At 53.6% G+C, this 43,808-nt stretch carries 28 protein-coding genes and 2 pseudogenes; 11 read left to right on the top strand and 19 right to left on the bottom strand.

Annotation, left to right across the window (positions count from 1 at the left end):
• Positions 1–453 precede the first annotated feature (453 nt).
• Positions 454–3,501 (top strand): TonB-dependent receptor, encoded by a 3,048-nt coding sequence (locus Q1A48_RS14595; protein ID WP_299946264.1) that lies wholly within the window; start codon positions 454–456, stop codon positions 3,499–3,501.
• On the opposite strand, the gene Q1A48_RS14590 is transcribed toward Q1A48_RS14595, so the two are convergent.
• From Q1A48_RS14590 to mpl, 6 genes are all read right to left on the bottom strand, one after another.
• On the bottom strand, positions 3,498–3,728 hold the full coding sequence (locus tag Q1A48_RS14590) for a hypothetical protein (RefSeq protein WP_299946261.1): 231 nt from the start codon (positions 3,726–3,728) through the stop codon (positions 3,498–3,500). The genes Q1A48_RS14595 and Q1A48_RS14590 overlap by 4 nt on opposite strands.
• The gene (locus Q1A48_RS14585; protein ID WP_299946258.1) at positions 3,728–4,504 is read right to left on the bottom strand and encodes a FadR/GntR family transcriptional regulator; all 777 of its coding nucleotides are present in this window, start codon (positions 4,502–4,504) and stop codon (positions 3,728–3,730) included. Before Q1A48_RS14585 ends, Q1A48_RS14590 begins: the two co-directional genes overlap by 1 nt.
• Positions 4,505–4,940: 436 nt before the next feature.
• The gene (locus tag Q1A48_RS14580) at positions 4,941–7,514 is read right to left on the bottom strand and encodes an MMPL family transporter (protein WP_299946255.1); all 2,574 of its coding nucleotides are present in this window, start codon (positions 7,512–7,514) and stop codon (positions 4,941–4,943) included.
• Between the two features lie 114 nt (positions 7,515–7,628).
• Entirely contained in the window at positions 7,629–7,904 is a 276-nt protein-coding gene (locus tag Q1A48_RS14575) for a SelT/SelW/SelH family protein (RefSeq protein WP_366523422.1), read from the bottom strand.
• Between the two features lie 22 nt (positions 7,905–7,926).
• The gene (locus Q1A48_RS14570) at positions 7,927–8,547 is read right to left on the bottom strand and encodes a flavin prenyltransferase UbiX (RefSeq protein ID WP_299946252.1); all 621 of its coding nucleotides are present in this window, start codon (positions 8,545–8,547) and stop codon (positions 7,927–7,929) included.
• 65 nt (positions 8,548–8,612) lie between these two features.
• Positions 8,613–10,001, bottom strand: coding sequence for a UDP-N-acetylmuramate:L-alanyl-gamma-D-glutamyl-meso-diaminopimelate ligase (gene mpl / locus Q1A48_RS14565; protein WP_299946249.1), 1,389 nt, complete (start codon positions 9,999–10,001; stop codon positions 8,613–8,615).
• 285 nt (positions 10,002–10,286) lie between these two features.
• Here mpl and Q1A48_RS14560 point away from each other — a divergent pair, with 285 nt between their 5' ends.
• On the top strand, positions 10,287–11,549 hold the full coding sequence (locus Q1A48_RS14560; protein WP_299946246.1) for a 6-phosphofructokinase: 1,263 nt from the start codon (positions 10,287–10,289) through the stop codon (positions 11,547–11,549).
• Positions 11,550–11,605: 56 nt separating this feature from the next.
• On the opposite strand, the gene Q1A48_RS14555 is transcribed toward Q1A48_RS14560, so the two are convergent.
• The 3 genes from Q1A48_RS14555 to Q1A48_RS14545 form a co-directional block, all read right to left on the bottom strand.
• Positions 11,606–11,965 carry a VOC family protein gene (locus Q1A48_RS14555; protein ID WP_299946244.1) on the bottom strand — a complete coding sequence of 120 codons (360 nt, stop codon included), beginning with the start codon at positions 11,963–11,965 and terminating at the stop codon, positions 11,606–11,608.
• 612 nt (positions 11,966–12,577) lie between these two features.
• Positions 12,578–12,955 carry a VOC family protein gene (locus Q1A48_RS14550; RefSeq protein ID WP_299946242.1) on the bottom strand — a complete coding sequence of 126 codons (378 nt, stop codon included), beginning with the start codon at positions 12,953–12,955 and terminating at the stop codon, positions 12,578–12,580.
• A gap of 212 nt (positions 12,956–13,167) precedes the next feature.
• Positions 13,168–15,402: an ExeM/NucH family extracellular endonuclease gene (locus tag Q1A48_RS14545; protein WP_299946239.1), complete on the bottom strand. Its 2,235-nt coding sequence runs from the start codon at positions 15,400–15,402 to the stop codon at positions 13,168–13,170.
• Positions 15,403–16,013: 611 nt separating this feature from the next.
• Here Q1A48_RS14545 and Q1A48_RS14540 point away from each other — a divergent pair.
• Entirely contained in the window at positions 16,014–18,875 is a 2,862-nt protein-coding gene (locus tag Q1A48_RS14540; RefSeq protein ID WP_299946237.1) for a TonB-dependent receptor, read from the top strand.
• 87 nt (positions 18,876–18,962) lie between these two features.
• On the top strand, positions 18,963–20,459 hold the full coding sequence (locus Q1A48_RS14535) for a tryptophan halogenase family protein (RefSeq protein ID WP_299946235.1): 1,497 nt from the start codon (positions 18,963–18,965) through the stop codon (positions 20,457–20,459).
• A 49-nt stretch (positions 20,460–20,508) separates the two neighbouring features.
• Here Q1A48_RS14535 and Q1A48_RS14530 read toward each other — a convergent pair whose 3' ends face one another.
• Together Q1A48_RS14530 and purU are read right to left on the bottom strand one after the other, a co-directional pair.
• Positions 20,509–20,808, bottom strand: a complete 300-nt coding sequence (locus tag Q1A48_RS14530; RefSeq protein ID WP_299946233.1) for a hypothetical protein — start codon at positions 20,806–20,808, stop codon at positions 20,509–20,511.
• A 205-nt stretch (positions 20,809–21,013) separates the two neighbouring features.
• On the bottom strand, positions 21,014–21,850 hold the full coding sequence (gene purU / locus Q1A48_RS14525; protein ID WP_299946231.1) for a formyltetrahydrofolate deformylase: 837 nt from the start codon (positions 21,848–21,850) through the stop codon (positions 21,014–21,016).
• An 83-nt stretch (positions 21,851–21,933) separates the two neighbouring features.
• On the opposite strand from purU, the gene pepQ reads away from it, so the two are divergent.
• Positions 21,934–23,247, top strand: a complete 1,314-nt coding sequence (gene pepQ / locus Q1A48_RS14520; protein ID WP_299946230.1) for a Xaa-Pro dipeptidase — start codon at positions 21,934–21,936, stop codon at positions 23,245–23,247.
• A gap of 250 nt (positions 23,248–23,497) precedes the next feature.
• On the opposite strand, the gene metE is transcribed toward pepQ, so the two are convergent.
• A complete protein-coding gene (gene metE / locus Q1A48_RS14515; protein WP_299946228.1) occupies positions 23,498–25,732 on the bottom strand; it encodes a 5-methyltetrahydropteroyltriglutamate--homocysteine S-methyltransferase in 2,235 nt (744 codons plus the stop codon).
• Positions 25,733–25,914: 182 nt separating this feature from the next.
• Here metE and Q1A48_RS14510 point away from each other — a divergent pair, with 182 nt between their 5' ends.
• Positions 25,915–26,844, top strand: coding sequence for a LysR family transcriptional regulator (locus Q1A48_RS14510; RefSeq protein WP_299946225.1), 930 nt, complete (start codon positions 25,915–25,917; stop codon positions 26,842–26,844).
• A 173-nt stretch (positions 26,845–27,017) separates the two neighbouring features.
• On the opposite strand, the gene Q1A48_RS14505 is transcribed toward Q1A48_RS14510, so the two are convergent.
• Together Q1A48_RS14505 and Q1A48_RS14500 are read right to left on the bottom strand one after the other, a co-directional pair.
• Positions 27,018–28,754 (bottom strand): DEAD/DEAH box helicase, encoded by a 1,737-nt coding sequence (locus tag Q1A48_RS14505; protein WP_299946222.1) that lies wholly within the window; start codon positions 28,752–28,754, stop codon positions 27,018–27,020.
• A 210-nt stretch (positions 28,755–28,964) separates the two neighbouring features.
• Positions 28,965–30,206, bottom strand: coding sequence for a capsular biosynthesis protein (locus Q1A48_RS14500; RefSeq protein WP_299946220.1), 1,242 nt, complete (start codon positions 30,204–30,206; stop codon positions 28,965–28,967).
• Between the two features lie 863 nt (positions 30,207–31,069).
• Here Q1A48_RS14500 and Q1A48_RS14495 point away from each other — a divergent pair.
• Positions 31,070–32,356: a transposase gene (locus Q1A48_RS14495; protein WP_299946217.1), complete on the top strand. Its 1,287-nt coding sequence runs from the start codon at positions 31,070–31,072 to the stop codon at positions 32,354–32,356.
• Between the two features lie 2 nt (positions 32,357–32,358).
• On the opposite strand, the gene Q1A48_RS14490 is transcribed toward Q1A48_RS14495, so the two are convergent.
• From Q1A48_RS14490 to Q1A48_RS14475, 4 genes are all read right to left on the bottom strand, one after another.
• Entirely contained in the window at positions 32,359–33,171 is an 813-nt protein-coding gene (locus Q1A48_RS14490; RefSeq protein ID WP_299946215.1) for an IS630 family transposase, read from the bottom strand.
• Positions 33,172–33,256: 85 nt separating this feature from the next.
• The gene (locus tag Q1A48_RS14485) at positions 33,257–34,321 is read right to left on the bottom strand and encodes a phytanoyl-CoA dioxygenase family protein (RefSeq protein ID WP_299946212.1); all 1,065 of its coding nucleotides are present in this window, start codon (positions 34,319–34,321) and stop codon (positions 33,257–33,259) included.
• A gap of 140 nt (positions 34,322–34,461) precedes the next feature.
• Positions 34,462–36,513 carry a capsular polysaccharide biosynthesis protein gene (locus Q1A48_RS14480; RefSeq protein WP_299946210.1) on the bottom strand — a complete coding sequence of 684 codons (2,052 nt, stop codon included), beginning with the start codon at positions 36,511–36,513 and terminating at the stop codon, positions 34,462–34,464.
• 1,665 nt (positions 36,514–38,178) lie between these two features.
• Positions 38,179–38,352 carry a hypothetical protein gene (locus Q1A48_RS14475; protein WP_299946206.1) on the bottom strand — a complete coding sequence of 58 codons (174 nt, stop codon included), beginning with the start codon at positions 38,350–38,352 and terminating at the stop codon, positions 38,179–38,181.
• A gap of 433 nt (positions 38,353–38,785) precedes the next feature.
• On the opposite strand from Q1A48_RS14475, the pseudogene Q1A48_RS14470 reads away from it, so the two are divergent.
• Positions 38,786–39,848: pseudogene (locus Q1A48_RS14470) on the top strand (IS5 family transposase).
• An 87-nt stretch (positions 39,849–39,935) separates the two neighbouring features.
• On the opposite strand, the pseudogene Q1A48_RS14465 reads toward Q1A48_RS14470, so the two are convergent.
• Positions 39,936–40,904: pseudogene (locus Q1A48_RS14465) on the bottom strand (IS66 family transposase).
• 83 nt (positions 40,905–40,987) lie between these two features.
• Here Q1A48_RS14465 and Q1A48_RS14460 point away from each other — a divergent pair.
• From Q1A48_RS14460 to Q1A48_RS14450, 3 genes are all read left to right on the top strand, one after another.
• Positions 40,988–41,365, top strand: coding sequence for a hypothetical protein (locus Q1A48_RS14460; RefSeq protein WP_299946203.1), 378 nt, complete (start codon positions 40,988–40,990; stop codon positions 41,363–41,365).
• Positions 41,366–41,964: 599 nt separating this feature from the next.
• Positions 41,965–42,906: an IS5 family transposase gene (locus Q1A48_RS14455; protein ID WP_299946200.1), complete on the top strand. Its 942-nt coding sequence runs from the start codon at positions 41,965–41,967 to the stop codon at positions 42,904–42,906.
• Positions 42,907–43,199: 293 nt separating this feature from the next.
• Positions 43,200–43,748 (top strand): polysaccharide pyruvyl transferase family protein, encoded by a 549-nt coding sequence (locus Q1A48_RS14450; RefSeq protein WP_299946197.1) that lies wholly within the window; start codon positions 43,200–43,202, stop codon positions 43,746–43,748.
• Positions 43,749–43,808: the final 60 nt, after the last annotated feature.

Here is a 43,808-nt window from a genome sequence, read left to right as displayed (position 1 = left end):
GTCCCGGTGTCCCGGTGTCCCGGTGTCCCGGTGTCCCGGTGTCCCGGTGTCCCGGTGTCCCGGTGTCCCGGTGTCCCGGTGTCCCACAGGAAGCCAGCGATGGCATGCACAAAATTATTATGCAGACAGCATAAATTGGCCAACACTATCTGTCAACCAATTTTACTAATGACCAATTCATTAATTCAAAAAATTTTTATATTATGGAAAATATCTCTCGATTTGAATAAATAACGAACAGTGGTAAGTCCAAAAAATGCAATAAACTTGAAAATTGGTTGACTATATATTGGGCGAGTGAGAGTTTGTACTGGTTTGAGTACGGATCGGAAGCTGTAAACGACAACTGGTCTTTGAACTGGTTAAAAGTTAGTGCTCTTCATAATGTAAAAAGCGACGCCAGGATGCGACGCCTGTTAATATCAACAAACGCAGACTTCCTTGGGGGTTTCAATGCGTAAGAATAATAACGACGCGAAAGATGTAATGGCGATCGAGAGAAGATTCAATAAGCCGCTTCTAGTAAGCGCAGTGGCCGCGGCGGCCTGTATGAGCGTTGCACATGCGCAGGAGGCCGGTGGTCCGGCAACGGTGCAGGAATTGGAAGAGGTTACAGTCACCGGCACGCGCGCCACGATTCAAACCACCATCGATATCAAGCGCAATTCCATCACTATTGTTGACGGCCTTTCCGCCAATGAAATAGGTGAATTGCCAGCGCTGTCCATCGGTGAAGCGCTGGAATCCGTTACCGGTGCCTCTTCTCACCGAGAAAACGGTGGTGCTACTGAAATCTCAATCCGCGGACTTGGGCCCTACCTGAGCGCCTCTACCTTCAACGGCCGCGAAGCCACTAATGGCAGTGGTGATCGCTCGGTAAACTTTTCCCAGTTTCCTTCGGAGCTGATGAATAAAGTCGCTATTTACAAAACGCAGGATGCGAGTTTGGTGGAAGGTGGCGTGGCCGGCTTGATTGCGTTGGAAACCCTGAAACCACTGGAGTATGGCAAGCGGCGTATCCAGATAGATACCAAGGCCAACTACAACCCGGATCAGTCCAATATCGACGACCCCATGGCGGGAAATCTGGGCTTCCGTGGCACTGCCAGTTATGTAGATCAGTTCGAATTCGACAACGGCATGGCATTCGGCGTTTCTCTGGGTTATCAGAAAAGTGATATCTCACAGCCGGAAGCTGAGATACGCTCCTCCAGCCCCAGCGGCTCATCTCTTTATGCCTGCCTGAATGATCCAGATATTGCCAGTGGCTTTTATCGAGAGAAGCCTGATGACTGTAACAAGTCCGGTGGCACCTTTGATACCGAGGTAAATCCCGAGACAGGCAACGCCTACAGTGACGACAGTGCTTTTGCATTCGCGCCAAGTTCCAACGGGTATCGCCAGAATGACACGTCTGACAAGCGCGATTCCGTTTTTGTGGCACTGCAGTTCCAACCCAGTGAAAAAATGGATATCAACTTCGATCTGCAACAGTCTGCGCGTGTGCAGTCAGAGCAACGTCACGACTTGAACTTCGCCAACATGCGGCGCGTTACTCCGGGTCTAACCGCTGAGTCTCTGATCGTTTCAGAAAACGGTGCGGTATCGGAGTGGGCTGGTGAAACCGCCATCGAGTCCAATAGCGAAGTCTATTCCCGTACCGAGGACTATCTCGGTTACGGTCTGAATGTTGCTTACGATTTTACTGAGAATCTGACCGTATCTGCTGACGTTTCATTCTCAGAAACCACCCGGGAAGAACTTCAGGTTTCCGTGCGGACACAGTCGGATAAACAGAATATTGCCGGTGAAGAGACCCAGGGAGGCTATCGGCCGCTGGTCAGCTGGACTAAGGATTCCGGTATTCTACAGTACACGGTCAACGACTTTGATGTAACCGACCACACTCTGTTTTCCGATGCCTACCGCGTGCGTATCGATAATGATGTGGATCGTCGCAATACGATAAACGCTTTTCGCACCGATTTTGACTGGAAACTGGATAGCGGTTTTGTGACAAGCCTGCAAGGCGGCCTGCGGTTTTCCGAGCTGGAATATCTGGATCTGGGGGCGGACCGCGAAGAATACAGCCTCAGCCGCGGTTCCGAAGCGGGTGCTGCAACTATCGCCGACATCAACAAAGCATGTGCCATCCCCTTCCCCGAAAGGGATTTCCTCGATGGCCTGAGAGATGGCAATCTGGTAACCAACATCGATTCCGCCACTGGTACAGCCACTACCGGTACCGGTAACAGCTGGGCGACTTTCGACACCATGTGTGTGACGAACATGATTCTCTCCGCGAATGGCGCCGAATTTTCTTATCCCGAGCTGAAAGATAGAAACACAGACGTCACCGATGTGGCCGAGACCACCACGGCTGGCTATGTCATGGCAAACTTCGAAAGCTCGCTGCTGGGCAAAGCGGTCTACGGAAACTTCGGTGTGCGTGTGGTAAAAACTGATGTCGAGTCAGTTGCTTACCGTGCCCCCTATGAAATCCTAACCCACGACAGCGGAGCCCTGTCCCTGCAACCAATAGAAGATGCTGATCCTGAGCGCGTGACATCCGGTGGTGATTACACCGAAGTTTTGCCGAGTTTTAATCTCGTCGCGGATGTGAGCGAATCGGTATTGCTGCGCGGTGCGGTTTATCGCGGCCTCTCCCGCCCGGATCCCAGTGACCTGGGTTATAAACGCACCTTTAAAACCACTTCTTCCAAAGAGGTTACCAATATTGATGAGCTGATTGAGGATGTCAGCGGCAGCGGTAACCCGAACATGAAGCCGTTGACTTCCTGGAACTTCGATGCCGCCATTGAATGGTATCCCAACGAGGATACCCTGCTTGCGTTCGGCATTTATCACAAAAAATTCCAGGGCGGCTTCGAGCAGGCACGTACCACCGAGAGCTTTGTTGTCGATGGCCAGACCGTTGAAGCGGACTTTACTACTACCCGCGCCAACGAAGACACCAACGACCTGAACGGTATCGAGATTACCGGTGCACACCGCTTCTCATACTTGCCAGGATATCTGAGTGGCCTGGGTATAAAAGCCAGCTACAATCACGCAGATTCCGACTTCAAGTTCGAAGACAGCCGGTACGGCAGTGTAACCATACTGGCCGACGATGGCTCAGTACATAGTCAGACTCAGGGCATTATTGCGCCGGGCAACGTCCCGGGTTTCTCCGAAAATGTATTTTCTGGTCAGCTGTACTATCAGATCGGCAATCTCGACACCAGTATCATCTACAAGTATCGCAGTGAGTATTTCCAGCCGTATACCAGCAATGGCACACGCTTGCGCTACGTGGGTGACGTTGGTGTGTGGGAAGCGCGGGCCTCATATCGCGTCAACGAGAATCTGAAGCTGAGCCTGGAAGCCATCAACCTGTTTGATGAACCGAAAAAGCAGTACTTCTTCACCAATGATAACCTGGGCGAAGTTAATAGTTACGGCCCGCGCGTATTCCTGGGGCTTAAAGCGAAGTTCTAAGGCGCTTCAATCTGGTCCGCTTGATCAATAGCCTCTTCTCGGCTGGCGGGATCCCACCCGCCGGCAACCAATTTTGCCCGCAAAATGCGGGCTTTTTTTTGTGCTTGCAACTGGCGCAAAGACAGCATGAATAATCCCGTGTAAACAGGATACCAAAAACCATCCGTGCACCGATATCTGACAATTTGGCAGCCATCTTTTAAGTCATTTGCCTGACAGACGAGCATCAGAGGTCCGAGGCTCCTCCGAGACGATCGATGGAAAAACGCTTGCGACGTTCGGACACTTCCCTTCGCACCACTTCCACCGCCTTGGCTTCGGAGGCGTCGTGCAGCGCATTCAGAGAGCGATTGAAGTGCAGGCGCATGGTACGACGTGCGGCATTGGCATCGCGGTTTTCCAGTGCCTGCAAAATGGCCTTGTGTTCTGCAAGGCGTTTTTGTCCGTCTTTTTTACACACGGACTTGTGCACTGCCTGAACGTCTGGCGAGTGCTTTTGAATATCCCAAAGTTTGTCGATGGTGCTCATTAGCACGCGGTTATTCGTTGCACGAGAGATTACTTCGTGAAATTTGCGGTCCGCGCGCTCGGAAGTCAGATTGCCCTCCTCATTTTCCCGCACCATATCCCGGTAGGCATTGCGCAGATCTTCCAACTGCGCTTCGGTAATCATGGTAGCGGCCAGTGCCGCGGTTTCCCCTTCCACCAATACCCGCGCTTCGGTCAATTCAAACGGGCTGAAATCCATGCTGTCCGTAAATATGCCGACTGGCTCGATAACATAGACACCGGAACCGGTGCGCACCGTGACACGCCCCATCACTTCAAGGGCAATGATGGCCTCGCGAACACTGGGGCGACTGACAGCGAACATTTGTGACAGCTCGCGCTCGGAGGGCAGTCGCACCCCTGGTGGATAATCGCCGCTGTCGAGCAGCACAAGCATTTTTTCCACCACCTGTTGATAGATGCGACGGCCATTGGTAACAAAGTCAGTTTTCATGGAAAAAAACCCGTAACAAAAGGGAAAGCTCCGGATATTTGGGCAAGTGAACACTCGCATAGGCAGGCGTATCGCGCGTGTACGAGCCGATTACTGCTGGCTAGATGTTACCACGATTGGTCATACAGGCAAGCCTGATTGGCATGATGGCTAATGGTGATAGCTTTGTTGGGTGTTCAACCAAAGGGAGCCAAGCTACCCACCCTATCGCCTTGTACGCCCCAAACCGTGTTGGCTCGGGGCATTGGTGGGCAGTTTTTCAGTATTCTGAAATTTCATTCAACGACTAGTTCAATGAGTGTCTGCACAATGTCGAGCGTCGCGGAAAAACCGCTATTTCAGGGCTGCCTGGCCTGCTGTTGGGCTCACGCCCCGAAATTCAAAAAAGCTCAGGATTTGACCCGAGCTCTTTGTTTCACAAAGGAAGGCTTCTCCCTCAGGCCCCCGCGGTGATCTCAGGCACGGTAGCCTCTGCGGCACCCGGGACCTCTGAGCCCAGTGGCTTGAGCATTACCAACAGCAGCGGCAGCAAAGTGAGAGAGCCGAGCAGTGCTGCAGACATGGCCAGTGCGGTCAGCAGGCCGAAATAAATGGACGGCACAAACTTCGACAACGCCAGGATCGAGAAGCCGGCAATAATGGTGATCGCCGTGTAGAACATGGCGCGGCCAATGGTCGCATGGCTGCGGTGCATGGTGGCCAGGTAGTTGCCGTCTTTGGCGAACTCCGCGCGGAAGCGGTACAGATAGTGAATCGCATGATCCACCCCGATGCCGACCGTAATCGCAGCGATGGTAATGGTCATCATATCCAGCGGTATTCCGGCCAGCCCCATACCGCCCAGTACCACACAGGCTGCCAGCATATTTGGTACCAGCGCGATAATGGCCAGGGACAGGGAGCGGAACAGCACCAGGAACATCAGCAGGATACCCACAAACACCGCTCCCAGGGTGAGGATTTGCGACTTGAACAGGCTCTGCAGCATATTGTTGTAGAGCACCAGCAAGCCGGTCAGATGGATATTTTGCGGGGCTATGCCCATTTCGTTGTGGGCGTAGTCGTAGATGCGGTGGATCAATTCCCCGCGGCGCAGGCCGGGGTCAGTTTCCATGACCCGCAGGGTGATGCGCGCCTGGCTGTCCTCCTCGGAAAGATAGGGGCTGATCAGTACACTGCGAATTTCCGCTGGCAGGCTGTTATTCGCCACCGCCAGTTCGAAATCATTGAGCGGGCCGCCTTTCAAATCGCGGGCCACCTTGTACGCAGTTGCCAGGGACTGCACCTTGCCGACTTCCGGCTGCGCCTCCAGATAGTCGTGTAGCTGCTCCAGCTCGGCAAGACCGGCCACCGTAAACCAGTAACTCAGCTCCTGGGATTCTCCCGCACTGCCGAAGGGATCGTCTGAGGCAAAAGGATCTTCCGCAGCGAGGACGTCTTCGCCTGCGGTCTCGCCGAAAGGATCTTCCTCCCCCTCAAAGGCCGCCTTATCCCCCTCGGGTTTATCGAGAATGATATCCAGGGTGACGGTTCCGCCCAGGCGACGGTCGATCACCAGCATGCCCTGGTAGATCTCGGTGGCATCATCGAAGTAATCGATGAAGCGGTTTTCCACCTTCAACTGGGACACACCCACTGCACCGACCACGAAAGCCAGAAGAGAAACGCCCAATACAATAAATCTGTGTCCCTCGGCAAAACGGGAAAAGCGCAGGGTAAAGGCGTGGGAGTTGTCCGCGCCCACCTTGCCCTCACGCTTGGGCAGAATCATCAGGAAGCAGGGGATAATCAGGAAAGACAGCACCAGCGCCAGGGTAACACCCGTGGTCATCATCCAGCCAAAATCGATCACCGGGCGAATGCCGCTCACCACCAGGGATACAAAAGCCACGATCGTCGTCAGCGCAGTGTACAGGCACGGCTTGGCCATAAAGCGCACAGTCTGCAGCACCAGTTCCTCACGGCTCCAGTGGGGTTGCTGGGCAATATATTCGCGGTAGCGCACCGCCAGGTGGATGGTGATGGCAAGAGTGATTATCAGCAGCAACGCGACAAAATTGGCAGAGATTACCGTGAGGCGCCAGTCGAGCCAGCTGAGCAGGCCCAGCATCACCACCGCGGTGGTCACACAGGTGAGCAGCGGCAGCAGCACCCAGCGCGGCTGACGAAAGATCAGCAGCAGGGTGAGGATAATAAAGGCGAGGATACCCACACCGAACACCACCAGATCGCTCTTGATAAACGCGATCATATCCGCGGTGATCATGGTTACACCGCCGAGGAACAATTCCGCCTGCCCCTTGTAATCGGCCAGAATCCCGCGCACTGTCTCCACTCGCTGACGAGCTTCCAGTTCCTGCTCGGTACGGTGCTTCAGGTAAACCGCACTCACCTCTTGCAGCCGCGCGGACTCCTCTGCATCCAGGCCTTCCCTGTTGCGTTTGCGGCGCAGAGCGTCGCGTTCGCGCACCAGTTCGATACCGCGCTTGTCCAGTTTCAGATTGGCGAGCAGTGCGGTGGTCTGGCCGTCGGGGCTCAGGATCAATTCGCGATAAATGGGGCTGGAGAGAAACTCCTGGCGGGCCAGATCCCTGTCGGTGTCGGGATTGGACAGGGTACGAATATCGTCGCTGAGATCGGTCAAAGACAGTTTGGGACTATAAAGTAGCGGCACATCCAGAATGGTCTGCACACTGGTAACGCCATCCACCCCGCCCAGCGCGTCGCGCAGTCTGCTCAGGGTGACCAGGGACGCATCGCTAAACAGGTCGCCATCCTTATAACGGTAGGTCACCACCAGGAAGTCACCGCTGGCGTAACGCGCGGAAATCTCGCGAAAATAATCCAGGGACTGGTCCGCTTCCAGCGTAAGGGAATCCGCGGAGGCATCCAGTTTAAAGCGGGGCAGGCCCATCGCCGCCAGCAGACTCAACAGGCCGACGACCACTAATACAATCAATGGCCGCTTGGTCACCAGGTATTCGTAACAGGTCTTGAAAGCTGACAGCATAAATTTCCGCTTGTATTCAATATCAGTGAACCACAGTACCGCGTACGCTTTGATCACTCTCAGAGTGCTTACTAGGACAAATTTTTTGATCACACCGTTTTATTGGAAATAAATTCAGGGTGTATCACTATGTCCCAGCGCACGGTCTGGAAACAGCAGATCCCGCACACACCGCTTGAGCGCCTTTGCACTGGGAAAGCCGCCATCGCGTTTGCGCTCCCAGATCAAATTTTCGCCAATCCGGATTTCAAATACTCCCCCAGTTCCGGGTTGCAATGCAACCTGCTGAAGGTCATCGGCAAAGGTATAGAGCAATTCCTGGGCCATCCAGGTGGCGCGCAACATCCAGTTGCACTGCACACAGTAATGAATCGTGATGCTCGGTTTCACGGCAATGGCCTCTTTTAGCGACCTATTCGCCCCAGTTCGGTAATAATTTCTGCTCCACGCCCAACTGGTCAAGCAGGCGTGCCACGACGAAGTCGACAATATCCTCAACTGCGCGCGGTCTCTGGTAAAAACCGGGGCTGGCGGGCAGGATCATCGCGCCCATCCGGGTGAGCTTGAGCATATTTTCCAGGTGAATCTCCGAGTAAGGCGCCTCGCGCGGGACCAGGATCAGCTGGCGGCGCTCCTTCAGGGCCACATCCGCGGCGCGCTCGATCAGGTTGTTGGAAGCACCACAGGCAACCGCCGAAAGGGTACCGCCACTGGCCGGACAAATCACCATACTGGCCGGGGCACCAGTGCCGGATGCCACCGGAGAAAACCAGTCGCGCCCGCCAAACAGGGTTAGTTGCCCCGCCTTCGCGCCAAAATAATCGGCGAGAAAACCCTGCAGCGCTGCACCATCGCCTTCGGGGAGTTTCAGGTCAGTTTCGGTATTGATCACCACCCGCGCCGCTTCGGACACCAGCAGCCAGACGCGCACTCTGGCTGCGAGCAGGCACTGCAGCAGGCGCAGACCGTACTGCGCCCCTGAAGCCCCGGTCATGGCCAGAGTGACAGTTTTGTCAAAAGTAGGCTGTTGCAATATCGTGACCCTGATTTACCCTGAGACAGAACTCCCCGAACCCGTTTCCGTGCCGGTAACATTCCTCAGACTGAGCGATGGTATTTCTGTTCCAAAGCACCGATAAGGCGCTGGTGAATACCACCGAAACCACCATTGCTCATCACCACAATATGGCTGCCCTTATCGGCGAGTTTGAGGGCCGATTCGACACCGGTCTCGATACTATCGAAAATCCCGGCAGGCACCGAAGAGTGGCGGGTCACCGCATCCAATGACCAGTCCATTCCCCGGGGTTGGTACCAGAGCACCATATCCGCACCGCTGCAGGCATTCGCCAGTTTGTCCTGGTGCACCCCCATACGCATGGTGTTGGAGCGCAGCTCGATCAGGGCGATGATCCTGTCCCCTCCCACTTTGGCCCGCAGCCCATTGAGGGTGGATTGGATCGCCGTCGGGTGATGGGCAAAATCGTCATACACACGGATTCCGGCCACTTCGCCCAGACACTCCATACGGCGCTTGACTCCCTGGAAACGCCCCAGCGCGGCACTACTCAACTCCGGCACCACCCCCACATGGCGGGCGGCCGCCATGGCGGCGAGGCCGTTGCGCACATTGTGTAATCCGGTGCAATCCCACTCCAACCGCGCCACCTCGGCCCCCTCAAACTGTACGGTGAAACTGCTGCCATCCGCAGCGATATCCACCGCGCGCCAGTCACCCAGGCTAAGACCCTCCTGACCCTCAATGCCAAAGTGCTGAATTTCACTCCAACAGCCCTGCGCCAGCACCTGTTGTACATTTTCCTCGGCGGCGGCAACAATCAGGCCATTGGCCGGCACCGTGCGCACCAGATGGTGGAACTGACGCTGTATCGCCGCCAGGCTGTCAAAGATATCCGCGTGGTCGAATTCCAGGTTGTTGATAATGACCGTGCGCGGGCGGTAGTGCACAAACTTGGAGCGCTTGTCGAAGAAGGCGGTATCGTATTCATCCGCCTCCACGACAAAAAAAGGAGATTCCCCCAGCCGTGCCGACACACCGAAATTACTTGGCACACCGCCGATCAGGAAACCCGGCTGCATATCCGCCACTTCCAGAATCCAGGCCAGCATGCCCGCGGTGGTGGTCTTGCCATGGGTACCGGACACCGCCAACACCCAGCGCCCGCCGAGGCAGTGATCACACAGCCACTGGGCTCCGGAGGTATAGGGCAGTCCCCGCTCCAACACCGCTTCCACCGCGGGATTCCCGCGGGACAGGGCATTGCCTATGATCACCAGGTCGGGCGCCGGCTCCAGTTGCGCTGGATCGTACCCCTCATTGATCTGGATACCCGCCTGCTGTAATTGAGTGCTCATCGGCGGGTAGATATTGGCATCGCTGCCTGTCACCCGGTGCCCCTCAGCCACGGCCAACTGGGCCAGGCTTCCCATAAAGGTGCCGCAAATACCTAGAATGTGGATATGCATGGCGGAAACCTGTACTCCCGATAGTTGCGGCGCAAGCTTAACACGACAAAACAGGCCAGTAATTGCCAAATACTCCGCTCGCCATGCATTCTACGCGCTATTCCATTAGACTCCGCTCCCGCACTGGTCGGCCCCACCATCTTTTAGCGGGTAGAAATTTTTCGGCAATGGCCGACAGCCGGCACAAGTCCCGGCAATCCCCGCCCGCCACGGCAACGAAAGCAGGTGTACGCCGGACAGCCAAACAGAAGCCTTTCCCAAGACCGCGATAGATACAGGATAACCATGTCGAAAAAAAATGCCTTTTATGCACAATCCGGTGGTGTGACCGCTGTGATCAACGCGTCTGCCTGCGGTGTCATCGAAGCCGCGCGTGAAAACCAGGACAAGATTGGCAATGTCTACGCGGGGCTAAACGGCATCCTCGGCGCACTGCGCGAGGAACTGATCGACGTGGGCCGGGAGCGTGCGGAGGATATTGCCGCACTGCGATACACCCCTTCCGGCGCTTTTGGTTCCTGCCGTTACAAACTGAAGAGCCTGGAGGAAAATCGTGCAGAATACGAGCGTCTGATAGAAGTATTCAAAGCGCACGATATCGGTTACTTCTTCTATAACGGCGGCGGTGATTCCGCGGACACCTGCCTGAAAGTGTCCCAATTGTCCGAGACCATGGGCTACCCCATCCAGGCCATCCATATTCCCAAGACCGTAGACAACGACCTTCCCCTGACCGACAACTGCCCCGGCTTCGGCTCTGTGGCCAAATACGTGGCGGTATCCACCCAGGAGGCCGCCATGGATGTGGCCTCCATGTGCGCCACCTCCACGAAAGTCTTTATTCTAGAGGTGATGGGCCGCCACGCGGGCTGGATTGCCGCCGCCGGCGCCCTGGCCCAGGAGCAGGAAGGCGATGCACCCCACATTATCCTGTTCCCGGAAGTGGCCTTCGATAGAGAAAGGTTCCTCGCCAAGGTGCAGGCAACCGTGGACGAGAAAGGCTACTGCGTCATCGTCGCCTCCGAAGGCGTCCAGAACAAAGACGGCACTTTCCTCGCTGATGCCGGCGCCACCGATGCCTTTGGCCACAAGCAGCTCGGCGGCGTAGCGCCGACGCTTGCCGCTATGATCAAGAGCGACTTGGGCCTGAAATACCACTGGGCCCTGGCCGACTACCTGCAGCGCGCTGCGCGCCATATCGCCTCCGCCACCGATGTGGAGCAAGCCTATGCCGTCGGCCGCGCTGCTGTGCAAATGGCAGTTGCTGGCAAAAATGCCATTATGCCGGCCATTATTCGCGCCGAAGGCAGCGAGTACCGCTGGTCTGTCGGGGAGGCACCCTTGTCCGAAGTGGCCAATGTGGAAAAATTCATGCCAAATACGTTTATCAGCGAAGACGGGTTCGGCATTACCCAACAGGGGCGCGACTATCTGTTGCCGCTGATCCAGGGCGAAGACTACCCCCCCTATAAAAACGGAGTCCCCCGGTATGCCAGGTTGAGGAAACATCTGGTAGAAAAAAAACTGGCTGCGAATTTCAAAGCCTGATTTAACAATTGTGAAGTCCAAAGCCTCATTAAACCGGGGGCTTTGGGCACATTGCCTTACAATTTCGCATCCGACCAGACTGCAAACTCATTGCCGCAGGGATCGGTAAAGTGAAAGCGCCTGCCGCCGGGAAAAGAGAAAATAGGTTTTACCACTTTAGCACCGCAGCCCTCCACCTTTCTCAGGGTCTCTTCCAGATGGGTACTGTAAATCACCACCAGCGCACCACCGCTCGCGGTTGAGCTGTGCAAGTTGGCCTGAAAGAAACCCCCATCCAGTCCGGCAGCGGTAAAAGCCGTATATTCGGGACCGTAATCGGTAAATACCCAACCGAAAGCCTCAGCGAAAAATGCCTTGGTTTTTTCCAGGTCGCACGCCGGGAATTCGACATAATTGATTTTTTCGTGTTCGCTCACCCAAACACCTCCTTAATCCGTTAATCACTCGCGGGGCACAGCCTCTCAAGCAACAGGCCCTAAATGCTAAAACCCACTGAGCACCGACCGGCGCCCCGGTAAATTCCATCCAATATACCGGGTATTCCCGGTCTTCAGCTCAGAAGCAGAGCGCACCCCGACAGGATTCTCCTTTGCGGCCTTGACATTGATCATCCGATTCGCAAGCGCTCTTGGGAATATCCGAAGTACTCAGACGACCCCCGAGTGCCTTATGAAGCCTGGCTCCAGAAACCCTGTACCTTTCAAGAGACTGATCCATAAATGGCGCCAGAATTACAATGGACAACAACGCATCTCCACATCGGGCTATCTGACACCCGCCGGGTTTTCCGCAACGATTAGGAAGCATAAATAAGGAACAGTCACAAGAACATGACCAATATCACGGTTGGATTATACTATCGGGTCGGAAGCAAAGAATAGCCTCCTCTCGGGGCACGCCGTGAACACCTCCCTGTACGCCCGTAATCGGCGCCCATGCCTCATACGGTCCCGAGATAAGGATATTCTTCCCTTCGGCCTTGTTAGTAAATGAGGTAGGCCAGATTTTTAGAATAAACTCTTCGCCATTTACGTCTGTGAAAAATTAAATACGTTTAGTTTATTACCATCCAGATCCCTAAAATAGGCCGCATAAAAACCAGGCATTGCTCTAGGCCCAGGTTCACCTTCACAGGTAGCCCCGAGCGCAATGGCTTTCTGGTAAACCAGATCTACTTTTCCCGGACTATCAGCATTCAGGGCCACCATCACACCATTACCTGCAGTTGCAGGCTTGCCATCGTGGGGATTTAAAACCGACAGACTTGCCACACCATATTCTGGCCCCCAAGCCACAAATTCAGGGGTTTCAATAACTCTCTTTGCACCCAATTCCGCTAAAAGATTGTCATAAAAATCAACAGCTTTATTGAAATCATTTGTGCCAAAAGTGATATATCCAATCATCGAAATTTCTCCAAAATTAGAGTTTTCAGCACCTTTGCTTTATTCAACACAGTAAAAGCACCGACTAGCAAACGCTATCATGGGGTAAACAGAGATGCAAAGCACCGGGGAGGATCATACTCACTGTTAATTCGATAATACTTTTAGTAAATTCCCATTGAGCTATGCACTGGATTTTTTGTGTCCGAAATATTTTCGAAACTCGCCCAAGTTTATTTCTCTGCACCTGCTACCAAGCCTTTCACTTCAATAAGTTGCGCAACGGTGGATACCGCACCGCGCTCGTCTTTCACCTTCAAACGCACCAGATAGAAACCCGGTGCATGGAAATGGTGGCTGGGGTTTTGTTGCGTACTGCTCGAACCGTCACCGAAGCGCCACAACCAGCGCACCAGGACACCGTCCGGGTCACTGCTGGTATCGGCGAAAGAGATTGTGTTGCCCTCGGTTTCCCACCTGAATCCCGCCTTGGGCGCCAGGTTAATGGCATCCAGCGCCAGCTCCACAATCACAGGATCGTGGTCCGATGCGCGAAAGGGCCCAGGAGAATACAGACTCTCCAGCTGCAGGTCACTCTTATACTCCGTATTGTAATCCAGTACCCGCGGTTCATCGGCATTGATAGACCAAACCACTGCAGCGGTTACCAGCGGTGCCAGGGCCGCATTGGCGAGGGCGTAGTCGAGATACCCGGACTGGCCATCGTACACATACGAATAAGCCTTACCCTTGCCATACCTCTGCAGCAGATCCGTGTAACCGGCATTCTTCAGGGTGGTGATCGGGTTTTCCCGTGCATAACTGTTGAGGTCACCCAGTACCAATACGCGATCAACGCCGCTGCCGGTTGGATCGCCGTCTATCCAGCGTACCAATGCCTTTGCTGCCTGGGTGCGCAGGGTGTTCCAACAGCCCTGGCCATCGCCCTGGTCATCATTGAAACTGTCATCCCCAGGACAGCGGCCCTTGGACTTGAAATGATTCGCAACAATAATAAGACGCTCCCCGGAGGAAAGCTCGACAAAGGGTTGCAGCAGTGGCGGACGATTGCCAGCGTCAAACGGGTAATCCTCTATTGTCGCCGCACTGCCCAGCGGCATCACCCGGTCGCTGCGATAAATCATACCCACACTGATGTCGTCATCACCGAGCCGGATGAGACCCGGATCGATAAACTGGTAGCGCTGATGCCCACTTGCGTTGTTGAGCCCCCTAATCAGATCCTGGATCGCACTGTCCCTGTCGTAACCATCGTTTTCCAGCTCCATCAAGCCCACAATATCCGCTTCCATTCGCAGGATCGCGGCAATAATTTTATCCCGCTGGCGCTGGAACTCCCTCGGGGTATCCGCACCGCGCTCGGTGGGGAAGCCACCTCCAATGCCATCGCCATTGAAATAATTCAACAGGTTAAAACTGGCGATACGCAAACTGCCCTGGCCGGGCAGAATGGGCGTTTTATCGCGCCCATTCGCCGGGGTGAATTGCGGCACTTCAACCGGGTGTACACGGTAGGCCCCAAACCCATAGGCCATGACGCCACTGAGCCGTTGCAGGGTATCACCACTGCGCAGCGTGTTGTCAGCGCTAAGGCCCGGCGCCGGGTAGGGCAGCACCTCGGGGTTCTGCACGGCGGCGCCGTCATCCAGCACAATCCGGTTCAACTGGTTGGCCGCCGCCTGTGCCGCGGCCGCTGCACCCGGTGCATTGTTGTGGGTGGGAATATATAGGCGATCTTTGGAGAGAATCACCTCGCCATAACGGCCCAGGTTGTAGTGGCCGCTCACTGTCAGGGTCTGGGGGAATGTCACCAGCATCCCTTCAAGCTGCTCCTGCGCCTGGATGGAGCCAAACGGCAACTGTACGCCCTCAGCGGTTACCTTATACCCACCGCCACAAATAGTGACGCCATAAACTTGCGTGAGCTCGGTAAAGCCATAGAACTCATCAACGATACCCCCCACACGCACCAAATCACCTGCCTGCACCGCCACGGCGAAGGCATTGTCGTAGATAAACAGACCCTCAGAGGTGTTGCTTAGCCCGTCCTGATCGCTGTCCTCTTCCTGCAGGAAGAAGCCGGCAAGACCGGTAATGGGGTCCTGGAAATCCCCTGTAACCACCGCTTCAATCTCGTGGCGCTCACCCTGCAGGACACTGGCAAAGCCGGGGCCCTGTACCTGGCTGATCAATGTGGCGGCTTCGCCGCAGACACTCAGGACAGGACCGGCAATGTCGCGCTCATCCGTATTTTGCCAATCCGGCTTTTCAGAATAAGCCGGGGCGGTGCCAACCCGATCCAGCGACAAGTCACTGGGGCCGGTATCCCCGTAGATTGCCAGGGCCCTGCCACCGTCATTGAGCGCGGATAGCTGCGCAGGGGCCTCCTGAGCCGACAGCAGCGCACCCACCAGGGCCGCTGCCGGAACCAAGTCCAGTGTCTGCATCGCCTTTTCCTGTTGACACAAATGGAGTAAACGGCGCAAACAATTGCAGGGAATTCCTTAATCCTGATGACAAAACCGTGAATTTTCGGTTTCACCGCTACCGTACCTCGACAAAAGCACGCCTAGCTAACCCGGCGACCCACAAGCGATCCCATAACCTTGTGGATTGACACTGCGGGAATACTGCCAAAACGCCATCGCACCGCTTGTCTTTCACCGGCTGACTAGCACCCACAGCACTGCCCAAGATCAGGACCCTTTTGGCGCAATTTTAATCTTTTCGGATATACTCTCTTACAGCCCGCGCTGATCCCGATACCCCGGTCTAAGTGGCATTTCTCAAAAACTGCCAGCAGCGCTTGGAGCCAGTGGCTTCCCCGCAAGGCCGACGCTCACGGTTCGGGCACCAAGCGCCCAGCCGGGCATCCGGAAAGCGGGTCGGGGGCATGACTAAAAATACATATAAAACAAAGCGTTATATTGCAATCAGTCACTTTTTCCAGAGGTGCCGACCACGGCCCTGCCTCCTCCCCCTCGGGGGAGGATGTGATGGGTTGTCGCGAAGCCTAGGATGCGACTCATCACCATAACGATAATTCCGGGAGAAGATGATGCGTCTATCCAACAAAAGCTCAGGGGGTTTTCGGCCCACGTTGCTGTCCATCGCCATTGCGGCTACCGCCAGTATGCCCCTGACAGCGCTCGCAGCGGACGAGGAGGCCGCTAGCGCAACCATTGAAGAGGTCACTGTGACCGGTTTCCGCAAGAGTGTGATGGATTCCATCGGCACCAAGCGCGATGCCAAGGCTGTGGTGGAAGCCATCTCTGCCGAAGATATCGGCAAGCTGCCCGATTCCTCCATTGCAGAAGCCATTGCCCGCCTGCCCGGCCTCGCGGCCCAGCGCCTGGACGGCCGCGCCAGCCGCGTGTCCATCCGCGGCTTTGGTGAAAACGAGAGTGCCACCACCTTTAACGGTCGCGAGCAGGTCTCCATAGGTGACAATCGCGGTGTCGAATTCGATCTCTACCCGTCCGAGATCATGAGCGGTGTGACCGTCTACAAGACACCCCAGGCCAGCATCGAAGCCGAGGGTATTGCCGGGGTGATTGACCTGCAGACCGTCAAGCCCTTATCACGCAACGAACGCGTGATTCAGCTCAATGGCCAGTTCGAAATGACCGGCTTCGACAAACTGAACCCGGATGGCGAGGACCAGGGCCAGCGCGCCACCTTCTCCTATATCGACCAGTTTGCCGACGACCGCATCGGCGTGGCCTTCGCTTACAACACCATGCGTTCTCCCAATCAGGAAGAGCGCTGGAATGCCTGGGGTTATCCTGAAATTTTCGTTGATGACCAGGGTAATTATCATAACTGGCCGGGTGACGAGGATAATCGGAACAGTGATGGCTCTCCCTGGGAATCCACGGGCGGCAGTATGCTGGGTGGCGCCAAGCCCTTTGTACGCTCCTCGGTACTGGAACGCGACAGCGCAATGCTGGTGGTGGAGGTTCAGGCAAACGAAAAGCTGCATACCACTTTTGATGCTCTGTATGTCGATTTTTCCGATGAAAAAATCCTGCGCGGAATTGAGGTACCGTTCGCTTGGGGACAGGGCTCCTTTATCCCAGGCGAATTGGATGTAAATTCGGGCTTCTTCACCAACGGTGTTACCGAAGGCCAACGCGTGGTGGTGCGCAATGATATGGAAATCCGGGATGCCAAGCTGAGCGCCTTCGGCTTCAACGCCCAATACGATCTTAACGATGCGCTGCAGCTGGAGTTTGACGCTAGCCATTCCAATGTGGCGCGGGATATCTGGAGCTTCGAAAGCTATGCGGGTACCGGCCGCGGCGACAGTGAGGGTGTAGCCGACAATCTGGGCTATGCCTTTAACTCCGGCAATACTGGCGCCACGTTTAACCACGGACTCGACTACAGCGACTTTGGCTTGATCAAGCTGGGCGGCCCTTTGAGCTGGGGAGCGAGTACCGCGCTGAATAACAAGTATGGCCTCGAAGACGGGGATCAATATTTCAACGCCGCCCAAGACGGCTTTATTAACGCTCCGGAAATTGATGACGAGCTAACTTCACTAAAGCTGGCCGCCACGCAGATGGTGGAAGCCGGTATCGTCAATGAAATCCGCTATGGGGTTTCCTACCGCGAGCGTGAGAAAATCAAGCGGTCCCAAGGCTTCTATATGACGTTGCGGGATTTCCCGCAGGTGCTGGAAGTACCGGAGCAATACCGCCTGGGTACGGTTTCTTTGGACTTTATCGGTATGGGCGACATGATCGCCTACGATTCCGCTGGCCTGCTGGCGGATGGCTACTATGAACTGACCGACGAAGCCCTGACCGGTATCCAGCATCTGACCAAGTCCTACAATATCAACGAACAGGTCACCGCCGCCTTTGTCCAGGCGGATTTCGATACCGAAATCGCAGGTATGCCACTGACCGGTAACATTGGTATGCGCTATGTCTACACAGAACAGCAATCCAAAGGATTTTCCGGACAAGTGGTAAATGAGTTGGTTGAGGCGGTGCCAATTGATGTAGACCATGACTATAGCCACTGGTTGCCGAGCCTGAATCTGGCGCTGGCGCTTGATGATCAGCAAACCCTGCGCTTTGGTGCGGCCAAGACCATCTCCCGTGCGCGCATGGACGAGATGAATTCCTCTGTCCATATCGAAACTCTCACAACACAAGATGATAATGGCAATTTCTTCAAGATCGTCGGCGGTAACCCGTACCTGGAGCCGAAAGAGGCACTGGGTGTGGATCTTTCCTACGATAACTACTTTAGTGATGAAGGCTACTTCTCTGTGGCGGTGTTCTGGAAAGACATCGACAACTGGCATTTTGATGACAATTATGAAGTTGATTTGTTCGAAACCATCGGGCTAGGTGCAGAACTGGTGCCAGAGGGTATAGAGTCCACAGCCACCCGTTCCAGCAAGGTCAATGGTGGTGGCGGATCACTGGCCGGTCTTGAGCTGTCTGTGGCTTTGCCGTTTAATATTTTTGCCAAGAGTCTGGATGGCTTTGGTGTGCTCGCCAGCCACACTAGCCTCAAGTCCAACTTTGAGGACTTAAACGGCAATGACTACCAGTTGCCAGGTCTGTCCGAGAGTATTCAGACCATGACCGCTTACTATGAAAACTACGGCTTTTCCGCCCGTGTGAGTATGCGCAAACGCGACGACTTCAAGGGTGAGGTCTACGGTATCGGCTTCGATAGCCAACAAGTGGACGTGGTGGGCGAAACCCTCGTCGATGCACAAATCGGTTACGATTTTGCCGAGGCCGGTATCGGTGCTCTGGAAGGTCTGTCAGTATTCCTGCAGGGGCAGAACCTGACCAATGAGCCCTTCACTACCCTGAGTGGCGACAACCCACTGCAGGTACGCGACTACCAGAACTACGGCAGAATCTATCTGCTGGGCTTCAGTTACGCGCTTTAGATCTCCAGTTGCTCTCACAGGTATTGGGCCCTTGTGATCCTGTATTGCAAGGGCTTTTTTTTTTGCGCTTTTTATCGGGAGTAGCCATTGAACGACGACACTATCCGCAAGCTCGTCATTCTCGGAGGGGGCACCGCCGGCTGGATGACCGCGGCCCTGGCGGCCAGGGTGCTGGGTAAGGTGATCGATATCACACTGGTGGAATCGGAAAAGATCGGTACCGTCGGCGTCGGTGAAGCCACCATCCCGCCAATCAGCCACTTTAACCAGGCCCTGGGGTTGGATGAGCAGGCATTTCTGAAGGCCACCAAGGCCACCATCAAACTGGGCATCCAGTTTGAAAACTGGCTGCAACAGGGCAGCCGTTATATGCACGCCTTTGGCACTATCGGCAAACATTTGCCGTTTTGTGATTTCCACCACCTCTGGCTAAGAAGCCGTCACGATGGCGACACCTCGAGCCTGTGGGAGTACTCCCTGAATTACCAGGCTGCCATGCGCAATAAATTCGCCCCTTTGGCACAGATTGCAGGCACCAATCTGCCCGGCTTGTCCTACGCCTATCATTTCGACGCGGCACTCTATGCCCAATTCCTGCGCCGATACAGTGAGGACAATGGCGTAAAGCGTATCGAGGGCACGGTACGGGAGGTAAAAGTTCAAGCAGACAGCGGCTTTATTGACCGCCTACTGTTGGAGAGCGGCCAGACGGTTGGCGGCGACCTGTTTATCGACTGCACCGGCCTCTCTGCCCTGCTGATAGAAAAAACCCTGAACACAGGGTTTGAGGACTGGTCTCACTGGTTGCCCTGCGACCGGGCCATGGCCGTGCCCAGCGTTGCGGAAAAACCCATAGTGCTCTATACCCGCGCCATCGCCCACAAGGCCGGCTGGCAGTGGCGCATCCCCCTGCGACACCGTACCGGTAACGGCATGGTGTATTCCAGCCGCTACTGGAGCGATGCGCAGGCCCGCGATACGCTGATGCAGAACCTGGGTACTGAAGCCCTGTCGGAGCCCAAGATCATCCGCTTCCAAACCGGGCGCAGACGCGCGCAGTGGAACAAAAACGTGATCAGTATCGGCCTGTCGAGTGGCTTTCTGGAGCCTCTTGAATCCACCAGTATCCACCTGATCCAGTCCGCGGCCACCCGCCTGATCAAAACCTTTCCCCACCGCGGCATCAGACCCTGCGAGGTGGCGGAATTCAATCGCCAGTCGCAGGTGGAAATAGAGCGCATCCGCGATTTTATCATCCTGCATTACAAAGCCAACCAACGCCGCGACAGCCCATTCTGGCAAGCCTGTGAAAGCATGCAAATCCCTTCCGGCCTGAGCGACAAGATCGCCCTGTTCCGCACCACCGGCAAGCTATTCCGGGATACCAATGACCTGTTTGCGGAAGAGGCCTGGCAGCAGGTTATGATCGGGCAGGGCCTTCTGCCCGGAGATCACCATATCATCGCGAGCGCCCTGTCACAGCCACAACTGCAGGATCTGATGGCAAACCTGAAAACGCTGATCAACGGCACTGTAAACCGCCTGCCCAGCCATGAGCAGTTTTTGCCCGATGATAGGGAATGAGGCGCTTTGGAAATACACCAGCTACAAATACCTTACGGGCGGCAAAGGTCTATTCCCCGGCCCCCTCTCGGCACTCTCCGCGCACTTCACCGCCGTATTTGGAAACTGTGCGCTCTATTTCAAAATACCCCTGCTTGCAGAAGCCCACTTCGGCAAGTTTTCGCGCCAAAGCCTGCTCAAAATAGGCGATATCGCGGCGGCTGGCACTTGCGTCAATACCCACAGGCGCGCGTTGCATGCGCCGTTGGGCGTTGGAGTTCTTCAGCACCGGTGCAGGGAATGACTCGTTTTCTCTCTCCAGGGTAAAAATAAAGCGCTTGGCACCATTGGCTGCAACTTCAGTGTGCAAGGATTCCTTCATTCCAGGCATGGGCCCGTCGCTGGCACAGGCGGCCACAAGCAGTGGGAATAGCCAAAAACTCCGCAGCCGCGGCGGAAAAAGTATACCGATACATTTTTTATAAACAGCCAAAATACGCCCCCTGGTCTCTATTTATTCTCAATGTGCAGTGAAAAACCACCCCGGTGATCCCATCCGCCAGCTTACCCGCCGGCTATTTGAATACCACCGTTTTATTGCCGTGGATAAACACCCGCTCCTGCAACACCATGAGCAGGGCCCGGGACAATACCAGCTTTTCCACATCGCGGCCGGCCTCCGCCATGGACGCGGCGGAGTGAGCATGGTCCACATGAATCACGTCCTGCTCAATGATCGGCCCCTCATCCAGGTCTTCGGTAATAAAGTGCGCGGTGGCACCGATAATTTTTACCCCGCGCTCATAGGCCTGCTGGTAGGGCCTGGCACCGATAAAAGCGGGCAGGAAGGAGTGGTGGATATTGATCATTCGCCCACTGTAGCGGGCCACAAAATCGGGGGTGAGTATTCGCATATACTTGGCGAGTATCAGGTAATCCGGTCTGTACTCGTCCACCAGCGCTGCCACCTGCTGTTCGTGCTCGCTGCGCGTCAGTCCGTTGACCGGCACACAGTGAAAGGGAATATCAAACTTCTGTACCAGCCCGGCAAGATCCGGATGATTGCCAATCACCGCAGCGATTTCCACATCCATTGCGCCGGAGTAGCACTGCATCAGAATATCCCCCAGGCAGTGAGGCTCGCGGGTGACCATCAGCACCAGGCGCTTGCGCCCGGCGGATACCAGGCGCCGCTCCGCCCCCTGGGGCAGGGCCATATCCAGGTCTTCCAGGAAGGTGGACTCATTGAAGATGCCCTCCAGAACCGTGCGCATAAAGAAGCGGCCCTGCTGCCGGTCCACAAATTCATGGTTTCTGATGATATTGAGCTGGTGCTTGTAGCAGATATTGGTAATCTTCGCGATCAAGCCCTTGTCATCGGGGCAGTCGGTCAGCAGTATCTTCTTTTCCATGGTCAAATTTCAGGCCAACTATCCAGAGCCCAGACTATACACTATGCCGATTGACCAATTCAGCGATCCACTCCGGGGAGAACATGGATAAAAACCTTTACGCCGAGCATATGGCCACCCTGTGCCACCGCTACGATACCATACTGGAGGCCTGCGGCTTTGAGACCCTCAATGTGTTCAGCGGCGCCCCCAGGCTGCAGTTTCTGGATGACAACCCCTACCCCTTCAAGCCCAATCCCCACTTCAAGGCCCTGGTCCCGATCACAGACAATCCACACAGCTGGGTAATCTACCAGCGCGGGCGCAAGCCGAAGCTGCTGTTCTACCGTCCGGTAGACTTCTGGCACTTTGTCCCGCCCGCTCCCCAGGCTTTCTGGAGTGGGTTTTATGATATCGAGCTGCTGGGCAAGCCCGCCGATGCCAAGGCATTCCTTCGTGCGGATAACGCAGCCTTTATTGGTGAAGGCGACAGCCTGCAGGGCTGGCAGCTCGGCAGTGACAACCCGGCGCTGCTGATCAACCGCCTGCACTGGGCGCGCGCCTACAAGACCCCATACGAGATCGCCTGTCTGCGCGAGGCCAACCGCATCGCCCTTGCCGGCCACCGGGCCGCGGAGCAGGCTTACCGCAACGGTGCCAGCGAATTTGAAATTAACCAGGCCTACCTGGGTGCCACGGGCCAGGGCGAGCACCGCATGCCTTATGGCAATATCGTTGCCCTGAATGCGCACGCAGCAATTTTGCATTACAACCACCTCTCTACTGAGCGCCTGCCGAAGTCGGAACTGAGGACTTTCTTGATCGATGCCGGTGCAGACTGCAACGGTTACTGCTCAGATATCACCCGTACGTATACCTACGCCGACAACGCCTTCGCGCAGCTGGTGACAGCCATGGAGGAAAAGCAACTGGAACTGGTGGATGGGCTCAAACCCGGTCTGCCCTACCCGGCTCTGCACGCCCAGTGCCACCTGAAGGTCGGCGAGCTGCTGGCCCGGTTTGGGGTGATCAAGACCTCGGCGGAAGGCGCAGTGGAGTCGGGCCTGACCCGGCCGTTTATGCCCCACGGCCTGGGCCACTTCCTCGGCCTGCAGGTCCACGACGTAGGCGGCCACCAGAGTGGCCCCGATGGCGGTACCACGCCCCCACCGGCGGAGTACCCTTTCCTACGCACCAGTCGCACCATTGAGGAAAACCAGGTATTTACCATTGAGCCTGGGCTCTACTTTATCGACAGCCTGCTGGAGGAGTTAAAGGCTTCACCCCTTGCCACTGAAGTGCATTGGGAAAAGGTGGAGGATTTCCGCCCCTATGGCGGTGTGCGTATTGAGGACAATATTGTGGTGCGCGCTGCGGGTAATGAGAATCTCTCCCGCGAGGACTCTGCCCCATCCTGATTGGGCACAGTGACTGAAGCCATTATAACGCCCACAATTAACCGGCTTGGCGCCAAACAGGAAGCGGGAGCAATTTGGTTACCAACTGCACCCGCCCCGCTTCAATCTCCCGATATGAACACAAGTTCAACGTCTCCAAACCGAAAGTTACAATAAAAACCCAATAATCGGCGGCAGCCCCCACGGAGAGAAGATCCCCTCTCCATACTTCAGAAAATAGCGGCAATCGCAGCCATTGCCAGTTTTTTACTCAGGCCAGTTCGGCACGCACTGCGCGCGCCGCCGCCACCATATTGAGCAGGGATGACCCCACCTCGGCCCAGCTGCGGGTTTTCAGGCCGCAATCCGGATTGACCCAGAGCCGTTCCACCGGTACCACCTGGGCAATTTTCTTCAGGCGCTCCACCAGCTCTTCCCGCTCGGGCACATTGGGGGAGTGAATATCGTAAATCCCCGGTCCGATCTCATTGGGATATCCGCCAGTCTTGTCGGCAAAAGCGCTGAGTAGGCGTAGGTCGGAACGTGCGGACTCGATGGTTATCACATCCGCATCCAGGGACACAATCGCGTCCATAATTGCATTGAAGTTGCTGTAGCACATATGGGTATGGATTTGGGTTTCCGGCTTTACCGCGCTACAGGTATAGCGGAAGCAGCCCACCGCCCAGGCGAAGTAATCTGCGTGCTCGGCCTCTCTCAGCGGCACGCCCTCACGCAGGGCCGGCTCATCGATCTGGATAATGCCGATACCCGCTGCCTCCAGGTCCAGCACCTCCTCACGCAGTGCCTTGGCAATCTGCAGGCAGCTCTCGCTGCGGTGGATATCCTCCCGCGGGAAAGACCAGTTGAGTATTGTAACGGGGCCGGTGAGCATACCCTTCACCGGCTTGCTGGTGAGGCTCTGCGCATAGCGGCTCCACGTTACGGTCATGGCCTGCGGGCGGGAGATATCACCGAAGATAATCGGCGGTTTCACACAGCGGGAGCCGTAGCTCTGTACCCAGCCGTTGCCGGTGTGTACAAATCCAGCCAGTTGTTCGCCGAAATACTCCACCATATCGTTGCGCTCGGCTTCACCATGCACCAACACGTCCAGGCCGAGAATTTCCTGGCGACGAATGGCTTCGGCAATTTCCGCGCGCAGGTGTTCCAGGTAGTCTTCCTCGCTGATCTCTCCGTTGCGATATTGCCGGCGCACCTTGCGCAACAGATCGGTCTGCGGGAAGGAACCGATGGTGGTGGTGGGCAGCAAGGGCAGTTGCCAACGTTTTGCCTGTACCGATGCCCGCTCCAGGTAGCACTGTTCCCGCCAGGTATCCCGCAGTTTTTCTGCAACTGAGTGGGTGCTCTCCCCCTGTTCTGTTCCAGCCTCAGCTACAGCGGCCTCTTCTTGCAGCAACTGTTGCAACTGCGCGAGCTCGGCCAGTTTCTGGCGGCTGTAGGCCAGTTTTTGTTTTTGCGCCTGCGGCAGGGCTGTTTCGGTCTCCAGGTCTACCGGACTGTGCAGCAGGGAACAGCTGGCGGAGAGCCACAGGCAATCCCCCAACTGCTCGGCCAGGGGTTTCAGGGTACGCTGCCACTGGTCCAGGTCCGCACGCCATACGTTGCGCCCGTTGAGCACGCCGGCAGACAGTACTTGCTCCGCACCGACAAGCGCCACTGCCCTATCCAATTCTTCAGGCGCGCGCACGCAATCGATATGCACGCCATCCACCGGCAGCGAAAAGGCCAGGGGCAGGTTTTCCCGCAGTGGGGAAAAGTAGCTTGTCAGCAGTAATTTCGGACTGCCTGCAGCGGCGCTGATCTCCTGGTAAGCGCCGCTGAACGCTGAGCACCACTCGGCAGGCAAATCGAGCCCCAAAATTGGCTCATCCAGCTGCACCCACGCAATACCCAGCTCGCCAAGCTGGGCCAGCAGTTGCGTGTAACTGGGCAGGAGGCTGGGAAGCAGATCCAGGGCATTGTCGACACCCCGCCCCAGCCACAGGTAAGTCAAGGGACCGATGACCACCGGCTTCGCCCTGTGCCCCTGGGCCTGGGCATCACGCACCTCTGCCAGTAACCACCCACTATCCAAGCAAAACGCCTGCTCCGCATCAAATTCCGGCACCAAGTAGTGGTAATTGGTATCGAACCATTTGGTCATGGCACTGGCGGCGACTGGCTGCCCGGAGGGCGCGCGACCCCGCGCCAGGCGAAAATACTGGTCCAGCTTGTTTTCCGCTGCGCCATCGACGAACCGGTCGGCAACCACACCGAACATCAACGAGTGGTTGAGCACTTGGTCGTACCAGGCAAAATCCCCAACTGCCACAAAGTCCAGACCGGCATCACTCTGCGCCTGCCAGTTGGCGCGGCGGATATCAGTGCCCACCTGCAGCAATTGCTGCTGGGAAATATCCCCACGCCAATAAGCCTCCTGGGCTTTTTTCAGCTCGCGATCGGCCCCGATCCGGGGGTAGCCGAGAATATGTGTCTGCGCCATCTCTGTATCTCCAAGTCCATGTCTGTGCGTGGAACAACGCCACATTGGCACCCTCGCCCGCAGCCTTGTCACCGGTGCCAGTGCCAGCCACACCCTCTGCGAGCATCCGGACTTGATTGTGTCAATACAATGTTATTCAATCAATTTCATATTTTTTGCAATAAACATGAATAAATCCAAAGATGATTAAACTGCGCCAATTACGCGCCCTAAGTGCCTTGAGAGATACCGGCAGCCTGGTGCGGGCCGCCGAGCGCCTGCACCTGACCCAGTCGGCCCTATCCCACTTATTCCGGGAGATGGAGGAGCGCCACGACCAGACGCTGTTTGTACGCAAGTCTCGCCCGCTACGCTTTACCAGTGCCGGGCTGCGCCTGTTACAACTGGCCGACGCGATACTGCCACAGGTGGCCTTGGCCCAGCGGGACCTGGCGCGGCTGGCATCCGGCCAGTCGGGCCGTTTGAATATCGCCATTGAGTGCCACAGCTGCTACCAGTGGCTGATGCCGACCCTGAACACCTATCGGGACGGCTGGCCCGAAGTGGAACTGGACCTGTGCAGCGGCTTTCACTTTGCCCCTCTGCCGGCACTGGTACGGAGCGACCTGGACCTGGTGGTTACCGCCAATCCGGATAGGGCACTGAAAGGAATCCACTACCAGCCCCTATTCAGCTTCGAGATGTGCCTGGCACTGAGCCGTAATCACCGGTTGTTGGAGAGTGGTAAACGGCGCTGGGTCGCGCCTGAGGAGCTGGCTGGGGAGGTGCAGATCACCTACCCCGTGGAGCGGGAGCGGCTGGATATCTTCCAGCGCTTCCTCGACCCCGCCGGGGTGGAGCCTGCAGAGGTGCGTACGGCGGAGCTGACGGTTATGATGATGCAGCTGGTGGCGAGCGCGCGCGGTGTCTGTGCCCTACCCGACTGGGCTTTGCACGAATACCTGCAAAAAGGCTTTATTGCCCAATTGCGTCTGGGCGAGAAGGGTCTCTGGAGTACCCTTTACGCCGCTGTGCGGGCGGATATGCTGGATCAGGCCTACATTGCCGACTTTCTGCAGACCGCACGGGATGTTTCTTTTGCCCATTTAAATGGCATCCGCGCAGCCACCTGATCCAACAATTCCCAGCCGACCCAGCCGGATTATCACAGAGCCATAAGAGGAGCCGGTATAGTCATCCACCGGCATGGAAAACCCGAAACCGGCACCGCTTTTTACAGGCAGTACGCATTCCCTGGCGTTATCCCCTGTATCAGCAGTGGGGCCTGATCGCAACGCCCGGCAGCCTATTTCTCCCTGGCGCGCTTGGGTTTGCGCCCCCCTTTGGGCTGACCGCCGGACTTTGCGCTCGCATCACCGAGACGGGAAAGCTTCATGGGCTTTCCCGCTACCCGCACTTTCTTCAAGTGCTGCAATACCTCTTTGGGCATGCCCTCCGGGAGATCGACCGTGGTGTAGTCCGGGTAAATCTCAATACGGCCGATGTATGAACTGTCCAGCTCAACCTCGTTGGCGATTGCACCCACAATGCCGCCCGGACGCACGCCCTGCTCGCGGCCGATTTCGATACGGAAACGCTCCATGCCCTCATCCGGGGGCAGCATCTTGCGATCCTTTTCATAGCCATCCTTCTTGCGGCGGCGACCTTCAAACTCCCCGCCCCCCTCATGCCGCTCCTTGCGGGGCTTGGGCGCTTGTTCCTTGATCAGCAGGGGCTGGTCACCCTGAGCCATAGACGCCAGTGCTGCGGCAACATCCAGCGGGTCCACCTCGTTCTGTGCCAGGTACTCCTCCATCAACTGGCGGTAGGGGGCGAGGTCCGTCTGGCCTTCCAGGGTTGTGGTGATACGCTCGCGGAAGCGCTGCATGCGGGCACTGTTGACCACTTCGGCGCTGGGCAACGCCAACCTCTCAATTGGTTTCTTGGTCGCCTTCTCGATAATCCGCAGCATACGGCGCTCGCGCGGTGCCACAAACAGGATGGCATCACCCTCGCGACCGGCGCGGCCGGTACGGCCAATACGGTGGATATAGGCTTCGGTATCGTAGGGAATGTCATAGTTGATTACATGGCTGATGCGCCTCACATCCAGTCCGCGCGCCGCCACATCCGTGGCCACAACGATATCGAATTTGCCCTTTTTCAGCTTGTCGATCACCGCCTCGCGCAGGTTCTGTGCCATATCCCCGTTCAGTGCCGCACTGGCAAAGCCCCGCGCGGCCAGCTTGTCCGCCAGCTCCACGGTGCTGTTCTTGGTGCGCACAAAGATAATGGTGGCATCCACCGGTTCCGCTTCCAGGATGCGGGTCAGTGCATCCAGCTTGTGCAGGCCGCCCACCGGCCAGTAGCGCTGACGAATAGTCTCCGCGGTTTCGGTCTTGACGCGGATCTTGACCTCAACCGGGTCCTGTAGGTGCTCCCGTGCGATGCGGGCAATTTCCCTGGGCATGGTGGCGGAGAACAACGCAATCTGGCGCGCTTCAGGAATCTGCTCCAGCACCCACTGTACATCGTCGATAAAGCCCATGCGCAGCATCTCATCGGCTTCATCCAGCACCAGGGCGCGCAGGTTGGACAGATTCAGGGAGCCGCGGCGCATATGGTCCATCACCCGGCCGGGTGTACCCACCACCAGTTGCACACCCCGTTTCAACTGCTGCAGCTGCCCGCGGTAATCGGCGCCACCGTAGATGGGCGCCACATGGAAGCCTTTCAAATTAGCAGCGTAAGACTGGCAGGCCTCGGCCACCTGGATAGCCAGTTCGCGGGTCGGTGCCAATATCAGCACTTGGGGGTGGCGATCCTTCAGGTTCAACTGGGAGAGCAGTGGCAGCGCAAAGGCCGCCGTTTTACCAGTGCCGGTTTGCGCCTGGCCCAGCACATCGCGCCCCTCCAGCAGGGAGGGAATAGTCTGCGCCTGAATCGGTGACGGCGTTTCGTAGCCGAGCTTTTCAATGGCATTGAGGATTTCAGGCGGAAGGCCCAGCTGGCTAAAGCCAACCGGTTGAGGAATATCGGTCATTTCGGGAGTCACTTGAGGCCAAAGTTCCTGTCGTGGAACTGGGGCGCAGGATAAAAGGTCGGGCAGTCTAACAGGTTAAACCGCAAAGAACAGCCTGTTTTTTGATCAAAACTTGCCCCCTGGTACAGAACCCGGAGCAAGTGCCTTGCTAGCCAAAAGTGCGGGGTTTTCGAGGGGGTATTACCTTGAGGCTAAGTAAAGCACCCCCGTTCAGCCTGTGTTTGTACTGCCAACTTCAAACGGCGTATCTTTAGATCTACTGTTCACGATCTGCTGCAAGCACTCGCCAACCTCTTCAATGGTCGCATTGATTCCCTTGAAAAAGCTGCCATCCAATTGGGTTTGCTCGTACAAATAGGTGTGGAAACGCTGGAATAGCTTGTAATCAACGGTAGCAGGGGCCTTCCAAAAACTGGAAAGTGAACCCTGGTGCGTCAAGCCCCGCATATCGTAGAGCGCGCGCCCCAATACCTTGGTTGGAACCCTGTGCAGAAGCGCTGAAATGCCCACGGTACTATTGATGGTCACAACTCCCCTGGCGTGATCCAGCAGGGTGGGTAGATGTAGGTCATGGCAATAAATGACTCGGTCAGAGAGCTTGTAGCGCGCCCCCAAGGCATCAACCAGCTCCTGGTAGTGACAAAAACCGCGATCCATCGGGTGGTGCTTGAGCACAAGTACCGTATTTGCCGGGGCATGCCGGGCAAAGGATTCCAATACTGCATCGATTGCGTTTTCCATAGAGAGCAGGTCCGAGTGCTCGCGCAGTTGGAAATCATCACGGGTTTGCAAAGGAAACAGGAAAAACTTTCGGCTGAAGTCCGTCGTCAATTTAGAGGTTAAGAAACGCTGGGTAGTCCGGTAAAGCCCCTTTCGGAAAAAGCTCCTGATCCAACAGGCCCCTTCTGCTTTCCAATCGCGGCTTCGATGATGCTGATAGTGTGGATACCTGGACTTGGCAAAGCGCATTGCCAGGTAATAACCTATGGCAAAACAGGCCCGTTGAGAGAAAGTCCTCCCTACGGGTGCCCCGGGTTGACGCCCGCAGCCCTGGTAACGGTCAATGGTTTCACGGGACCAGTCTGTAGGGGAAAAGGCGTTTACACCGCCCCACTCAAAAGTCACAAAATCCGGGCGTAGATAACCCTCTTCAAAAACACCAAAAGGTATATCCAGAGACTCGCAGACTGCTCGGGCCATGGCGTGCAAGGGCCGGCAGTCACCATAGACAAATACCGCTTTTGCACCATGCTTCAGTAAATAGCGACGAAAAAATAGAGGCCAGTCGTGTTCACAACCGCTGAAGTCGACCTGGGAATCTGCCCAGCCAAAAAAACGATCACCGCCGTTAAAATTGATCTTGTGGGTAATGACACCCCGCTGGGACAGCCGCTTTGCCAACTCGGCAAAGAATGGGCCATGGGGCCCCTGTAAAAACACTGCCACAGACATGAATTCCCCTACCCAAGAAAAACCACAACATACAACAATCTGCCACAGTACAAATAGTCAATACCAGCGGCCAGGCAAATCCCCCTTCAAGTTATAGTTGGGTAGATTTTGCCTGTTTTTGCCACTCTCAAACTACTGCTAGTTTGAGAGTGCTTCAAAAACGAGCCGCGTATTGCAACATTAACGGTCGTAAATGTCTATATACAGGGTAATTATTTCCATTTCGGCCTTTCCCAAGCATTCTATATGTCGGCCAATGATAAATCCTCCTCCCTGTGTGCCTGCAATCAAGGAATCCCTTCACAAATAATAGATTTTCCAGGTTAATCAAAGTGCGCGGATTGATTCTTATTTACTACCTAGGCGGCTGCAAAGGATACAGTCGCCTCTTGGAAAAATGACTTCACCAGCCTTTTATTCTTCTTGATGCTCTGCAAATCTTTGTCGGCGCGAATCATTACGACTCACCTTCTTTTAGCGGCTTCTTTGAAGTCCCAAAGTTTCTCATGTGGTCCCACACCAGCTCATCTGGGTTCAGGTCTGGCGGGCGCATATGGGGGCAAGAATACGATCTCAAGCCTTCCATCTTGTGATTCGACATAGTCAAGAACAACGGTGTCCGGCTGAAAAGGAGTTTAACGCGATAAAATTCCAGCACTGACACGTATATTTGGCCCCCTAGGGGTGCGTGCAAAAGATATTTGAATTTTTTCAGTCGGCGCGCAGTACCGCTCAGGGCACCAGTTTCGCTGCGATACAGCAGGACAGAAAATAAATAAAAAAACACGAAAAGCACTTGACATGGCTATCCAGGTACGCGGCGCAATCCCTGTATGCGTATTGATCGATATACAGGAATTTCCATGTCCCATCGCTGCGAAAAATTACACAACGAACTGATGAGCGAAACCGTTTTTTCCGAATTCTTCTCCCCGGCATCCAGCGCGCTTAACAGGGTGCGCTATGCTGCGGGCCGCTTCAAGTCACTTCCAATGGAAGACTTCTGCGCATTTGGCTGCCTGCGCCACCTGCAGGGCATCCAGACTTTGCGCGAACAGATACAGCTGTTGTTCCATTTGACGGAGGCCGCACAAATGCCCGTGGCGCGTTCAACCTACTCCGATGCCTTGAGCTCCGAGTACCGGCTGGAGATCCTGATACAAATGGTGACGCAGCTGTTCAGGCAGGCCCGCGCCGTTCTTCCCGACCGGCTGGCGGAGATCCCTGGATTGGGCGAGCGCTCGATCTACGCGGTAGACGGCAGCTACCAGCACGAGAGTGCCCATTATCATCGCTGCGCCCCCAAGCATGGTGGTGAGGACAACCCCAAAGGCCACATGATGTTGGCGTTCTACGATGTCAGAATTGGGGCACCAGCGTCCGTTCAGATTGAAACGCGCAACTTCCACGAAATGCGGGTCTTCAAGGACTACGGGCAAGAGCCAGACAGCTTGCTCAAAGAACGTCGAGCGCTATGGGTCGTGGACCGTGCCTATGTAGACATGCCCTTCTGGGATGCCCAGTACAAGGGTTATCGCCAAACCGTGATCACACGCATGAAAGACAACCTGTTGGTCGAGGATCGGAAGCCGCGGGATGTTTCCGAGCACAAGATCAACGAAGGAATTTTGGCGGACGAAGAAGTGGTGCTCAAGGCCAGCAGTGCCCGGTGGCGCCTGATTCACTATCAGGCGCCGGATGGAAACTGTTTCAAGTTTCTCACCAACGAGATGGAACTGGAGCCCGGCGTCGTCGCATTCCTGTATCTGCGCCGCTGGGACGAGGAAAAGTGCTTCGATACCTGGAAGAACAGTTTTGCGAGCAAGAAGGCCTGGAGCAAGAGCGTAACCGGGATCAGCGCACAGGCTTGGCTGGCGATCATGACCTCGCTATTGCTGCTCATGTTTGCTCACCACCACCAGGACCGCTGGCAGATAGGGGATGAAAAGAGCTTGATGAAGCAGTCGGATCGCATCGACCAGAAATACATCAAGGAGGGGCAGCGCATTCCCTGGCATACCTTCCTCTACCGCTCTGTATCCAAAATCAGCCAGCAAGTAATCCGATTCCTAAAATACTGTTTTTGGAAGAAAGCCTCCCGGAAGCTCTATAAACGCCAGCTGATGCCAATGCTTCTGAGGTATATGTGATTTTAACCGGACACCCTTAAGTCAAGAACATTCTTCGATTTGTGCACTGGGTGACCATCTACAATGAGGATCACCGGACGCCTTTGGCTTCTCTGGAAATCTTTGAAGCACTCCACACACTTATCTGCGGTGAATTTTCCGCTGTAAATGTGGTACCAAAATCCACCTTTATTTGATAACGCAGAGATCGCATTAATCGATTGCCATTGCCCGCTGGTTTTTACTATCGGAGTCTTCCCTCTTTCTCCCCACATCCTTTGCAGCGGGTCATCAGACCGGATGCTTGCCTCAACCAACCAGAATATCTCTGCGCCGGTTTTTTTCGCATATTCCTTAACCTTGGGATAGCCATCCTTCACCCACTTTTTAACTGCCTCTTCATCCCGCTCGTAGGCTCTGCGTAGCGGCTTTTGTGGAGTTAAACCCAACCGATGCAGAAGCTCACCGACGCTGGTTACACTAAGCTCAATACCAAATTTCTCTCGGACCAGATCTGATACGATTTGGCGTGTCCACAACCCAAAGTCAAAACCGTATTGCCTCGGATCACCACCAATGCCCCACCGTTTGACTTCTTGCTCCTCGGTAGGAGACAACTTTCTGCCACGCCCAGGCCTTGCTTTGGGAGCCAAAGCGTTGATGCCTTTTTCCCGTGCAGTTTTCAACCATGAGAAAATGGTTCTACCACCCAGCCCTAAGCTACGAGTAACCTCCGCCGCCGACTCGCCATCAAACACCCGCTGCACGGCTATTTTTCGTATGAGATGCTGTTCTTCTGTGCTAAGTTTTCTGGCGTCATATTTCATGCGCGCCATGATATCATGATGTATTGATTATTTCCGCCCCGATAGTGATTTCGCATTTGGAGTCATGTAATGCCGTTTTGTCAATTAGTGCATTCTATTTCTTATGGGACTGAAGCCGGTCTGTGTTCCGTGTGAATCTCCCCAAATAATTATTTTGCTCTCCACTGGCAATTTTTCGTTTGTCCAATCTTTGTAACGCTTTTCCCCAACCCCATTCAAACAACCTTCCCGTGTATTTTGGACAGGGGGTAAACAGTGGGTTAAAGGGATTATCTCGTGCCTGCATCCAGATTGTCATTCGGTTGGATTTCGCACTGGCCTCACCACGGCGATGGAACCCATACACATTGGCTATTAAGAGCGTATTGGCAGGCACGCACAATTTCTCAGCCGACAGGCCCATCTCTGCAAGCGCAGTATCATTGACGCGAAATGATCCATCCCAATATCTTCCCTTGTCACGAAGCACTCCTTTTTGACATGCCTTTAGGCTCTGTCTGTATTCCCATTTTAAGCGCCGCCATGAAAGACGATGAGAGCCCGGCACATAAATATAGGGCCCGTTTTGGTCGTCAGTGCCGTCAATATACAACCAGGCCTTCACGCATGGGTGGAATGTATCCGCGTGCATATCCCTCTGTGGGTCCGGCCGGGGCGCTACATTGGCGTGATTGCACAGGTTTTCTATGAAAAAAAAGGGAGGACGATTTTTAGAAGAGCTATACCGCATCAATCTATCAAGATATGAGTTGCGTACCAACTGACAAAATTCCGGCGCCTGTTGTCTGCTAGAGTAGTCCATAAAAGCACGCTGCGTCAGCGTCGTCCCCTCGACAATTTCACGTATCACCCCCTTATAGTTTTTGAGTGCGATAGAGAGTTTGGAGAACTGCTCCTCCGGCAGAAAATCCTTCTTTAGGATGAATCCATTTTCAAGAAAATCTTTTCTATCTTCCTTAGATACCAATGGGGACAAGAGCAGAATGCGCAGCCTAAACAGAAAGTGAGCCAGTATGACTCTGGCCACATGCAGACCGCAGCGGTTGAGCCAGTAATTTCCTATAATTGGATTGTTTTTAAAGCTTTTCCCCCAACTTAAAAATTCAAAAATCCATTTTGGCAATTTCCAGGCCAAATCCATGACTTTACGAATTTGCATAAACCCTACACTCCGGGATTGATATTTCAGGAAAAACTACAATAACATTGTGATAAAAATCTAAATGACAAATCTACCATAAAGCAGTTTTATGTAGAATCTCGCTGCTCTTCATTGCCAGAACCAAAAAAAATTTGTCACTATTTGAAAAGATATCGATTCCTATACCAGCGATAGATCTCCTGAATAAAACCAGTTGAACCTGTTGTCTTTTTGTTTTTATCCAGCAAAGCTACCGCTGTCTCCGCATCGATATATTCTCCCGAAGAAGGATCTACATAAAGTGGATAGAGAATCAGAGTCCCGGCCACTAATTCATCCAGAGTCAGCTTTCGGCCTCTTCTGGCTTTGAAGGAGTCAAGTTCAATACCCGCCGACGTATCGCGGGTAAGAAGCTTATCGTCTGTTAGGCCCCAGCCTGCATAAAAAGGCAGCCCATAGGTCACTACTTTCAAACCGCGCAATAAAGCCTCGAATCCGGTCAAAGAACTCATTGTATGTACTTCATTTACATGTTTCAGCAATGCAGAAATCTCGATATTTCGAATCAAACGATCATAGACTGCATCTGAGCCAGGTTGCAGAGTCCCCAAACGGGCCCCGGCTTCTACATCCGGATGAGGCTTGTAGAGTATATACGCATCGGGATTTTCAGATCTGACCCTATTCAAGAGAGATTGATTGCTTTTTATACTCGGCGATCCACAAGCAATCGATGCATCGCTTTCAACCTGCCCTGGCACCAAGATTACCTTACGTTCAACAGGAAACCTTAACTCCCCCGGCTTTTCGCAAGAGCCGATATTATATTTACTCACCCCTTTTGCCAAAATATTTTTTCTTAAATTCTGTGCACGATTAATCAAAGATTGAGAAAAGTTTGTTTCTTTTAATATCCCTTCCAAATCACTGGGGTAACGGGCATCAAAATAGATTCCCTTAGAATCAAATACCAACGATATTGGGACAGTGAGATCCACTCCCAGACCCGAAGAACGTAGGAATCCATCCTCAGCCTGCCAGAGTTTCAATCCTAATTTTTCACTATAAGTGCGCAATTTTTCCGTAACACGGCCAGCCCACACTAGAGCATTCCCCCCTGCACTAACCTTATGCACTTGCTTATAGTCATATATAAACCGTATCTTTCCCCTCCGCCCCAGATAATTAGGGATAAACCGCCGCTTCCAGGGCGAGAAACCTATCCCTACCCACCGCCCACTCAAGCGAGAGAGCATACGTTTTTGCTCTGCGATCAAATGGACAGTATCTTCAAACTCACAGGGATAACCTGTATAAGGATTGATATAGCGGCAATAACGGAAATAGGTTGCACAAAAAACCTGTGTCAAGGAGCGTGAGACATTTCGGCGCTTCAAACTTTGACGGTCTTTGGTTAAACCCCAACCCGCATAAAAGGGTATCCCAAAGCAGTGAACCTCCTTCCCGGCAATCAATGCATCAAAACCCAGTTGGCTAGTGACGACATAGACTTTTTCTATATCCTCAAATAACGCCCAGGGTGAAATATCTTCTGCAATCACCCGGCAGCCATTCTGTTGAGCCTGACCGAGCAAGTATCCCTTTTTTTTACCTACTATAACATCCGGGTGTATCTTTACACAAATTTCTGCATCCGGATTTTCTCTGATTGCCGAATCCAACATTGTATAAAACTGTTGCCTTGAGCCATATCCAGCCTGTACAGAAACATCATTATATGTTTGATCTACCACCAGTACGCGCTTCTGGTTGCCGACCCAGCTTATGGGCAAATCTGCAGAGCTATTATACTTTGACAGGCGGTAATACTTGAGAAGCTCTACTCCTCTATTGGCTCGCTTAATATCCTCTTGACTAAAATCGGATTTTTTAATAAGACTTTCCAGGTCACTGGTTTGAGTAGCATCATAATAAATTCCTGTATAATCCACTACAAGGCTATGGGGTAATGAACCTTCAACGCCAAGCCCCAAAGAACGTAAAAATCCATCTTCAATACAGATATAAGGCAAATGATATTTATTGGCAATTTTCCGAGCTTTAATCGCAGTATCTTTGAGCCCCCAACCAAGCATGTGGGTTATCTCATCACCAGGGCAAAATGGAATATAGCGACACTGTGCCCTGAGAAATTGATTCAAATTCCTCAAACGACGCAAGCGTAGGGAGCAATAGCCAACTACAGACACTGGCGTACCTCCTCTAATATACGCTGACGAAACCTCTGATCGTCCGCCAAGCGTAATATGGCTTCTGTCCACGCCTCTGGTTTCATTGGTAATATCAAGCCGCTTTCCTCATATCTGGCCATTGTGGCATAAACAGACCCTTCTGTGTATATTCCTACGGCACCCGCCTGGGTAATATCAAAAAATTTGGTGTGCGATCTTGCTCGATTGAAGGGGGTATCAAGCAGTGGCGTCAAACCAATATAGTTCAACCGGATTTCTGTATCATTGATAAACAGGTGCGCCACTTCACAGGGTGAAGCACTTGCACACTACGAACCTTTCGAAAAAGGTGATTTACATGTGTATCATCGATGATTTCAAAATTTAAATTCGAGTTATGTTTGAGCACTTTCTGAATTATCGGAACCGACCAACGAATTTTTCTAATATGAGCTACTGAACCGTGATAAAAAAGTTAAAGTTTCACTTCCATCCATATCTACAGGTTGAGCTTGCAGTAATCCGGGTGACCAATGCTGATATTTTTGATATAAGCATGGTGTTGAAACCAAAAGATGCGCCCCTCCTATAAACTTAAAAAACGCTGCCATAACCAGCTGTAACGCAGAATCTTCAACTGATATCGAATTGACAAGCCAGCAAAAGTAAGCCACTCAAATCAATTATCGTCGATAAACAAGTGAACCAAAGAAAACTTACTAAGGTTTTCTTGAACCAGAGCCCGCCACTTCCGGGAAATATAGCGTACAGACATAAGCCCCACAGCCATTAGCAGATCAGAAAAGGACGGGCGTTGCATCCCAGCCCGGTTCTTGCGTAAATAGGGAAGAACATAGCTCCCCCTCCACGATCAGCCAGTAGCTGTAAAACCCAAATCAGACTCTAAAACCATCAATTATCAAAAGACAATATGGTCGGCAGCAACATCAAAAGAGTCAATAGGTAAGCAATCGAAAGGGACCACCCTACACGCAGGAAATCCCGCTAGTGGCATCCCCCAGGTTTTGTACTATCAGGCTAACCTGATAGTCAGAGGGGGTTAAAAAGCCTGCACTAGACTCGGAGGGCACTGCCATTACAAAGGGCATCCAGTCCACCCCAGAGTTAACAGCTCAACCCCAAACCAGGGCGAAAGCTAGGGCTGTAGCGATATTGTTTATCATCAGTTCGGCCATTGGTCCCCTGCCGGCAGGCAGGCAGATTTCGCAGGCCCCGACCAGCGCGTTCGCTAAGCCGCTGCCGGCGATTGCTTTCGCCAGTATCAAGGCACTGGCGATAATCAACCATATCTAGAAGGGGAAGCACCGCTACGACCTCGGTGGGTGATACGATACCCACGCCAATTATACCACCAAACAGCATCATCAGACTCTTTAGCAACGAGAAATATCCAAATACCTGCGACCACTACTGAGGCAAAACCCAGGCCCAGCAGTCAGTTGTCCCGCCGGGGCCGCCCCGTCGTACTTCGGTATTACTGATCACATAGAAGCTCTTGCCGGTATTCAAGTGGCGCCGGAAGTCCGACCCCATCGCGAGTAGTAGTGCATCCCCAGTCCGCAACTTACCTTACAGCCGCTCACCGCCGCAGCGCATGAGGACCGCTGCTGAGTCGAAACGCGTGTGAAAATTACAGTCCTTTCAGCACAGGCCGAGGACACTTTAACTCGGCGCAATCACCACTTCGGTGAGGTTCAGGTCCAGCTTCTCATCCCTCAGCGCAAACAGGCGCAGGCCCTCAATACCCTGCAAATGCCCAAGGTCACTCACGTCACAACTGAAAATCAGCTTGTCCTCGCAGCGGAGTACCTCCGACGACTCCACCGAGCTGATCACTTGGTCTCCCGCGCACTATTTCGATCAGGTAAAGAGTCTTTAGCCAGCGTCGGCGGTTCTGATCGACAATCTTGCCATCCAGCGGTGAATTGGCCACCAGCTCTGCTTCCAACAGATACTCAATCCCCGGCTTTTTCGTTAACGCCCCTCCGACAGCAAACAATCGCATAGGAACGTAAGCAATCTTATCAGAACATAGTTGAGGATTCTACTAGAGGTATTCAAGATCGCTAGTCATCAAAGCTCAAAAAACCTTCGCAAATCGACAAATATGGTGATGTGCAGAGTTTTTTGGCTCCGCTCCTAATTATTACACTGCTCCGGCCATGCCAACTCTCTCAATTTGAATATTTTAACAGGCTATTGTAATAGGCTCATGTATATGCTGGCTTTGGTACAATGCTCGGGTCGATACCCCACAATGAGATAGTGTATGCGCGGTGCAGATATTACACAGAAAGCTTTGTTCACCACGGTTCACCTGGAAGAATTTGTCCCGAAATCCCACCCGCTGAGAAAGATTCGCCAGGAATTTAATTTGGCATTGCTGCGTATCGATTGGTTGCTCGACTGCGCCTATGCACCGAACGGCAAGGAGTCCATTCCTCCGGAGCGATTACTGCGAGCCCTATTGCTACAGGTTTTATTCAGTGTGCGTAGTGAACGCCAGTTGATGGAACAGATGCACTACAACCTATTATTCTGCTGGTTCGTTGGCCTCAGTATTGATGACAAGGTGTGGAATCATTCCACTTTCAGCAAGAACCGTGACCGTCTGCTTGCCCACGACATTATTCCCACCCTGTTCGAAGAAGTGGTGCAGATAACTCGGCAGAAGCAACTGTTGTCGAAAGAGCATTTCAGCGCCGACAGCACCTTGGTTCAAGCGTGGGCCTCGCACAAAAGTTTTCGTCGCAAGCAGGGCAGCGGCAGCAACAGCGGGTGGGACTTCCACAGGGAAAAGCGCAGCAATGAAACGCACGAATCGCGCACCGATCCAAAGGCTCGGCTGTACAATAAATCCAAAGGTGCTGAAGCCAAGCTGGCCTATTTGGATCACACCACCATGGAAAACCGTAATGGCCTGATCGTACAGGCGGCGGTAACGCAAGCCAATGGCTGTGCTGAGCGGGAAGCAGATGCTGACGGAGCTGCCGGGCTCGCGTCGCAAAACCGTTGGCGCAAACAAGGGCTACGACACTCGGGGATTCGTAGCCGCCTGTCGTGGTGCCAATGTAACTCCGCATGTGGCCCAAAATACCAAGCGCCGCGGTGGCTCCGCTATTGACGGACGTACCACTCGGCACAGCGGGTATCAAGCGAGCATGAAGGCACGCAAGCGAATTGAGGAAGGTTTCGGTTGGGGCAAAACCATTGGCCTGATTCGCCAAGTAAAAGTCCGCGGGTTAGCGCGAGCCAAGGAGGTATTTACCCTCACCTTTATTGGCTGGAATCTAACCCGAATAAGCAATTTACAAGGAGGATCCGCTTTTTAATGGACGAAGAAGCAGCAAAAATAGCGTTAAGGGGGCGGCTATTCAGCCCAAAGATGATCAAAAATCCATCAAAATAGAAAAAGGTAACTATTCAGCATGTTCCTGCTGATACTGGAACTTTTCGAGTATGAAGTTTGACCAGCTTCCATTGAAGAGCGGGGCCAAGGCCTCACTGGGTTCAACATTGTTTTTCTGGCAGGTTATCAGATAGGAGCGAACAAGACAGGAAGCTCTGGCGCCATCTTTTGAGCGGAAGCAACCGGAGATCTTTTGCTTGACCTTGGTCATGCGAAGGTCCCGCTCACCCTGGTTGCTGGTAAACGGTACTTCGGCATTCTCCATAAAACGTTGCACTTCGTCTTCGTAATCAAGAAGACGCTCCAGCAAATTGAGTGATTTGCTGCGTTTGACCCGGCGACGCGCGATTCCGTCCGGTTCCGGTGCCGGGCATTCAGTTTGTCCCCGACCAATGATCTTTCGGTAACGGGTTCGCCAATGTTTGGCTCCGCCTGGTGGCAGAGCACCACCTGCCTGATCAACGGCTTCGCGCAGCTCTAACAGCAGCTTGTGCATGTTTTTCGCCCAGCGTTGTCAGTCTTCTTCGTGCGCATAGGTCAGTTCGCGCAGATGGTGGGCATTGCACAGCGCGTGGGTGCAATGATAGGTGTAGTAAGACTTCCAGTGATCGTAGATCAGTGTACCCGCGAAGTTTGGCAGTACACCCATGGCATTCATTACCTCAGTCCCGCGCTTAGAAGACAGACCAAACAGGGTACACTCAGTACCGGACAGGACATGCAGTTAATGGCGTTTGCTATCGATATTGAGGCTGGTTTTATCGGCATGGAGCAGTGTTTCGGATAGCAACCACTCCTGGGCCAGATCTTCAAGGGGCTCCAAGTGTGCACAAGCCTCGCGATTGAAGTTGACCAAGCTGCCTGCACCGAGAGGAATCCCGTACTGGTCGGTAAACATGGACTGCACGCGTTCGTAGGGGAGCAGTTGAAACATGGACAGGTAGACGACGTGCGCCTTGAGCGAATCGCCGTACTGCATTGGTCGTGTCACACCTACCGGGAAATCGGCGGCATAGCGCTGGCCCTGTTCATCCTCCAGAACCTGGGCGCGGTATTCGGTGAGTGACGCTGAATATTCAGATCGATGACCTGGCGGTGCTCATAACCAGCTTCGCGCCACTGCCCGTGGGGCAAGGTGTGCCGGTCCAGCTTGATGAATTGGACCTCATCGGGCTCTGCGACCTTCAGGGTGGGGCCGTTGCGGTCGGGTTAGCCGCAGGCCTTGCGTTTGTGAGTGGACCTTTTCTCGCGTGTGCGATTTTGACCTTGAGAGGGTGGAATACTACTGTTTCGGCTGTTCATACCAGCCTTGGCCATCAGCAACTTGATGTCGACCTGCCTCACTGCCATGCACAACTGATTGATGAGTTTAAAGTGGGCGAATTATCTCACGAAGCCCATGCTGGTGCAAAATTTTCCTCTGGAAAAGAGTGTTGGTAATTCGCCTATTCAACAAGCCCTGGCGACGAAATGGCTGGGGGTGCTGAATAGTTACGAAGAGAATTGTCGAAAGTCCCGAGTTAGAGTCGAGCACGTATTTGGATCAATGGAAAATGAGCAGCGCGGTATGCTCGTGCGGACTATTGAGATTTGGCGCGCTGCGGTTAAGGTTGGCATGAGAATTTGGTGTACAATATGCATGCGTCGATTTGTAAGCTTGCAGGGCCGACTTGCGCCCGCTGCATAAGGAATAAGGAGAAAGCTTCCTCAGAACAGGCCGAAATAGCTCTGAAACCCATCAAATATCGGTTTTTTGTGACCTTCAATGAAATTATGGTCGAGAAAAAAAGAGAGTCACCGATGGCACTGAATTTTGCAGTTTTATGTGAATTTATAGAGGTGTCCTTTTGTGAGATGAAAAAGATTGTTTACAATCTGAAGTTATTAATGAAGATTTAAAGCCTTATATTTCGGGCAGTAAAAATGTTGCATAATAAAGCATTCTCATATTTTTTTAGTGTTTTGAGGGCTAAGGAACCTCTGAATAATTCCCCAAGTATCGGATAGAATCGTACTACTCCTCAAGGCTACTCAAAATCATGCATCAAGCCACCTTCGCCGAAGCCGAATACCGCAGCAAGCGCCGTCAAACCCGGCGCGAGGAATTTCTGGCAAAGATGGATGCGCTCATTCCCTGGCAGCGCCTGCGCGACCGTAGTGAGCCCTTCAACCACAACAACGACCGCGGCCCGCGGGCGTATTCTCTGGATGTCATGCTGCGCATCCACTGCATGCGGCTGTTTTACAACCTCAGCGACCCGGCAATGGAAGATGCGCTCTACGAAATAGAATCCATGCGCAATTTCGCCGGGCTGCGCTTGGCGGGCAGAATTCCGGATGAAACCACCATCCTTAACTTCCGCCGCCTGCTGGAAAAGAACGACCTTGGGCGCAAACTTTTCGAAGAGATCAACAGCTACTTGCGGGACAAAGGCATGATGTTGCGCGAGGGCACCATCGTCGATGCCACCATTATTTCTGCACCCAGCTCGACAAAAAACCAAGCCAAAGAACGCGATCCGGAAATGCACCAAACAAAAAAAGGCAACACCTGGCACTTCGGAATAAAAGCGCACATTGGTACCGACGACGCGCTCGGACTTATCCACAGCCTCGAAACCACGGCCGCCAATGCGCACGACGTGACAGCGACAGAACAACTGCTGCATGGCGAGGAAAGGGGTGATTCCGGCTATACCGATGCCGAGAAGCGTGAGGAATTAAAAGATAAGGAGGTTGAGTGGCATATCGCCATGAAACCGAGCAAGCTGAAGACGCTGCCGGGCAAAGAGGAGCTGAAGGCGGCGGAAAAAATCAAGGCGCAGATCCGGGCTAAAGTGGAGCACCCGTTCCGCTATATCAAATGCATCTTTGGCTACCGCAAAGTGCGCTACCGGGGACTGGAGAAAAATACCCAACGCCTGTGCTTGTTGGCGAGCTTCACCAATTTATTGATTGGGAAAAAATATCTGCCCGCATAGGGCAGTGCGCCCAAAATCCATGAAAAGCGGATTTTGGGTGGGAAAACGGGGGTTATTTGCTGTGAAAACGTGAATTTTGACTGATCTTTGATCAACTTCTCCCGTTTTGGTGTAGGAGTGCGGGAGGAGGGTGAATTAATCAGAGGTTCCCTAAATTACGAACTTCCCTCGATTCTTTGGTTTGCTTCATTTTCAAGTAAATGAGCCTATCAAGATAGTAAAGTGTCATTTTGTGTTGTTACTGAAATACAACAAAATAAAGTTTATATGCTGAAAGTTGATCAGGAAATCAAATGAAAAAAGTTTTGATGCGAGCTGGTAAAAATCCATTCACCACTATTGGTTATGAAGATGTACTACAAAAAAACATACTTGGAACAAATAGTGGTAATTTAATTTTCGCTCATGCGGCACACAAAACGATGCGTACAGATAAGGTTCATATCACTCACGCTGGATATACTGCAAATTTATTAAAGGCAGATGAAATAAACGAAAAATATGATTACTTTGTTTTGCCATTTGCTAATGCGTTTAGAAAAAGCTTTGAAGGAAATTTAAAAAATTACACCAAATTAATTAAAAAGCTTAAAATTCCTGTAATCGTAGTTGGAGTGGGTGCTCAAACAGATCTTAACTACAATATGGAGTCTATGAGCTCTATTGACGAATCTGTTAAAGAGTTTGTTAGAGTTGTACTTGATAGATCAACATCAATAGGTGTCAGAGGTGAGTTAACAGCAGCATACTTAAATAAACTTGGCTTTAAAGATGTAGATGTAATTGGCTGTCCATCATTATTTTTACATGGCCAGGATTTTAAAACGCGGATTCAACCTTGAAGCGCATACCATTTATGCGGCTTGTGCCGCCAAGTAATTATCCATTAAATCTTCTGGTGT

The sequence above is a fragment of the uncultured Microbulbifer sp. genome (assembly GCF_947489355.1).
Taxonomy (GTDB): Bacteria; Pseudomonadota; Gammaproteobacteria; order Pseudomonadales; family Cellvibrionaceae; genus Microbulbifer.
The sequence above is the reverse complement of the archived record's forward strand: the minus strand, read 5'-3'. Positions and strand labels throughout refer to the sequence as shown.

What these genes read in the sequence shown, in the direction of transcription:
- Q1A48_RS14595 (WP_299946264.1), top strand. Translation starts at nt 454, where the DNA reads ATGCGTAAGAATAATAACGACGCGAAAGATGTAATGGCGATCGAGAGA.
- Q1A48_RS14590 (WP_299946261.1), bottom strand. Translation starts at nt 3,728, where the DNA reads ATGCTCGTCTGTCAGGCAAATGACTTAAAAGATGGCTGCCAAATTGTC.
- Q1A48_RS14585 (WP_299946258.1), bottom strand. Translation starts at nt 4,504, where the DNA reads ATGAAAACTGACTTTGTTACCAATGGCCGTCGCATCTATCAACAGGTG.
- Q1A48_RS14580 (WP_299946255.1), bottom strand. Translation starts at nt 7,514, where the DNA reads ATGCTGTCAGCTTTCAAGACCTGTTACGAATACCTGGTGACCAAGCGG.
- mpl (WP_299946249.1), bottom strand. Translation starts at nt 10,001, where the DNA reads ATGCATATCCACATTCTAGGTATTTGCGGCACCTTTATGGGAAGCCTG.
- Q1A48_RS14560 (WP_299946246.1), top strand. Translation starts at nt 10,287, where the DNA reads ATGTCGAAAAAAAATGCCTTTTATGCACAATCCGGTGGTGTGACCGCT.
- Q1A48_RS14550 (WP_299946242.1), bottom strand. Translation starts at nt 12,955, where the DNA reads ATGATTGGATATATCACTTTTGGCACAAATGATTTCAATAAAGCTGTT.
- Q1A48_RS14545 (WP_299946239.1), bottom strand. Translation starts at nt 15,402, where the DNA reads ATGCAGACACTGGACTTGGTTCCGGCAGCGGCCCTGGTGGGTGCGCTG.
- Q1A48_RS14540 (WP_299946237.1), top strand. Translation starts at nt 16,014, where the DNA reads ATGCGTCTATCCAACAAAAGCTCAGGGGGTTTTCGGCCCACGTTGCTG.
- purU (WP_299946231.1), bottom strand. Translation starts at nt 21,850, where the DNA reads ATGGAAAAGAAGATACTGCTGACCGACTGCCCCGATGACAAGGGCTTG.
- pepQ (WP_299946230.1), top strand. Translation starts at nt 21,934, where the DNA reads ATGGATAAAAACCTTTACGCCGAGCATATGGCCACCCTGTGCCACCGC.
- metE (WP_299946228.1), bottom strand. Translation starts at nt 25,732, where the DNA reads ATGGCGCAGACACATATTCTCGGCTACCCCCGGATCGGGGCCGATCGC.
- Q1A48_RS14510 (WP_299946225.1), top strand. Translation starts at nt 25,915, where the DNA reads ATGATTAAACTGCGCCAATTACGCGCCCTAAGTGCCTTGAGAGATACC.
- Q1A48_RS14505 (WP_299946222.1), bottom strand. Translation starts at nt 28,754, where the DNA reads ATGACCGATATTCCTCAACCGGTTGGCTTTAGCCAGCTGGGCCTTCCG.
- Q1A48_RS14500 (WP_299946220.1), bottom strand. Translation starts at nt 30,206, where the DNA reads ATGTCTGTGGCAGTGTTTTTACAGGGGCCCCATGGCCCATTCTTTGCC.
- Q1A48_RS14495 (WP_299946217.1), top strand. Translation starts at nt 31,070, where the DNA reads ATGTCCCATCGCTGCGAAAAATTACACAACGAACTGATGAGCGAAACC.
- Q1A48_RS14490 (WP_299946215.1), bottom strand. Translation starts at nt 33,171, where the DNA reads ATGGCGCGCATGAAATATGACGCCAGAAAACTTAGCACAGAAGAACAG.
- Q1A48_RS14485 (WP_299946212.1), bottom strand. Translation starts at nt 34,321, where the DNA reads ATGCAAATTCGTAAAGTCATGGATTTGGCCTGGAAATTGCCAAAATGG.
- Q1A48_RS14455 (WP_299946200.1), top strand. Translation starts at nt 41,965, where the DNA reads ATGCATCAAGCCACCTTCGCCGAAGCCGAATACCGCAGCAAGCGCCGT.
- Q1A48_RS14450 (WP_299946197.1), top strand. Translation starts at nt 43,200, where the DNA reads ATGAAAAAAGTTTTGATGCGAGCTGGTAAAAATCCATTCACCACTATT.